Origin of the sequence: Bacillus sp. LK2 (assembly GCF_001043575.1) — a bacterium.
Classification (GTDB): Bacteria; Bacillota; Bacilli; order Bacillales; family Bacillaceae_G; genus Bacillus_A; species Bacillus_A paramycoides.
On record NZ_LDUK01000002.1, the window covers coordinates 115,344 to 173,014 of the forward strand.

Sequence of the window (57,671 nt, forward strand, 5' to 3'; positions counted from 1 at the left end):
GAGTTGTCATAAAGACCTTCTGCTTTTAGACGTTCAATAAAGTGTTTCATCGCTTCGTCTAAGTAGCGAGCTGTTACCATGTAACGGTCAAATACTCCATCACCAGAATTGTATTCGTCGATTAATTTCGTACTGTCATCATAAGTGAATGGGTAATGGTTTGTTAAAGTAAGGAAGCGAGTATAGAACGGTTGCTTCACTTGTTTTAACATATCGATAGACTGATCGAAGTATTCGATATCTTTTAGTCCCCAGTTTAATTTTGTTTCTGGCGTAATCTTGTAGTCAAGTTCGTTGTAGTAACGATCATAACCAAGTGCCGGATACATAATATTACGGTTCCAGAATGTTGCGTTGTTTGCGTGGAATACTGATGTGTGATACCCTTGCTGACGCAAAATTTCTGGAGTTGCTGTATATTCGTTGTTACCGTGTGTGAAGAATACAGCACCGCGGTCTAGTGGATATAGTGAAGTATCTACTAAGAATTCAGCATCAGATGTTTTACCTTGTCCAGTTTGATGGAAGAAGTTATCGAAGTAATAACTTTCTTTCGCAAATTGGTTTAGGAATGGTGTAACTTCTTGTCCGTTAACTGTCGCACCAATTAAAAATGTTTGTAATGATTCAAGAGAGACAACAATTACGTTTTTCCCTTTTGCAACACCATACATATTTGGATCTGGTTTACTTTGTGTTGTTTTCACGTAGTTTTCTGTTTCTTGTAATTTACTACCATCAGCAAATGCTTTTTGTGAACTTGATTTTGCTTGTAAGCCAAGATCATATACTTGGTGTACGTATAATCCTAAGTTTTTAACAAGCATAACGCGGTCGAATGAACGAGTTAATAGTTCTGGACGTTCAGTTTCTGCAAGTCCTAGGTTTGCGAAGAAAATAGCAACTGTTGACACGAAGTATAGGGAACGCATCGGACGTGCTACACGCTCTGTCGGTGCAAAATTTTTCTTCTTCTTCAATAGAATGAAGAATACGATAATATCCGCAAATGCAAGGATAATTTTGAAGTTCAATAATTCTTTCACACTAGAACCTAAACTCCCGAAATTAGATGTTTGTCCTAGTACTGGTAAAGTAACGAAATCATTGTAGAATCCGTAGAACATTACGTTACCAACAAGAATGAACGTTAAGACAAAATTAATTCCCAGTGCTATATAGTTCCGTTTTTTCCCTTTTGCAAATAATGCAAGACCCACAAACAGTAATGATGCTGCTAATGGACTAATGAATAAAATGAATTCTTGCATAAAAGATTCAAGTTTTAAATCGAAGCTTGTGCGTGTAATGATGTAGGTTTTTAGCCATACGGCCAAAGCTACGAATAAAGTGAAACGCACATTTTGAAATTGTGATTTCATGGTTTCTTTCATTCACTTCCACCCTTTCTCTATCAGGCTTGGTCGATTTTGGAGCGAAAAATGTTAAAATAAAAAATACATAGTTTTCTTGGCCATAATTAGAGTTTCTATATTCACCCATATACGACTTTAACTATGCATACCCTTTTTGGTTTCTTGTGTTGCTCATAAGCATAACGTCATTTCTGTATTATACAACAAAATTCATTTCTGAGAAACACTATAACATTTTACATTTTTTGTATGTGGTTTGTCACTACCAGAGAAAACTTTAACATTCGTTTATATGCTCGTCAACTAGAATATATAACAAAAATTGAAAGTTTTTTGTTGAGAAATATGGAATAAAGAGTTTTAGGTGGCTGACTAGAAAACTATTATATGAAGGAAAATACGGAAAAATTAACGAACACTTGTTCTTTTGGAGTTTGTTTGTTACAATAAAATTTCATTGATAGATTATGTGTAATTTTGATGAACTTTTACTGATAACAATAACATATTGTAGCTTATTTCTTTTGAAGAATGGGGAGGCTTTTGAATGAAACAAAAATTTTCAGCTGAAGCGTTTTGGAAGAAAATAAAACATGTTGCAAAGCAGGCAGGGCAGTCGGTAATTTATGCGAGTTTATTATTGTTTTACGTTTTGCAAAGACCTGATGTTCCAAAACGAGTGAAAATTATTGTAATTGGAGCACTTGCTTATTTCATTGCACCGATTGATGCAATCCCGGATTTCATTGCTGGAATTGGTTATACGGATGATTTGGGTGCGTTAACGGCCGCACTATTACAAGCATCGATATACGTAAATGAAGATGTGAAAGATAAGGCACGAGTGAAGTTGGCAGAATGGTTTAGTTCGGATATAGACACATCATTTATCGATCAAAAATTAGATCAATAGGTGAGAACTGTCATAGGATGATAGGGCGAACGTAAGCGAGGAAGTGCATTATGCCATCAGGAAGAACGCATACGAAAATAAACTTAATATCTCTTCCAGTTGTTTTGTTTATGCTCTTTTCGTATGGATTAACAAATTTTGATTTTTTATTAACTTTTGCAATTGGCTTTTTAGTAGGTACTTCATTTTTAACACCGGATTTAGATACGTACAGTAATGCGTATAATAAATGGGGATTCCTCCGCATTTTTTGGTATCCATATAGGAGCGTAATGCCCCATCGTTCCTTTTTCACACATACGATTATAATTGGTGATATTATTCGTATTGCATACATGTTAATCGTGTTTTCTCCGTTTTTATTCCTATTAAATGTAATAGCATTGGACGGAAATTTAATAGAGATTGCGAAGGAACATGAAGTTGAAATTGTAACGTTTGTAATGGGAATTGTTGTGGCGAGTACACTCCATATTATAGCGGATAAAGTGAATACGCGCCGAAAGAAAATGATGAGAAAAAAGAAGAAACGCAGAAGATAAAGTGAAACTTTAATCAGTGGGGGCATCCCCCACTGATTATTAGTTGAACCAATCGGGTGTTTACGGGCAGTGGATCTCCCACCTAACTTCTTTGCTCCAGCTGAATTTCGAGGTGGGAGTCTTACTGCCCGCAAATAGCGGGAAAAAGGACACTTGCAAATTGCAAGTGTCCTTTTTTAATTAAACGTTTGTTTAAAATTAAGCTTTCAGTACTTTAATACCTTTTACGATGTTCCAAATGAAGTAGTATAAGCTAATGATTCCGCAAATACATAAGACAATCATTGCTCCGATTCCAAATGTTACATCAGGTTGTTCAGATCCAACGCCCATAATTCCTAGAATCATTAAACCGATAAATGTAGCGATACTTGGAATTATGTGTGTCCATAGAGCTCGTTTCGCATGTGGCTTTGTTTCAGAATCGCCTACAATCCAAACGATAATAGGGAATAAGATAGGCGTAAATAGTACACTAAAGTATGATAAAGCTGCTAGTATTTTGTTTCCGTTCATATATATCACCTCATAAATAATGTCCGTTGTTATACTTTTATTATGCAGGAAATTTGTCTAGCTTCCTATCGATGAACCTTACAAGAACGTGACGTTTTTGTAAGATTTTCACGCGAGATAATAAAATTTTCAAAAAAATCTTTTTTAATGGAAAATGATATGTTAAAGTAGAAATGAAACTTAGTGAAAACGTTTTCTTAAACGTTTTTTATTTTTAGGATGAAAGGTATGATGACCTGATAGTCTATTGATAAGGTTATATTTTATTTAAAAGGGGATTATTGAGGGGGAGAGAACAATGAACACATGGACACAAGTTTATGACCCATTCGGTAACATTTGGATTTCCGCAGCGGTCGCACTTATTCCAATTATCTTTTTTTTCTTAGCTTTAGCAGTTTTCCGCATGAAGGGGTATGTGGCAGGATTTATTACAGTTGTATTAACAATTTTGGTGGCGTTATTTGCGTATAAAATGCCGTTCACAATGGCAATGGCAGCAACCGGGTATGGTTTCTTATACGGATTATGGCCAATTGCTTGGATTATCATTATGTCGGTATTTTTATATAAAATATCTGTGAAAACAGGTCAATTTGATGTCATTCGTGCATCTGTATTATCAATTACAAATGACCATCGATTACTCGTTATTTTAATCGGATTTTCATTTGGAGCATTTTTAGAAGGGGCAGCAGGATTTGGTGCACCAGTAGCGATCACGGCAGCGCTTCTTGCAGGTCTTGGATTAAATCCTTTATATGCAGCAGGTCTTTGTTTAATCGCAAATACTGCACCAGTAGCGTTCGGGGCAATGGGGATTCCGATTACAGTTGCTGGACAAGTAACAGGCATTGATCCGCATAAAATCGGACAAATGGCTGGGCATCAATTACCATTCTTATCTTTATTTGTTCCATTCTTTATCGTATTTTTAATGGACGGTTTTAAAGGAGTAAGACAAACGTGGCCTGCTTTATTTGTAGCGGGTAGTTCATTTGCAATTACACAGTTTATTACAGCGACGTTTTTAGGGCCAGAACTTCCTGATATTACGTCAGCACTTGTAAGTTTAGTAAGTTTATCGCTATTCTTAAAAGTTTGGCAGCCGAAAGAAATTTATCAGTCTAAAGAAGCGAATAGCGAAGTAGCAGCAACGACGGTGACATCTATGCCGAAACTAACAGTAGGAAAAGTAGTAAAAGCATGGTCTCCGTTCATTATTTTAACTGTGATGGTAGTCATTTGGAGCCAAAGTTTCTTTAAAGCATTATTCGCTCCAGGCGGCGCTTTAGAAAGTCTTGTATTTAAGTTTGAAATTCCAGGCTTGCACAATTTAGTAATGAAAGCAGAGCCTATTGTAAATAAACCAACACCTTATGAAGCAATCTTGAAATTAGATATTTTATCAGCGACTGGAACAGCGATTTTAATTGCGTGTATCATTTCTATCTTTATTTTGAAAATGAGTGCAAAAGATGCAGTAGCAACATTTAAAGAAACATTAAACGAACTGAAAATGCCAATTCTATCTATCGGATTCGTATTAGGATTCGCATTTATCGCAAACTATTCTGGTTTATCTTCTACATTAGCGTTAGCGCTAGCAGGAACTGGCGGATTATTCCCGTTCTTCTCACCATTCCTAGGCTGGATTGGCGTATTCTTAACAGGATCAGATACGTCAGCGAATGCACTGTTCTCGAATTTACAAGCAATCACAGCGCAGCAAGTTGGCGTATCTGAAGTGCTTCTCGTTGCAGCAAATACAACAGGTGGTGTAACAGGTAAAATGATTTCTCCGCAATCGATTGCGATTGCTTGTGCGGCAGTTGGTCTTGCTGGGAAAGAATCAGATCTGTTCCGTTTCACGGTGAAGCATAGTTTATTCTTCGTTATTATTGTTGGGATTATGACGTATGTGCAGGCTTATTATTTGACTTGGATGATTCCGTAAACAATAAAAGAATTAACCTTTGCATTTTTCAGATTATCGTGTATGATGGGAAAGTATTGAAAATTAAATCAGTGATAAACTAGGGGTGCCTAACGTATGCGTAGGCTGAGAGAGAAGCGTGTGAACTTCTTAACCCTTTGGACCTGATCTGGCTCGTACCAGCGTAGGGAAGTTAACGGCTTTACATAATTATGTCTTTATGAGCCAGGTCCTTATTTTTTTATGGACCTGGCTCTTTTTATTTTGGCATACGCTGGCCATATCTCGTCCTTGTCACGAACAGGGGGGCAATAAAGGTTATGAAACAGTCTGTTTCAGCTGAGCAAATTGAATTGAAATCGAGTTTACCAGGGAGTAAAAAAGTATATGTGGATGGACCACGTGAAGGTATGAAAGTACCGATGCGCGAGATTGAACAAAGCGACACGAACGGCATCCCAAATCCGCCAATCCGTGTGTATGATACGAGTGGCCCTTATACGGATCCTGAGTATAAAGTGGAGCTGGAAAAGGGGATTCCAACGCCGCGCCACTCTTGGATCATCACGCGTGGTGATGTGGAAGCTTATGAAGGGCGCGAAATTAAACCCGAGGATGACGGTGTAAAGGTGGCTTCAAAACATACACCTGTTTTCCCGCAAATGAATCGCAAGCCGCTTAAAGCGAAGCAAGGTGCAAATGTTACGCAAATGCATTATGCACGTAATGGCATTATTACATCTGAGATGGAATATGTTGCGATTCGTGAAGGGGTAGAGCCAGAGTTTGTTCGTAAGGAAATTGCGGAAGGACGCGCAATTTTGCCGGCCAACATTAACCATCCAGAAGCAGAACCGATGATAATTGGACGTAATTTCCACGTGAAGGTAAATGCAAATATCGGAAACTCAGCTGTCTCGTCTTCCATTGCAGAAGAAGTAGAGAAGATGACATGGGCAACGCGCTGGGGTGCGGATACGATTATGGATTTATCTACAGGTAAAAATATTCATACAACACGTGAGTGGATTATTCGTAATGCTCCGGTACCAGTTGGAACAGTGCCAATTTATCAAGCGCTTGAAAAAGTAAACGGGATTGCAGAAGATTTAACGTGGGAAGTGTATCGCGATACGTTAATCGAGCAAGCGGAGCAAGGCGTTGATTACTTTACGATTCACGCTGGTGTATTACTTCGTTACATTCCAATTACTGCAAAGCGTACGACAGGTATCGTTTCCCGTGGTGGTTCTATTATGGCGCAGTGGTGTTTATTCCATCATAAAGAAAACTTCCTATATACTCATTTTGAAGAAATTTGTGAAATTATGAAGCAGTACGATGTTTCGTTCTCTCTTGGAGATGGGTTACGTCCAGGTTCCATTGCAGATGCAAATGATGAAGCACAGTTTTCAGAGCTTGAGACACTTGGTGAATTAACGAAAATTGCTTGGAAACATGATGTGCAAGTTATGATCGAAGGACCTGGGCATGTACCGATGCATTTAATTAAAGAGAATATGGAGAAAGAACTTGATATTTGCCAGGGCGCGCCGTTCTACACACTTGGGCCGTTAACGACTGATATCGCACCAGGTTATGACCATATTACATCAGCAATTGGTGCAGCGATGATCGGCTGGTTTGGAACGGCGATGCTTTGCTATGTAACACCGAAAGAACATTTAGGTTTGCCGAACAAAGATGATGTTCGTGAAGGGGTTATTACGTACAAAATTGCTGCGCATGCGGCCGATCTTGCGAAAGGGCATAAAACGGCTCATCAGCGTGATGATGCACTTTCAAAAGCGCGATTTGAATTCCGTTGGCGCGATCAATTTAATTTATCTTTAGATCCTGAACGTGCGATGGAGTATCATGATGAAACGTTGCCAGCAGAAGGGGCGAAAACAGCTCATTTCTGTTCGATGTGTGGACCGAAGTTTTGCAGTATGAGAATTTCACATGATATTCGTGAATATGCGAAAGAAAATGATTTAGAAACGACAGAAGCAATTGAAAAAGGAATGAAAGAGAAGGCAGAACAATTTAAAGAAACTGGTAGTCATTTATATCAATAATAAGTTACACCTCTTTACTTGATTGATCACACTGTACCTAGCTTAAATATAGAAGAAGCCCCCTTTGCTAAGACGGTAGCAAAGGGGGCTTCTATTTTCCCTTGAACAAACGTGGCTTGTCTCAAGTTTGTACTGGTAGTATATTCAGCAAAAAATAAGAAGAACTAGACGTATAATGGAATGATGTGAATATGTGTTTTTTTAGATATAAGGCAAGTATGCATAGTAGTGAAATAACTATTAGGAGAGGTGTCTAATAAATGAGGGGCATTCTATGTTTGAATGCCCCTCATCTATCCCGCATTAACGGGCAGTAAGACTCCCACCTCAAAATTCGGCTGTAAAGCAAAGGAGTTAGGTGGGAGATCAACTGCTCGTAAAAGCCCGATTGGTGAGGGCTGATAATCAGTGGGGGATGAACAAAACCCCCACTGATTAAAGTTTCACTTTATTATTTTTCCTTCAAAAAAGTTCGATCCTTCAAGAATAAATTCCAGAAGAAAATAAATCCTGGTAGTAAAATTGCAATCCCGATTGCGTAAAGAATAAGCAATGCATAAAATGTTTCGGTCGTCGTAAAGCTTGTAAATACAGTTACATCTGGGTAAATGATATATGGTAAATGTGCGACGCCGTAAGCGTAGCTTGCAAATGCATACTGAGCGACAACAGCTAAAACTGCAATACGAGGGAAGCCTAGTGTGTTGTATTTCTTATTTGTCCACCAAAGGGAGGAATAGCCGATAACAAATAAAACGATAGAAACTGTAAACCATGGGAATTGTTTTATTAATCCCTGCATAAGCCAGTGTGTTTTAGGGTCCATTACAACGAGAGCAATAATAGCAGTAACAAGCGTTGCGGGACCAAGTATGATGGCATTTCTTCTATAAATTCGGTACGTATCTTCAGAACCTTGTTCTCTCGCAAAATCAGCAAGGAAGAGAGAAGAGAGAAATAGTTCCGATGTTAGTCCGAAGAGCATATAACAATATATAACGGGGCTAGAAAGAAGCTTTCCATAAAGGAGCACTTCTTTTCCTTCAGACATTGTAATATAGGCGCCCTCTGTGACGGGTAGAACGGTAATTAATAGAGCTGGAATTAAGAGTCCAGTAATACCTGAAATAATACGAAGAAGATGTTGGTATTTCGGCAAAGAGTAAGCAAATACCATAAATGTACTTCGAATCGCAACGAGTACTAAAATTAACATAACTGGTACAAACATAACCGTTGCAAGGGTAAAGGCTGCTTTTGGAAAGAAACCGAGAAAAGCGACTACGACAAAGACGAGAAACGTATTTGTTACTTCCCAAGTTGGTGATAAGTACCGATTGGCAAGCTTTGCAGCGAGTGTCGGATGTTTAGCGTATACCATGCCCCAAAAACCAGCTCCAAAATCAATGGACCCTAATATACTATATACGAAAATAAGAGCCCATAAGATGATGATTGCAATGCTTTCCTCATGCACGAGAATCGCCTCCTTGTTGATGTAAATCGTTCTTTAGCGGATGTCTCTTAAAGAATGTCCGTAGTACAAAGACTGTTAAAATAGCGAGTCCGATGTATAAAATGATGAATAGGACAAATAAAGGACCGACGAAATCGGCACGTGTAGCAGCATCTAACGTACGTTGCATGCCATAAATTGTCCATGGTTGGCGACCACTACAACTGAAAATCCATCCGAATTCAATCCCGAGCATCATAACAGGTCCACATGCAGCAGTCGCCCAAAGAAGCCATTTCGGTAACTCCGCTCCTTTTTTTCGATAAACAAAGTACCAATACATGAGGGCAATAGCTGCGACAGCAAAGGTAAATGTAGCAGAGCCGACCATTAAATTAAAAAGCGTATGTGTATAAAATGGTGGCCACGTTTCTTGCGGGAATTCATTTAGCCCTTTTACGACGGTACTAGGATCGAGTCCTACTAATAAGCTGAGCATGTTTGGAATTTCGAGTGCATAGTTTAGTTCAAGGGTATTAGGATCAACAACCCCGCCAATTGATAGAGGAGCATGTGATGTCGTTTCAAATAAAGCTTCAGCAGATGCTAGTTTTTCGGGTGAATGTTTATGTAAGGCGATAGCAGATTCGTGCCCTGAAAGCCACATCGTAGCACCAGTAATGAAAGTAACGACAAGTCCTAAAAGTAATCCTTTTTTATGATAAGCAATTTCACGTGCGCTTATATTTCGTTTCAATAATTTAAATCCGGCGATAGAGGCGATAACTGCTGCTCCAGTTGCATATGCCGTAATAACAACGTGGAATGCACTTGTACCAAAGCTCGGATTAAAGAAAGCTTTCCACGGATCAACGTTAAAAACTGAGCCATCCGGACTCATTGAAAAGCCCGCTGGTGTATTCATCCATGTATTTGCTGATGTAATAAGCACGGCGGATGCAGTGGCACCAAGCATAACGAAAAAGAGCGAGACTAACCTCATAAATGGAGGTAGTTTATCAGCTGCATATACGTAAATAGACATGAATAAAGCTTCCAAAAAGAAGGCGAAAATCTCAATTTGAAAGGGAACGGAAATAACTTGACCAACAATTTTGGCGAAGCCAGGCCAAAGAAGTGAAATTTGCACACCTACAATTGTTCCAGTTGGAATTGCTACACCGAGAAGGATGGCAAAAGCCTTTGTCCATCTTTTTGCCATAATGGCATAGTCAGAATCCTTCTTCCAGTGATACAATATTTCACTTATAAAAATCATTAAAGACAGTCCGACTCCAAGCGTTGCAAAGATAATGTGGAATGCTAGTGAAGAACCGAAAAAGGCCCTTGCTAATGTTACAGTATCCATATGTATGCTCCTCTTCTCTTTTTGCCATTATTTTCTGATTGAATTGGAAGATTTATTCAAAAAAACTACCAAAAATATGTGTGTATTTAAAAAGTGAGTATGGTAATATGATTTTGAAATATTCGAAAGAGAAAGAAATATAAAAATCGGTAATATTTTATAATCTTTTATGCGAACATAAGTTCTGTTTAGGCGTGTTACGTTTATAGAATGAAGAAGTTTATGTGAAATGGAGAGGGTGTCTTATGTATCCTGAAGTCATTAAAAAGATGGCATTTTCAAAAGAGCATAGAGATTTATTATTAAAGTTGTATAATAAAGAAATTACGCGTCGTGAATACGATCGACTTGTGGAATCGCTATATAGACCTTCTAAAGAAGCTTGTGAAGGATAATGGAGGAGACAATCTAAAGGATTGTCTTTTTTATATTTGTGTATGTTCTAATAAAATTAAGGTTAGTCTTACTAGGGAGGTGAAAAGTTTGCGAAAACGTGTATATATAGGGATTGGAATTATTGTCTTACTTGCTTTAGGAGGAAGTGTGTTTTGGGCGGCTTTACAAGGAAATCGTACGGAACGTTTTATTTTAAGGCATATGGTAAATGAAAATGGGACACTTGCAACGTACCGTTTAGCAGATACAAAGGCAGGAACAGGTGAGGCGAAAGGCCACGAAGCTTTATCGGAATCGGCAGGATTATGGTTACAGTATACGCTGGATAAAGATGATCAAGCATTATTCGATGAACAAGTAAAGGTCATTCAAAATTATTTTGTACATAAGGATCATATCGTTTTATGGAAAATCTCTGAAAAAGGGGAAATGCAGTCAGCCACAAATGCACTTATAGATGACCTTCGTATTATTGAACAATTATATCGGGCTTATGAAATGTACAAGGAAGAGCGTTATAAACATTTGGCAGATCAATTGAGCGATGCTGTACTTCGGTATAATAAAAAAGATAATTATTATGTTGATTATTATGACGTAGATGCAGGTAGACAAAATAAATTTACAACAACATCTTACATAAATCCTCATGCATTCTCTTATATGAAAAGGTACGGAAAAATTTCTGCTGAACAATATCAGGAAGTTGTTCAGTTTTTAGCTAATTATCCGAGAAACGGTTGGGCATTTCCGAAAGAGTATAAAGAAGATGGTACATTTACGTATGATAAAGAAGTGAATCTTATTGATCAATCGTACGTTGCTTACCATCGTAGTCTAGGTGGTCTTTCATCAGATGCTTATTTGGAATTTATAAAGAAGAAATTCCACGAGGATGGAAAGTTATACGGTCGCTATAACTTAGAAACGGGAAAACAAGCTGTGAATTATGAATCACCAGCCTCTTACGGTTTAACTATTTTGTATGTACTACAAACAGGTGATACAAAGTTTGCTAAGGAATTGTATGAACGGATGACTACATTCCGAAATGATAATGTATTTAGTAGATATTACGGTGGATATGTAACAGGTGAAAATAATAATACACATATATTCGATAATGTATTGCCACTTCTAGCTGAAATGGAACTGGAGAAGAGTAAGAAATAGAAGGTGCCATCCTAGGGGATGGCACCTTTTTATGTTTGTTGTTATTTGTTGATAAGTCGCTATAATTTCATGTACTAATAGTAGAAAAGTACTTGATAACAAACTTACGAAATTGCTGGGCAGTTTTTGATAAGTAACGTTTCTTTGACCAACTTAAGCCGATTGTTCTTTCGCAATTGGGTTCAATAATACGTAGCTTATTTGATGCTAAAGTAGAGTTTTTCAATAAAGTTAAGCTTGGGACAAAGGCGACGCCAAGACCTTGTTTAATAAGGTCGCTAATAACGGTTGGTTCATCTACTTCAAACGCGATATGCGGAGTAAAACCAGCTTCGTTACAAAATACATCTGTTAAGTGTCGGAATCCGTAACCAGTGTTCATACTAATGAATGGCTCGTCTTTTACTTCATGCAGATGAATGCTTTCGCGGTTTGATAATCGATGGCCTGAAGGGACGACTAAGAAAATTTCTTCTGTGATAAGTGGTTCCCAAACAATTTCTTCTCCTTCAATTGGCACAGAGGAAATGCAAAAATCAATCTCCTTATCATCTAGTTGCCGTTTCATAGAAGGAGTAGATGCGAGGAATTGTTGGAATCGTACGTTAGGATGTTCTAATAAAAAAGAACCGAGGAGTTCCGGTAATATTCTCGGGATAGAAACGGCTAGTGTAATAGAGCCTTGTTGTAATTCTGCTAAATCTTTAATTTCTCGTTCTCCTTCACTTAATTCATGAAAAATACGTTCTACTCGCTTTAAAAATACTTTTCCGAAAGAGTTTAGTGTAATTTTTCGACCTTGGCGATCAAATAAAGGGACACCTAAGTCCTTTTCTAGTCTAGCAATTGTTTTGCTGAGTGAAGGTTGTGCAATGTGCAATTCTTCGGCAGCTTTCGTCATATGTTCTAACCGTGCAACAGTTTGAAAATATTTTAATTGAAGAAGTTCCATTTTGAATCTCCTTTCTATAGACCAAAAGGAATGAATTGATAATTAAAGATGTATTATACAGTATGAAAGGTGACGTGTATAGTAAATCTGTTAAACCATTCGAAGAGTGTTAAATTAGAAGAAGGAGTATTTTTCATGAAGGGAATTCAACTTATATTTAAAGATTGGAAGGCGATGTGGAATCATAAACATGGACGTATCGCTTTAATTTTTTTACTAATTGTTCCTTTAATTTATGCGGGATTCTTTCTAGCTGGATATTGGGATCCATACGGACGATTAGATAAATTACCTGTTGCGGTTGTTAATTTAGATAAAGGTGCTGTGATGGATGAAAAAGCGATCCACGCTGGAGACGATTTTGTAAAAAATTTAAAAGAAAACAAGGAACTAGCTTTTCATTTCGTATCAGAAAAAAATGCCGATGAAGGGTTAAAAGAAGATAAATATTATATGGTCGTTACAATTCCAGAAGATTTCTCGAAAAAGGTAAGTACACTAATGGATGAGAAACCAGAGCCGGCACAGCTACAATATAAAGTAAATCCAGGTAAAAACCTTGTAGCAGCTCAAATTGGAACGACAGCTGTTGAAAATATGAAAACAAAAATCTCAAATAGCATTACAAAGTCTTATACAGAAGGTGTCTTTTCAAAGTTTCAAGATTTGGCGCAAGGTTTGAATGATGCAAGTAATGGTGCTGGAAAATTGCATGAGGGAACGACAGACGCGAAAAACGGAATTAATGAGCTTTCTAGTGGTATTAACCGTTTAAGTGATGGTGCAAATCAGTTGAAAGAAGGTAGCGATAAGCTTGCGGCTAGCCAAGGGGCGTTAACCGGAGGAGCGAATGAACTGAGCCAGGGAGCAACATCTCTTCATAATGGAATGGAGTTGCTAACGGAAGGTGAGAAAGGGCTACAAGAAGGAGTTAGTAATTTAAGTGCTGGAACAAATGAATGGATAAGCGGAAATGAAAAGTTAGCGGAGGGACAGGCTAAGGCAGATGAAGCGGCAAATGCGGTCAAAAAGCAATTAGAAGAGTACGCGAAAAATCATCCAGAAGTACAGCAAGACCCTGCCTTTCAGCAAATTGTTGCTACTTCTAGCGGATTAGCTAAAGCAACAAATACATTAAATGCTAGTCAACAACAATTGACGCAAGGTGCGAGGAAGTTAACTGACGGGCAGCATAAGATTGAAGAAGGTATGAATACATTCGGAGCTAAATTAAATGAAGCGACGAGTGGAACAAAAAAAGTAGCAGATGGTGCGGCAAATTTAGCTGATGGATTCACGAAGTGGGGAAATGGATTTACATCATTACAAGAAGGTGTAAATCATCTTGCGAGTGGCGGAACGGAGCTAAATAATGGCGCTGGAAAGTTAACAGATGGACTTATTAAGCTCGACGATGGTGCGAAGGAACTTTCTACGAAATTGGGAGAAGGCGCAGAGAAGATAGCGAATGTTCGTAATGATGATGCGCGTAATGCGATGTTCTCAGAGCCAGTTCAATTAGTGAAGTCAACTGTTTCTGACGTACCTAACTACGGTTCAGGAATTGCGCCATATTTCTTATCACTGGCATTCTATGTCGGTGGAATTATGGCATCGAATATTTTACCTCTTGGACGTAGGCAAAATATGAAGGTAAGCGGGACGGTACATTTTATAAATAAATTAGGCTTAGTATATTTAATTGGATTAATTCAAGCATTCCTTGTAGATGCGGTTGTGCTTGGATTTATGAAATTAGAAGTCGCAAGTGTACCACTGTTCGTGTTATCAAGTATTATTATTTCCTTTACGTTCATGACATTTATTCTTATGTTAGTAACGGTATTCGGCATTGTTGGGAAATTTGCAGCGGTAACGCTTCTCGTCCTTCAATTAGCGACGAGTGGAGGTACTTTCCCAGGAGAGTTAAATATAGCAGTGCTTAGCAAAATTGGACAGTTTCTCCCAATGTCTCATTCTCTTAGAGGATTACAAGATGTTATCTCGTTAGGGGATTGGTCGCAATTACGAATGCAAATTTTAATTTTATTATGCTATCTTGTTGTCGCTGGTGGAATTGCCTGGATCACGAGTCATATACAGCATAAGGAAACGAATGCAGAGCAAGTTTCATAATATAAAGAAGCTATCCGTACAAAAGGTTTCATTACGACCTTTTCGGATAGCTTTTTCTTATTTCTTTTCCATAACTGCAAAGTAATTCTGTTCGCTGTCAGCAAAGTTGAATGCTCTACCTGTAGGTAAGTTCATAATTTTCCCAACTGTGACGTTTTTCTCAGAAAGATCTTTATAGAGTTGATCTAGGTTATTAGAGAAGAACATTAATGAAGGGGTATTTAAGTTTAATTCAGGTTGCATCTTTGCGATTAACGCTTTATCGTGAAGGACGATGCTTGTTGCTGCTTCTTTTGTTGGAGCGATTTCAATCCAGCGAAATCCTTGTCCGTTATTTTCTTCAGCAATGATTTGGAATCCTACTGTTTCTGTCCAGAATTGTACTGCCTCATCTTGATTGTTTACATATAACATAATTTGTCCAACTTGATTGATCATAGCTGTCTCTCACTTTCTTTTCTCATATGAAACATTATTATATCAGAGATATTGTTTAAATACTTTTTCATGATTCTTTCGGATTGAAATCCTCGTCCATTTCATCTTCGTTGTAGGCGAAGGTCCTGTAATCCACGTGTGAAATGGTAGTATGCTAACAATAAACATAGTTGCAAGAGAAATTGTGGCCGTTACTATAAATAGTAATAGGCTATATAATATTGTGTTTTCTTGCAGGGCGAATAAGGAAAGAAATTTTGTGCATAGTTGCAAGAAGAAAAAATGAGCTAAATAAGCACCGTACGTGTAATTCCCGATAAATCGTAAAGCTTTATATAAGAAACCACGTCGCTGTACAATTGTAATAGATAGCACGTATAGTATGATAATTTCGCATACAATATATAGAAACATTGATGGTTTTAAATAGGTAGAAACAGTTAAATGAATAGAGTTTGCACCATAAAAACTAAATAACTCATAATTGATAAATAAAAATAAAACGAAAAATAAGATTGTCACAAGAGGGATATGTTTCATTACAAATAAGCGCCAAGTTTTTAATGCTACAGCTGCTATTCCTCCCATAACGAAATAGAATGAATAGAAGAAGAAAGAACGATCTGTGTAATGTAAAATGGTTGAGTTAGTCAATTTCTCTCCATTGAAAATGTAGTGGGAAGAGTACCACATTAAAAGAAAATATAGACAAGCGAAAATGGTCATATATTTATATATGTCTTTTTTATTTTCTGTTCGTTTTTGAAACCAATAAAATAGTGTGCATAGTAAAGGGAACAATAAGTGAATTTGGAACATCATAATTACGTACCAAAGATGAGGTGCGGCCGTTCCGAGTAATAAACTTTTTATTCCACTTTGCATTGTAACGATTTCATTTGTTGTTAATAGGTAAAGAATAGACCAGAAGAAATAAGGAATAAGTAAATGTGAGGCTTTTTCATAAATATATTCTGTATAAACGAGTTGTTTCGTATATTGCCGAATTAAGTGAAATCCGACGATAAATATGAATGCAGGTGCTGAAAACTTTGCGAGATTAAATAACATACCCATAATGAGGGATTGCTCAAGTAAGATGTTCCCTTGATTCATTGTATATAATAAGGAACTTTGCAAAACGACAGCAAGAAATGCAATGCTTTGCAAAACTTTAAATTCTGGTGCGCTTTGTGTCATCGTGTCCATCTCCTTTTCCATACATGATTATAGTACGGAGGAGGGATGAGAGGTGTGTAATATTTGTGAAGATTGCAACAAATTTGTGGCGGGATGGAATTATATCGATGCAAAATCAAATATGTCGACGTTTCGACAAATCACAACAAAAAAGAGGATGCTCAAAACGAGCATCCTCTTTGTATATATTAAGCAAATTTATTTTTGATCCAGTTCTTACCTTCTACAAGGCGAGCTGTCATTACGGCACAAGCATTATCTCCTGTTACGTTTAACATCGTTGCAGGAGGATCGATGATTGTACTGATTGCTGCGATAATTGGCAACGCTTCTGGAGGGAAGCCGTATAGAGAAACGATTAACATTTCACCAATCATACCCCCGCCTGGAATTGCACCCATTACTGTTCCTACTAATAGAGAAACGACAAGTGCGATTGCTAATGTTTTCGGTCCTTCGAATTCCATGTTGAAAATACCGAATAAGAAAGCAATTTTTAATACGCCACCTAAAACAGATCCGTCTTTATGAAGTGTAGATCCAAGAAGGACAACTGTTTCACGAACGTCAGAAGAAATCCCCATTTTCTTCGTTGCTTCTAAGTTCGCCGGAATACTTGCGGCACTACTACAAGTTGCAAGTGAGGTAACAGTAGGAGAAACCATGTTCTTCCAAAATACTTGTACACCTTGTTTGCGACCTGCAAGGTATGCATAGAATGTAAAGAATACAAAGAAGTAAATAAGAGAAGCTGGATAGTATACCATTGCCGCTCGGAAGTAAGTTCCAAGAAGTTGTGGTCCGAATTCACCAACTAATGCTGCGAAGTAAGCAGCTAGTCCGATTGGAGCGTAGTACATAATGAAAGATACAACTTTCATTGAAATTTCTGCACCAGCTTGTAGAAACGTAGCGAATGGTTTTCCTTTTTCGCCAACTGCTGAAGTTGCGATCCCCATTAAGATAGAGAAGAAAATAAGTGCTAACATGTTCTCGCGAGATAGTAACTTTGAAAAGTCTGATACTGTTATGATACCGACAATTTGATCAGCGACGCTAACAGCTTTTTCAGCTTTATCAGGCTGTGTTAGTTCTAATACAACACCTTGTGCTGGCGGGAATACTTTCACGATGATAATCATAAAAATAGCAGCTAAAATACTTGTAAATAAGAAAGTTCCAGCCATACTAGACATAATTTTACCAAAACGCTTTAGTCCATCCATATTGGCAATAGATGACGCGATGCTAAAGAAAACTAGAGGTACAACAATCGTAAACATTAAGTTTAAGAAAATGTCACCAAGCGGCTTTAAAGCAACTGCATCAGCACCCATGAAATAACCAATGAAACCACCAATTAGGATGGAAGATAATAAAATAAGTGGAAAGCGATATGCCTTCATTAATATACCCTCCTATCGATTGTAAAAAAATCATACGGAATTATTATAGCGAGTTAGGGTCCTCTTTACTAGGAAAATACAGATAGATAGAATAGCGTGAAAACCGAGAAATTTTTGTTTTTAAGCTCGGCATACAGCAGGAAATCTAGACATATATATTTGTAACCTAGTGGTGGTAAGGGATGGGCCATAACTTAGGTTTAGAAAAAGGGGAGGGAAGTGGAATGAATATTTTGCTTTGCTGTGCAGCGGGAATGTCTTCCAGTTTGATTGTTACGAAAATGGAGAAAGCGGCACAGGGAATGGGGATAGAGGTGAAAATTTGGGCTGTATCAGGTTCAGAAGTGCGAAATCATATTGATGATGCAGATGTACTTTTACTTGGGCCACAAGTACGTTATTTATTACCGAAAATGAAAGAGTTATGTAAGGAAAAAGGAATACCTGTTGATGTCATTCAATCCGTCCATTACGGACTTTGTAATGGAGAAGCTATCTTGCAAGCAGCTTTGTCAATGAAACCATGAGGAGAGTGGGATAGATGATTGGGTTTTTAGAGAAATATGTGATGCCAGTAGCAGGAAAGGTTGCCGAGCAGAGACATTTGCAGGCGATTCGTGATGGAATTATTTTGACGATGCCTTTCTTGATTATTGGATCTTTTTTTCTTATAATTAGTGCTTTACCAATACCAGGATATAATGATTTTATGGCAGGCTTGTTTGGGGAGAATTGGCAGAAAGCTTTGGGGTACCCAGTCAGTGCAACTTTTAATATAATGTCTTTAATAGCTGTTTTTGGAATCGCTTACAGGCTTGGTGAGTATTATAAAGTGGATGCTTTAGCATCTGGTGCATTGTCACTTGTATCATTTTTGCTTGCAACACCGTTCCAAGTTATGTATATGATACCAAATACAAAGGAAAGTGTACTTGTAGATGGAGTTATACCAGCTGCACTAATGGGAAGCCAAGGTTTGTTTGTGGCGATGATTATTGCAATTATATCTACTGAAATTTATCGATTTATTGTTCAAAAAAAGATGATTATAAAAATGCCAGAGACAGTTCCGCCAGCAGTAACGCGTTCATTCGCTGCGCTTATTCCAGGTTTTATTGTTGTGACGGTTGTTTGGATAATTAGATTGATTTTTGAACATACGACTTTCGGTAGCATTCATAATGTTGTAGGGAAGCTTCTACAGGAGCCTCTTAGCGTACTGGGAGCTAGCCTTTGGGGTGCAGTAATCGCAGTTATCGTTGTCCATGTACTTTGGGCGTGCGGAATTCATGGCGCTGCAATTGTTGGTGGTGTAATGAGTCCGATTTGGTTGTCATTAATGGATCAAAATCGAATTGCATTTCAGGCTGGGCAAGACGTACCGAATACGATTACTGCGCAGTTTTTTGATTTATGGATTTATATGGGCGGTTCTGGTGCAACACTTGCTTTAGTTGTAGGAATGTTATTATTTGCGCGAAGTCAGCAATTAAAAAGTATAGGCCGATTGTCGATTGCACCAGGTATTTTTAATATTAATGAAATGGTGACTTTTGGTATGCCGATAGTAATGAATCCAATTTTACTTATTCCATTTATATTGGTGCCAGTCGTATTAACGATTGTTTCTTATTTTGCAATGGAATGGGGATGGGTTGCACGTCCGAGCGGAGCTGCTGTACCTTGGACTACACCTATTCTCTTTAGTGGATATTTAGGATCAGGTGGGAAAATTTCAGGAGTTGTTTTGCAGCTCGTTAACTTTGCACTTGCATTCTTTATTTATTTACCATTCTTAAAAATATGGGATAAACAAAAAGTAGCGGAAGAAAAGGGGGAGTAAATAACTGAAATGGATACGATAGAGATGAAAGTTTTTCATTTAATCTTGCATGGAGGAAATGCGAGAAGTTGTTCAATGGAAGCAATTGATTGCGCTAAGCGCGGTGAATTTAAGGAAGCGGAAGCTAAACTACAAGAAGCTTTAAATGAATTGCAAGAGGCGCACCGCTTACAAACGGAGCTCATACAGAAAGAAGCTGGCGGGGAAAAGACAGAGGTTACCCTGCTGATGGTACATGCGCAAGATCATTTAATGAACGCAATTACAGTGAAGGAATTGGCGAGTGAGTTTGTAGAATTATATAGGAAGATGTCAGTAGCTGAATGAACCTTGCTTATGCAAGGTTTTTTTATGTTTTTAAGAAACGAAGACCACATTATATTGGAAGAGAAACATTACATCACTAAATAGTGGGTTAAAATAAAGAAATAATTTTCGCTGAAAAAATTTTTTCAGTGTTTTTTTGTTTTAAACATAACTAGACAACTAAACACTAATCTATTTTCATACAGTTATGTGTTAAAAGCGTGTTGTTTTATAACACACTGTGTGTTTTTTCGATAACACACTATTTGAAAGCGGTAACACACAAAAGAATTGCTCGAAAAAACGCTGATTTTGGGCGTTTTAAAAAGTTGGCACGCTAATTGCATTAATAAATAGCGTAAAGAAAAATAAATAAATAAACATAAATTTTTTATACTACACAAGGGGGATTCAGAAATGAATATTTTATTATGTTGTTCAGCAGGGATGTCTACAAGTTTACTAGTTACAAAAATGGAAGCAGCTGCAAAAGCTCGCGGTCTAGATGGAAAGATTTGGGCTGTATCTGGGGATGCAGTAAAAAACAATATCGATGAAGCAGATGTATTATTACTAGGACCACAAGTTCGTTACATGCTTTCTTCAATGAAAACGCTTGCTGATGAGAAAAATGTTGGGATCGATGTTATTAACCCAATGCACTACGGCATGATGAATGGAGAAGCAGTTTTAGATCACGCATTAACACTTAAAAAATAATTAGGGGGGAAGCGAAATGCAAAAGTTTATTGCATTTATGGAGAAATATATTGTTCCTGTCGCTGGTAAAATTGGATCGCAACGTCACTTAGCTGCGATCCGTGATGGATTTATTGCAGTTATGCCACTTATTTTAGTTGGTGCACTTGCATCACTAATTAATGGTTTTCCATCTGAAGCTTTCCAAGATTTCATGAAAGGTTTGTTTGGTGAAACATGGAAACAAGTTGGCGGTGGAATGTGGACCGGTTCTTTCGCAATTCTAGCACTAATCATAGCATTTACAACAAGTTATAACTTAGCAAAATCTTACGGCGTTGATGGTTTGTCAGCAGGTATTATTTCATTTGGTGCGTTAATTATTCTTACACCAACAACACCGAAAGAAGGCGGATTGAACTTAGCTTGGACAGGTGCACAAGGGTTATTCGTAGCAATTATCGTGGCACTTCTTGTTACTGAAGTATTCCGTTTCTTTGTACAAAGAGAAATTACTTTTAAAATGCCAGATGGAGTACCACCGGCAGTTTTAAGATCTTTCGCAGCTTTAGTGCCAGCATTTGTTATCTTAACAGCAGTTGCAGGTATTCAATTGGCAGTGAAATTAGCTGGTACAAGTGTTCATGAATTCATCTTTAATACGATCCAATTACCATTGCAAAGTTTAGCAGGGACATTACCAAGTGCAATTGTCATTGTATTCCTTGTTCATCTTCTTTGGTTCTTCGGTTTACATGGTCCAAATATCGTTGGTGGTATTATTGAGCCATTATACTTACCGGCATTAGAGAAAAATATTAAGTTATTCCAAGGTGGCACATCTGCATTTGATGTTCCGAACATTATTACAAAACCATTCTTTGATACTTTCGTGTATCTAGGTGGTTCTGGTGCAACATTAGCATTCTTAGTAGTTGTATTACTTGTAGCGAAAAGTGCACAATTACGCGGTGTATCTCGTTTATCAATTGGACCAGGTGCATTCAATATTAACGAACCAGTAATATTTGGTACACCAATTATTTTAAATCCAATTTTATTCTTACCGTTTATCATAACACCAATTGTATTAGTAATTACTTCTTACACAGCTATATCTATTGGATGGGTACCAAAAACAGTTGCGATGATTCCATGGGCAACACCACCAATTATTAGTGGTTATCTTGTAACAGGTGGACATCTTTCAGGTGCAATTCTACAGTTATTCAACTTTGTGATTGCGATGGTGATCTATTACCCATTCGTTGTATTATGTGACCGTTCTGTTGTTCGTACTGAAAAAGCAGCAGCACAAGGAAATGGTAATTCTTTACCTATGTAACATAAAAATTGTTCTCACAGACAATATTGTCTGTGAGAACAATTACCTTTATATCATGTTCAAAAAGATGGAATACATCTACAAGAACACCAAACTATGATTAATAAAATAATAATTTAATAGACATGTTCAAACTGAAGGGGCATTTAAATCGGTTGAACCTTATAGAGAGGGCGGTAATTATGATGACTACAGCAGAACAAATTCCATTCCAATTGATTTTAAATAGTGGTAATGCAAGAAGCTATGCAATGGAGGCATTGCAATTCGCAAAACAGGGGAAAATGGCGGAAGCAGATGAGGCGATGGTAAAGGCGAAAGAAGCGATTAATGAAGCGCATCATTTCCAAACAGAGCTCATACAATCAGAAGCAAGAGGAGAAAAAACAGAAATTAGTGTTCTTCTAATTCATGCGCAAGATCATTTAATGAATTCTATTACAGTAAAAGAATTAGCAGCAGAATTTATCGACCTTTATAAAAAGCTAGAAGCGAAAGGGGAATAAAGCATGACTGGAATTAAAATTGCTACAATCGGCGGTGGATCTAGTTATACACCAGAGTTAATTGAAGGATTTATTAAACGTTATGATGAGCTTCCTGTTCGTGAAATTTGGTTAGTAGATATTGAAGCGGGAAAAGAGAAGTTAGAAATCGTTGGTAACTTAGCGAAACGTATGGTGAAAAAATCAGGTTTACCAATTGATATTCATTTAACACTTGATCGTCGTGAGGCATTAAAGGGTGCTGACTTCGTAACAACGCAGCTTCGCGTTGGTTTATTAGAAGCACGTGCAAAGGACGAAGCAATTCCATTAAAATATGATGTAATTGGTCAGGAAACGAATGGTCCTGGTGGTTTATTTAAAGCGCTGAGAACGATTCCTGTTATTTTAGATATTTGTAAGGACATGGAGGAACTATGTCCAAATGCATGGCTTATTAACTTCGCAAATCCAGCTGGTATGGTAACAGAAGCTGTACTTCGCTACACGAACATTCAAAGAGTAGTTGGTCTGTGTAACGTTCCAATCGGAATTCGTATGGGTCTTGCGAGATTGCTTGAAGTAGATGCAAGTCGCGTGCACGTTGATTTCGCTGGTTTAAATCATATGGTATATGGATTAGACGTATACTTAGATGGTGTAAGTGTAATGGATCGTGTATTAGAGCTTGTAACAGATCCAGAAAAGCAAATTACGATGGAAAATATCGCTGCGCTTAACTGGGAGCCAGATTTCATTCGTGGTCTACGCGCTATTCCGTGTCCGTACCATCGTTACTACTATAAAACTCGTGAAATGTTAGAAGAAGAGAAAGAAGCTTCGATTGAAAAAGGTACACGTGCAGAAGTAGTAAAACAATTAGAAAATGATTTATTCGAGTTATATAAAGACCCGAATTTAGACATTAAACCACCACAATTAGAAAAACGCGGCGGAGCTTATTATAGTGATGCAGCATGTAGCTTAATTACGTCTATTTACAATAATAAAGGTGATATTCAACCTGTTAATACGAGAAACAACGGTGCAATTGCAAGCTTACCACATGATTCTGCTGTTGAAGTGAACTGTATTATTACGAAGGAAGGTCCAAAACCAATTGCGGTTGGAGATTTACCAGTATCAGTTCGCGGTTTAGTACAGCAAATTAAATCATTTGAGCGTACAACAATTGAAGCTGCTATTACAGGGGATTATCATAAGGCGCTACTTGCTATGACAATTAATCCACTTGTACCATCAGATAAAGTTGCAAAACAAATTTTAGATGAAATGTTGGAAGCACATAAAGAACATCTTCCACAGTTCTTTAAGAAAGTAGAGAAGTAAAGCGGCGCTATTTAGCCCGCTTTTTTCTTATATTAGTAGGAGGGATATAAGTGATTAAATTAATTGTAAATGCAGATGATTTCGGTCTTACGGAAGGGACGAATTATGGAATTATTGCTGGACATATAAATGGACTTGTAAACTCAACGACGATGATGATGAATATGCCAGGGACAGAGCATGCTGTAAGTTTAGCGAAAGAGTATAAAACGTTAGGGATAGGAGTGCATCTTGTATTAACGGCAGGAGAACCGCTTCTTGGGGACATACCATCACTTGTAAGTAGCGATGATGGATTGTTTCATAAACAAAGCGTCGTATGGGGAGGGAATATAAATCCAGAAGAGGTAGAAAGAGAATGGACTGCTCAAATTGAGAAATTTTTATCGTACGGATTAGCACCAACCCATTTGGATAGTCATCATCATGTGCATGGGTTACCGATTTTACATGATGTTCTTGAGAGATTAGCAAGTAAATATAATGTTCCGATTCGTCGTTGTGAGAAAGAGCGAGCTGTGCACCCATTTTCCGATGTGTTTTACAGTGATTTTTACGCTGACGGTGTGAAGGAAGATTATTTTGTGAAGTTAAAAGAAAGAGTACAGGACGAACAAACGGTAGAAATTATGGTGCATCCAGCTTATATTGATCCAGAGCTTGTGAAACGTTCTTCTTACGTAATGGATCGTGTGAAAGAATTGCGTATTTTAACGGAGAGCGAGTTGCCTGAGGGAATGGAGCTTGTGAAGTTTTAATAGGAAAACGACGGCTAAATAGGGCCGTCGTTTTTTAGATTTACCCCGCATTAACGGGCAGTAAGACTCACACCTCAAAATTCGGCAAATGCAAGGAAGTTAGGTGGGAGATTAACTGCCCGTAAAAGCCCGATTGGTGAAGGCTAATAATCAGAGGGGGGTGGACAAAACCCCCTCTGATTAAAGTTTCACTTTATAAAATGGACAGAACATATCCACCGAATGCTCCGAGTATAACGATAATCCAAGGTGGTGTTTTCCAAAAAGCGAGTAAACAAAAAAGAAGAGAAGCAAAAACGAAATCTACGGAATTCATAATTGTACTCGTCCAAATTGGATCATAAAAGGCTGCTAGTAAAATACCAACAACGGCTGCATTCACTCCAAGTAGTGCACCTTGTATGTAAGTTAACCTTCTTACACTGTCCCAAAATGGTAAAACGCCGATAATGAGCAGGAAGGCAGGAAGAAAGATAGCGATGGTTGCAATCGTAGCTCCCATTGTTCCATTTAGCACTGCTCCTATATAGGAGGCGAATGTAAATAGTGGTCCTGGCACTGCCTGTGTTAATCCGTATCCGGCTAGAAATTGTTCTTTAGTCATCATCCCGTTTTGTACAAACTCAGTTTCAAGAAGGGGAAGTACGACGTGCCCTCCTCCGAATACGAGTGCACCAGAGCGATAGAAGCTGTCAAATAAAGAGATAAAATAAGAGTACGGTCGTAACATTGGTAGTAGTATTAATAGTCCGAAGAATAAGATGAGACAGGAAATTGCAACCATTTTTGAAATAGGCACGTTTATTTTATTTGCTTGGCTAACGGATTGATCGCGATATAAAAACCAACCGATAAAGCCAGATACTATAATGAGAATGACTTGTGTCCAGCTACTTGGCCATAATAAGGCGATTGCGGCAGTTACAATTGCGATTGTTGCACGGTTTCGGTCCGGTGTTAACTTTTGAGCCATTCCCCATATTGCATGAGCAACAATTGCGACTGCTACAAGCTTCAGTCCGTGAATCCAGCCAGTGCTACCAAGTTCGAACTGGTTAAGAAATGAAGCAAAGAAAACTAAAACGAGCACAGATGGTAGAGTGAAGCCGATCCAAGAAATGACGGCCCCTAATAATCCACCGCGTAATAATCCAACCCCCATACCAACTTGACTGCTAGCTGGCCCGGGAAGGAATTGGCACAGTGCCACTAAGTCCCCATAACTTCGTTCATCCATCCATTTTCTTTTTTGTACGTACTCATGATGAAAGTAACCGAGATGGGCGACAGGGCCCCCGAACGAAGTAAGTCCTAATTTAAATGATACGAGAAAAATCTCTATAAGAGCTTGAAAAGAGTAGTTGTTATTTTTCAAAAGAACCTCCAAAAATGTTTTTCTATGTGCATTATACAAGAGGCAGTAAAGTGAAAGAAACGATTTTGATGTAAAGATTTTGTGAATCTTTTAATTGTAATTATAAATTGAAAAAGTCATAAATGATTATGTCTAAACCATAAAGTAGTAGAAGTAGTGCTGGGAAATTTATATAAGGAGAATGCCTGTATGACAACACATTTCTTTGCTAGGTTAACAGGGAAGAGGGAAATACCTCCTGTAAATACAGAAGCTTATGGTGTAACTGAGTTCATTTTTAGTGAGAATTTAAAGAAGTTGCAATATCGGGTCATATTGAAAAATATTGAAAAAGTTACATCATGCCAAATTCATTTAGGGAAAAAGGATCAAATTGGTCCAGTTATTTTAAGTTTGTTTGGTCCGCTAAAGCAAGGAATTAGTGTGAATGAAGGAGTCGTTATTGGTGTAGCCAAAGTGGAGGATTTTGAAGGGCCTTTACAGGGGAGAGCATTTGACAGCTTACTTCAAGAAATAATGCAAGCAAATGTGTATGTAAATGTTCATACAAAGTCGTTTAAAAAAGGAGAAATAAGGGGGAGAATAAGGGAAGTAAAGAAGTAAGCGAAAAGGCTGTCCAAAAACATTTTGGAACAGCCTTTTCTAATTATAATGGGTGCTGTTGGTAAATCGATATATTTAAAAAATCGCCTAGTTTAATTTTTTACAGGTTGATTTTTGATAAAGAAGTCCATTACATAAAATACTTCGTCATCTGGTATTTGTATTTCAAATGTATTTTCAATAGGTTGCAACGCTTTTTTCACTTTCATATACATCCAGTACTCATCTTGTCTTCGTTTGTCTTTTTCAGGATGAGGGAGAAGACTTTCTCCTTTTTGAAGACGATCAACCATACAGCTCATATGCAAAATAACACCCATTAAACTATCAGGGGTTAGCTGCAAGGAGATGAGTTCTTGAATTGTATTTAATGCGTAACGAATTGTTTTAATGAGCAATGCACCATCATTACGCTGCATTTGTTGCTCAAGAATATCAGCCATTTTTGCATATGTTTCCTCGTACGTGATCAATTCTTGAATTGGCTGAATAGCTGTGTAGTTCACAATGTCTTGGAAATGATACGTTAAGCACGGTACTTGTACATTAAAATTCGTTACGATGCAAATGATATTGCGCTCTTTCTTAATGTTTTCAATCATTTTCGTTAAATCTTTTTCGTGGACGATGCTAATCGGAATAATTTCAATTAAGTCTTTATCAAATCGTAAATAGTTCTCTAACATTTTTTGAATTGCTAAAGCACTTCCTTCACCAGTTAAACAAGCTGTTAAAATAACGGATTTCATTGGCGACAGTGGCTGTTTCTTTTCTTCCTGCACGTTTAAATAGAACGGTGTTAAGTTCTTCACTGTTTCATATAGTGCATCTAATGAATAACCGAGCTGAGCTTTTCGGGCAGCTTCTAGGGCGTGCGGTGTGCTCGTCATAGAAAGAACACGTACAGGAATTTTGAACTCGGTTTCTAATATATCACCGATATAAGCGAGCGATCCCATATCAACAAGTAAGAGAAGCCCGTTTACATGTTGAAGTGTTTTCATATACACTTTAACACGCTCTAAGAAATCTTTCGGTGATTCATGAAGCGGCATATCAATACCCGTTACTTCATCAATACCGAGAAGTTCGTTTGCAACGTTTGCCATTTCTGTTGCGATGCCATTACCGTGAGCTAATATTAATACTTTCACTTCTGTTTGTGAGGCAGGAATTGGATCAACAACGAAGAACATTGTTAAAAAGCCCGCTTCATCAATAGGCATTGTTATTTGTAATTCTTCCTCTAACAGCTGAATACATTGCATAGCTACGGAAAAAGCCTCTTTATATTTCGTACGAATTTGATTTAATTGTGGGTTGTGAATTTGTTTCCCACCTTGTAAACGTTGTAGAGTTGTCTGTACATGTAAACTTAAAGCGAGAAATACTTTTTCATCAAAAGTCTTAGATAAATGTTTTTCAGCTAGTTCCGCAATTTTTTCACATACGGAAACGATATTACGATCCACAATTTTAAAAACATTTTCATGACTTGTTTTTTTAGACATTTGGTTAAAATATTGGACGAAAAAGCTTTGAATATCATTTTCTATTAGTAATTCTAATTCTTCTTCTTCAATGCCGCGTGCTTGAAGTTCTTCGTATTTATGGTCGATATAATCGTAAATGGAAGAACGGCTTCCTTCCGGTTCTGTTTTATGCTTACTCCAACCTTCATCACCTGTAAATACAAATGTTTCATTTGGTATTTGATATAGATGACGGCTCTTTCTTTCAATAAATAGTCCTTCTTTCATATACCAAGGTAAATCTGTACTTGAAACACCGACAGAATCACGTTTCTTTGTTACGAAATCAGAATAAGCTTTCGCGCAGGCAATTTGTACATCTGTTTTCAATTGGCCAATGTTATTTGGACAATTGTAAAAAACGAAAGCCCGCATTGCATTTGGACTAACATGAATCTCTTTTCGGAGACGAATCGCTTCATTTGTGAAAAATAGCTGTAGTAAAGCAAAGCGTTCTTTATGCGTTCGCTCACGAAGTGGTGGAAGCGTAACGGTCATTGGAATACGTCTTGTAAATGTCTTTAATAAAAATGAGTTTGGTTCTTCTGTTGTTGCAGTAATGATTAATACTTGTGCTTTACGCTCGTTCTCTGTTTCTCCAAGGCGGCGGTATACTCCGCGGTCAATAAATGTGAAGAGCATTTCTTGTCCTTCTGGAGGCAGGCGATGGACTTCATCTAAGAAGAGGATACCTTCATGTGCCTTTTCAATTAACCCTTTTTGATCACTGGCACCTGTGTAAGCTCCTTTTTTTATCCCAAATAACTGTCCAAGTAGTAGTTGTGGATTGTTTGCATAATCAGCACAGTTAAAGACGATAAAAGGTGCTCCTTTTGGAAGTTGCTCTACTTCAATTGCGTATTCGTGCATTAAAGAAGCGAACATAGATTTCCCGACACCTGTTTCTCCAAGTAGTAAAGTGTGCATACCGTTTGGAGGATAGAGAATAGAAGCTTTCGCTTTTTCAATTGCAATTTTTAGGCTTGTATTTTCAATTGCAAATGTATCTAGTGAAGTGCCATTTGTTGAATGCGTTTCCAATGAAGTATTCGTTTCTATATAAAAACGAACAGGGCGTGTACTCGTTTTTAATAAACGATCATCTTTCACAAGCTTGTTCAAATCGCTACTAACATTTGCACGGTCTAACTGTAGAAGTGTAGCGAGTTCTGATGCTGTTACACCTTCTGTATAATTCCCTTTTTGTATTGCGTTAAAAATGAGATCTATTCGTTTCATTTCTATTCACCTCGAAACTTCATCACTATTTAAAATTTTACACAAAAATGGGAAGTGTGGGAAGAGAAAAATAAAACAGCTTTAGTACATAGGCACTAAAGCTGTTACAATCTTGTGTCTTTCCAAAAATTCACTTCAAGATGGGAAGATGGATTGTATGGAAGTAGTTTATACCCTTGTGATTGCAAATAATCAATTACTGCTGGAAGTATTTGTACTGTGACACTAGAATCGTGCATTAAAATAACCTCCACTTGTTCATCGCTTTGATTTCGTACTCTTTCTAGTATTGCGGAAGGATTATCATAGCTTTTCCAGTCGTATGTATCAATTGTCCAATCCCACATTTTGTACTGGGCAGATACGAGTGCGTCGCGGTAATTCTTTTTTAAATAAGGCATACTACCGTACGGGACACGAACGAGATGTGTGTTTAAATTCGTAACTTGCTGGACGATATTTTGAGCTTGCTCCATTTCTGCAATTAAAACAGAGGGATCGCCAGTATAAAGACGTTTTACATCATGTGACATACTATGAAGTCCGATATAATGTCCGTCTTGAATCAACCGATGCATTGTTTTTTGATAATGTGGTACTTTCCCACCGATGACGAAGAAAGTTGCTTTGCCATTCTTCTCTTTTAAAATGTTTAAAATTTGTGTTGTATATTTGTTGGGTCCGTCATCAAATGTTAAGTACGCAATCTTTTGTATAGGAGAGTTGGTTTGAGTAGTTTGGTGATGTTCTGCTGGAATGGCCATAGTCGCTTCTGTATTCGATGATGCGTACATAGTAATAGTTGAAAATAAAATTATACATTGAAATACTCGCTTGATCATAACATTCACCCTCAGTTTGACAATCAAGATGTAAAAAAGAAATTTTGATATTTTCCTCATTATCTTTGCTATACGTATATCTTTCTCCAATAGAGGGACTCTCAAACAATCTATATTTTGGAAATAGGGAATAAGGAGTAAAAAACAAAAAAATAGCATCCTCTTCCAAGAAAGAGGATGCTATTTGAATATTTCATAATAGTAAAGGCTATACTACAATTAGTCTTCGCGTTTTTTTACTTTTTTATAGAAGGAAATAATTGGTTTGTAACGTTCGTGTACAAGACCGATTACTTCAGCAATGATTTCTGTAAAGAAGATTAAAACGAAAAGAAGAATAATGGATAACCATAATGTCGCACTAGTGAAAAGGATTGCATTTATACTAAAGAAAATACCAAATGCGTAAATAATTAGTACCGTTTTACGATGAGAGAATCCCATTGCAAGTAAGCGGTGATGTAAATGCGATTTATCTGGTGCTGAAATAGGTTTTTTATTGACGATACGGCGGATGATTGCAAATGTCGTATCAAATACAGGTACACCTAAAATGATAACTGGAACGATAAAACTGAATAGCGTTACGCTTTTGTATAATCCAAGTAACGATATAACAGAAATACAGTATCCTAAAAATAGTGCTCCTGTATCTCCCATGAAAATTTTTGCTGGATGGAAGTTATAGAATAAAAATCCAATTGTACTTGCTAATGTAATCAGCGCTAGAGGTAATATAATAGCCGCTCCAGTGCCCCACGGACTAGTGAAGGCCATATATGCTAGCGTTGCAAGTACGATAGATGAAATCCCAGCGGATAATCCATCTAATCCATCAATTAAGTTGATGGCATTTGTAATACCTACAATCCAAAATACTGTAATTGGATAAGCGAGCCATCCGAGTTCAGTATCTCCAAGGATTGGAATATATAATACTTGCACTAATAATCCACTTTTTACAATCATGATGGCAACTAGTAGTTGTCCACCGAATTTTACCCTCGCAGATAGTTCGTACATATCATCTAAAATCCCGATGATAACAATGATGATAGCACCTAAAGTTATCGATAGCATTCTTTGTTCGTATAATCCACCGACAACAAATCCTACGGCTACACCGATGAAAATTGCTAACCCGCCAAGACGAGGCATAATTTTTTGGTGTACTTTACGCGCGTTTGGCTTGTCTGTTGCTCCTATTTTAAAAGCTAATTTAATAACTAAAGGAGTAACGACGAGTACAGTGATGAAAGATGCCAAAATGGCATAAATCACTTGTGAGTCCATTAATACCCCACCCTTTATAGTTTAACGTAATTTTTTTAGCGTATTTATCTGAAAATTATGATGTTTATTTGCAGGCTCATAACATATGGTATCACAAAAAGATTAGAATTCAATCTTTTTTTCTTTTAACGGTAAGTGGAAGTGAATAAAATATATGACAATGGTATATGGAATATTGAATCGCTTGAGAAGGTTATTCATATTGTGACTTGTAATATGACATTGTATTTGCTTCGTCTATAAAGAGTATTTTTACTTCAGTATTATTATAAGTGTTGCACGTAAAAATGAGTAAGTTCCGTGTTAAAATATGGAAATTTACATTTGAGATAGATTACATCATTTAACTTTACAAAATCTTAAAAAAGAATAAAAAAGATAATTCATATAATAAAGAAGTAAAAGAGTTTTCTCATTCTTATTGTGAGAGGGGGAAGCACAGGGAGAATTCTATGTATTCGTATATTTTCTTTTGTATATTCCTGTGCGAAAGGAAAATGAAAATTACGATAATAGGTACCGGATATGTTGGATTGATTACAGGGGTAGGATTGGCGAGATTAGGACATTCGGTTACGTGTTTTGATATAAATAACGAAAAAATTGAACGGATAAAACAAGGGGAGTTACCTATTTATGAATGTGGCTTACATGAATTAATAAATGAAGCATATGAGAAGAACCATTTAACTTTTACAACAAGTAAATCGAAGGCTTTTAATAAGGCAGAATTTATATTTATTGCAGTTGGAACGCCATCTTTATTAGATGGCACAGCAGATTTAACGTATATTCGTAGTGCTTGTGATGATATTGGAACATATGTGAATAACGATATTATTGTTGTTACGAAAAGTACGGTTCCTGTAGGTACGAATGATGTAATGAAGGGATGGATCGAGGAGAAGTTACAAGGCAGACATGAATTACATATCGTATCGAATCCAGAGTTTTTACGAGAAGGTTCTGGTATGTATGATTTTTTTCATGGTGATCGTATTGTAATTGGAGCAAATAGTAAGGCAGTTGCACGAAAAGTAGAGAATTTATATAGTGAATTATGTTTGAAAACGTATATTACAGATATTCGAAGTGCAGAGATGATTAAATATGCATCTAACGCTTTTTTAGCTACGAAAATTAGTTTTATTAATGAAATTTCGAATATATGTGAGCAAGTGGGTGCAGATATATTAGAGGTAGCTACAGGAATGGGGATGGATAAGAGAATTGGTGCATCTTTTTTAAAAGCGGGTATCGGATACGGAGGATCTTGTTTTCCAAAAGATACGAAAGCACTCGTGCAAATTGCAGGGGATGTTTCTCATGATTTTCGTTTGTTGAAAGCGGTCATTGAAGTGAATAATAAACAACAGTTGTTATTGGTTGAAAAAGCGAAGAAAGTAATGGATATGAATAAGAAGCGGATTGCAGTTCTTGGCGCAGCGTTTAAGCCGAATACTGACGATATTAGGGAAGCGCCATCCCTTATTATAATACAAGAATTAATTAATATGGGTGCGGATGTGGTTCTATATGACCCGCAAGCAATTCAAAAAGTAAAAGATTTATTTGGGAAGACTATACAATACGCTGGATGTATAGATGAATCGATTAGAGAAGCGAATGTAGTTTTTATCGTAACAGAATGGGAATCAATCCGAACTTATCCGTTAGAAAAGTATGTACAGCTTATGAGAGAACCTATTCTATTTGATGGGAGAAATTGTTATACTAATGAGGATGCCAAGAAGCATGGGATAGATTATTACTCAGTTGGGCGAAAAAACATTTGTAATAGTAATATTTCTATTATTCGTTAAAAAGTCTATTTCCCCATGCCTATTCTGATATGTCATAATAGAAGTTGTAACTAGTGAAAGAAAAGAGGCAATGAAATGACTGAACGTTTAAAAGTAATGACAATTTTCGGGACACGTCCAGAAGCAATTAAAATGGCACCTCTTGTATTAGAGTTGCAAAAGCACCCAGAAAAGATTGAATCGATTGTGACTGTAACAGCACAACACCGTCAAATGTTAGATCAAGTATTAAGTATCTTTGGGATTACGCCAGATTTCGATTTAAATATTATGAAAGATCGCCAAACTTTAATCGATATTACAACACGTGGTTTAGAAGGTTTGGATAAAGTAATGAAAGAAGCGAAGCCAGATATCGTCCTTGTACATGGTGATACAACGACGACATTTATCGCAAGTTTAGCTGCTTTCTATAATCAAATTCCAGTAGGACATGTTGAAGCAGGACTTCGTACATGGGATAAATATTCTCCATATCCAGAAGAGATGAATCGCCAATTAACAGGTGTAATGGCGGATCTCCATTTCTCACCTACAACAAAATCAGCAACGAACTTACAGAAAGAAAATAAAGATGAGTCAAGCATTTTCGTAACAGGAAATACAGCGATTGACGCATTGAAAACGACTGTAAAAGAAACATATAGCCATCCTGTACTAGAGAAACTTGGAAATGATCGTCTTGTGCTTATGACAGCGCATCGTCGTGAAAACCTAGGTGAACCAATGCGTAATATGTTCCGTGCAATTAAGCGTCTTGTTGATAAGCATGAAGATGTACAAGTTGTATACCCTGTTCATATGAATCCCGTTGTTCGTGAAACAGCGAATGATATTTTAGGCGAGCATAGCCGCATTCATTTAATTGAGCCACTAGATGTAATTGATTTCCATAACGTTGCAGCTCGTTCATACTTAATGCTAACTGATTCTGGTGGTGTACAAGAGGAAGCACCATCACTAGGTGTGCCAGTTCTTGTCCTTCGTGACACGACGGAGCGTCCAGAGGGTATTGAAGCAGGTACGTTAAAATTAGCAGGAACAGATGAAGAGACAATCTTTGGGCTTGCTGACGAATTACTATCTAATAAAGAAGCTCATGATAAGATGGCGAAAGCATCTAATCCTTACGGCGATGGCCGTGCATCAGAGCGTATTGTAGAAGCGATTTTACAACACTTCAAGAAGTAAAGTGAAACTTTAATCAGTGGGAGTGTTTATCCCCCACTGATTATTAGCCCGCACCAATCGGGATAAATGAAAAAAGAGCCAAATCGTATGTGATTTGGCTCTTTTTTATTATTGGTGATTCCTCATAATCCACTCTGCATGAGCATTTGTAGAAGGGGGAGGAGGCGGTGGTGTTTTGTTCTCACTCGGCTCCTTCTTTGCTTTTGCGCTGGAGTTAGAATTTGAATCGGAATTTGTATTCTCATTTTTCGTAGTCTCTGTTGGGGCTTTTGTTTTTTCTCCTATTTCCTTTTCAATTTCGTTACGTGCCGTCTCTACACTGATTGGATCCGGAAGGAAGTAATAAATACCGCCTATTTTTCTGTCTTCTCCTTCAATTTTTAACGTTTGTATTGTAGAAGGATCAAATCCAGAGAGTTTACTGTAAAGAGCAAGTCCGTCTGAAATAGGAATGTCGGTTTTTATATATTTTCCAACGACAGTCGTTAAATCTTTAATTTTAAATACAGTAGAGGCGGAATTTAGTTTTTGAGCAACAGCGGCTAGTAATTGTCTTTGTCTAGCGGCCCGACCATAATCGCCATTTGGATCCTGCTTTCGCATACGGACGTAAGCAAGTGCTTCTTCGCCGTTTAAATCTTGTTTACCTTGTTTAAATTGGATCTTTTTGTCGTAATCAACATCAGAACGTTCCCAAAAATCGAAGGGAACATCGACTGTAACACCGCCAACAGCATCGACGATACCTTTAAAGCCTTGGAAATCAATTTTAACATAATGGTCTACAGGAACTTTTAGAAAACCTTCGACAGTTTTGATTGCCATTTTTACTCCACCGTAAGCATGCGCAGCGTTAATTTTGTCTTCTTTATCCTTTCCGACAATTGGAACTCGACTATCACGAGGAATACTCATAAGCGAAACCTTTTGAGTTTTCGGATTGACTGTCGCAAACATTAATGAGTCTGTACGACCATTTTGACCGTCTGTTGCATAATCCTCTATTCCCATAATGAGGATTGTAAAAGGTTCCTTTGTAATTGCTACATCTTCGGTTCTTAAATCCGATTTTTCACGGTTAAATCCACTGTACATCCCCATGAGAGAAGAGTAGGAATTTAAAATATAAAGTCCTACGCTACCAAATAAAAATGCGAAAATAAGAAAGTAGAAAAGTTTTCTTCTACGTTTCTTTTTTATTCTGCTATTTTGGAGATGATAATAACGTTCTTCCATATATAATCTCCTTAGTTCATTTGTAGGGAATTAATTCACTACATTAATCTTTAAAGTGGATAAGTTAGCTATTCTTAGTTAACGTCTTGTTCTAAGTACAACATATCTCCTTCTTTAATTGTACATTTCCCGTTTGTTAATTCAATCATCCAATTCGTAAATGTTTGTTTTCGATTTTCTTCTACATACGTATCAAATGTGACATTTTCGAGATAATGTATATCTTTAATGGCATATTCTGAATTGCGTAATTCATTTTCAACTTTGCCAAGCAATGTATAATCAATTTCTGTTTGCATAACGCGCATTAGTTTCCGCTCAACAATGCCTACGTGATTAAGTCCTTCACTTGTACATTTTCCATATGCACGAATTAATCCACCAGCACCAAGCTTAATGCCACCAAAATAGCGCGTGACGACAACGACAGTATCTTTTAGACCTCGTTTTTTTAATACCTCTAACATAGGTACACCAGCGGTACCACTTGGTTCACCGTCATCGTTTGCTTTTTGAATTTGATCTTGTTCACCGATTAAATATGCGGAACAATTATGTGTTGCATTCCAATGTTGTTTTTTTATTTTTTGTATAAATTCTTGGGCTTCCTCTTCAGTTGTGGATCGATTTACATAGCAAATGAATCTGGATTTTTGAATAACAATTTCGTGCTCACCGTAGCCTTTAACTGTTAAATATTGTAATAACAATGGTATACGCCCCTATCCTTCAAAATGACTAGTACTTTATATTTTAAAAGCGAGCGTTTTTATATTCAAACATTTTTTATAAATATGTTGAAATTTTTGATGATTATTTTATCTTTTTGTTGTAATTTGTCGAGATGGTGATTATAATTTCTAACCTGCATTTTCATGTATTGGTGCACCTTTTTTGGTTTTCGTGTAAAATTAGGGAATAAAAATTTTTTATAAGGCAGGTACGAAAATGAAAACAGCTATTGTTACTGATAGTACAGCGTATATACCGAAGCATATTCGTGACGAACTAAATATATATATGATTCCATTAAACGTTGTGTTTGGAACGGAATCTTATCAAGAAGAAGCTGAAATTTCAGCAGATGATTTTTATGTAAAAGTACGTGAGCAGGAAGAACTTCCGAAAACTTCGCAGCCAGCAATTGGAAAGTTTTTAGAGTTATATGAAGAATTATCTAAAGAATATGATGCAGTAATTAGTATTCATCTTTCAAGTGGAATTAGTGGTACATACCAAACAGCAACGACAGCTGGACAAATGGTAGATGGTATTAATGTATATACGTACGACTCTGAAATTAGTTGTGAAGTACAAGGATTTTACGTACGTGAAGGTGCGAAATTAGCAAGTGAAGGCAAGACGCCAGAAGAGATTATCGCTCGCTTCGATGAAATGAAGCAAACGATGGATGCCTATTTTGTAGTGGATGATTTACATCATTTACAACGTGGGGGACGATTAAATAGCGCACAAGCTTTCATCGGTAGTTTGTTACAAGTAAAACCAGTGTTATATTTTAGAGATAAAGTAATTATTCCATTCGAAAAAATTCGTACGCGTAAAAAAGCGTTGAAGCGCATCATTGAAATCTTTGATGAACAGGCAAATAAAGGTGTACCTATGGAAGCTGTCATTATTCATGCAAATCGTGAAGAGGAAGCTGAGGAATGGAAGAAAGAATTAGAAGAGCAATACCCTCATGTTATAATTCGTACGAGTTATTTCGGAGCTGTAATTGGCACGCATTTGGGTGAAGGTGCACTTGGTTTAGGCTGGTATACGAAGTAATAAAGATATAAAAGCTCTCTTTTTGAAGAGGGTTTTTTTACGGATGTTTTATAAAAATTTGACAAGTTAATATTTGGAAATGGTAAAATGTACGTAAAATTAAATAATGAGGAAAGTTTTATTACTTACTTTTTACAAGAAACTATCTTATAATAGAGGAGAGGTGAAACATATGGAGCATAATTCATGTTTATGTCCAAAATTTGAGTCAGCTTTTACATTGCTTAGTAAGAAATGGACTGGCTTAATTATTAAATCTTTGTTGGAAGAGCCGAAACGCTTTAGAGAAATCGCAGATATTATACCTAATATGAGCGATCGTATGTTGTCAGAACGTTTAAAGGAATTAGAAGGCGAAGGTATCGTAGTTCGTGACGTTTACCCAGAAGTACCAGTTAGAATCGAGTATGGTTTAACTGATAAAGGGAAGGCGTTGGAAAGTGTTATGAATGAAGTCCAAAATTGGGCTGAGAAATGGATGAAGTAACGTTTCAGTCTCATTCATGTTGGTATAATTTCAAAACGTAAGGGAGTCCCTTACGTTTTTTCTATTTGTATAAAAATGGCGAAACGTTCTTAAAATTCTACATATATATACAAAATTAGATATACTTTGCTATAGAGACAAATGTAATATTACATTTATTTTACAAAACCGTAACATTGGCGAAAAAACTCCCGAATTATGGTATAAAATTTAATAGGTTAAGTACGGAAAAAGAAAAAAGAAAGCGGTGTAAAAAATAAAATGAAAAAGCTAAAAATGGCATCTTGCGCATTAGTTGCAGGGTTAATGTTTTCAGGGCTAACACCAAGTGTATTTGCAGAAGATAAAATTTCTGACGTGAAATCACAAATTAACACACAAAATGACACTTTACATAAACAACAACAAGAACGTGATGAATTACAAAAACAAATGAATGACTTAAACAAAACAATTCAAGGTTTAGATAAGTCTGTTCAAGAGAATGCTTCAAAACTTGATGAAACAACAAAAAAAGTTGCTGATACTGAGCAATTAATCGAGAAGAAAAATAAAGATATTGCAGAACTACAAACAAAAATTGCAAAACGTGAAGAGTTATTGAGAAAACGTTTAGTTGCACTTCAAGAACAACCAAACACGAACGTTGTAACAGAAGTTCTTGTAAACTCTAAAAACATTGCAGATCTAGTTGATCGCTTTAATTCTATGTCTAAAATTCTTGAGTCTGACGAAGATATCATGAAAACACAACAAGAAGATCAAGTGAACGTGAAAAAAGATGTTGAAACAGTAAAAGAAAAACAAAAAGAATTAAAAGAAGCACAAGCTCAAATTGAAACTGCTAAGAAAGAACTTGACGCTGAAAAAGCGAAAAAAGAAACTGCAGTGAATGATTTAAGCGGTAAAATGGATACCGTTGTAACTACAATGACAAGTACGGAAAGTCAATTGAAAGATCTTGAGAAACAAGCGTTACAATTACAACGTATTGCTGAAGAAGAGGCACAAGCAAAAGCTGCACAAGAAGCTGCTGCTCAAAAACAAGCAGAGCAAGCTGCTAAGGCAAAAGAAGCACAAGCGCCTGCTCAACCAGCGGCACCAGCAAACAATGCTGGACAAGCTCAAAAAGAAGAGCCTAAAAAAGAAAAGCCTAAAAAAGAAAAGAAACAACCAGAGCCGGCACCAGCACCAGCACCAGCACCAGCTCCTGGTGTGATTGGTAAAGCACAACAATACTTAGGTATGCCATATGTTTGGGGAAGTGCATCTCCATCAAACGGCGGTTTTGACTGTAGTGGATTCATCTCTTACGTCTTTGGTGTAGGTCGTCAAGACGTTAATGGATATTGGAACTCAGTTTCTAAAGTAAGTAGCCCACAACCTGGAGATTTAGTATTCTTCCAAGGTACTTATAAAGCAGGTCCATCTCACATCGGTATTTACGTTGGGAATGGCCAAATGATTCATGCGAGTGATAAAGGGATTGCTTACGGTGATATTAACAGTTCTTACAACCAGAAACATTTCTTAGGATACGGTCGATTCTAGGATTTATAATTTAATAAAACACGTGTATAAAGTCGATAGCTTACTATTTTATAAGTAGGTTATCGGCTTTTTTGAGTTTTTACGAGATTATGAGAAGAATTTATAGTAGTGCTGGAGGTGGTTTATGATGTTAGCCGGGAAACAGTTACTATTAGAAGAAATCTCTTCAGATTTGCAGGGTGAATTAAATCATTTGAAAAGGAATCGAGAAGTCGTTTGTGTACAAGGTGTAATTAAGAAGTCTTCTAAATATATGTGCCAGCGCTGCGGAAATATAGAGCAGCGACTATTTGCGTCATTTTTATGTAAAAGGTGCAATAGGGACTGTACGTATTGCCGAAAGTGCGTAACGATGGGGCGTGTGAGCGAATGTGCTGTACTTGTTCGCGGGATAGCTGAAATAAAAGGAGAAAATTACTTGAATCCGTTACGTTGGAAAGGAGTTTTGTCTGCTGGACAGGAATTGGCTGCACAAGGTGTCGTTGAAGCTGTTAAACGGAAAGAATCATTCTTTATTTGGGCTGTGTGCGGGGCTGGGAAGACGGAAATGTTGTTTCATGGAATTGCAGAGGCACTTCAAAAGGGAGAGAGAGTTTGTATTGCAACGCCGAGAACAGATGTTGTACTTGAATTAGCGCCAAGGTTACAAGAAGCGTTTCCAAATATAAATGTAGCGGCTTTGTACGGAGAGAGTTTAGATCGTGAAAAAGATGCAGTGTTAGTCGTTTCAACTACGCATCAATTGTTACGTTACTATAAATCGTTTCATGTCATGATTGTAGATGAGATAGATGCTTTTCCATATCATGCGGATAAGATGTTACATTACGCAGTAAAACAAGCAATGAAAGAGAAAGCGGCACGTATTTATTTAACAGCAACTCCAGATGAAAAGTGGAAGCGGAAGTTGCGAAGTGGTAAGCAAAAAGGGGTTATTATTTCAGGACGTTATCATCGTCATTCCTTGCCAGTTCCGGTATTTCGGTGGTGTGGAAATTGGAAAAAAGACCTCATGCGTAAAAAGATCCCTTGTGTTTTATTGCAATGGCTAAATATGTACTTATGTAAACAATATCCCATTTTTTTATTTGTTCCTCATGTGCGATACGTAGAAGAAATCAGCTTGTTATTAAAATTAATAAACAGCCAAATTGATGGTGTGCATGCAGAAGATCCGAAGAGAAAAGAAAAGGTAGCGGCTTTTCGAAAGGGAGAAATTCCTTTATTAGTTACAACGACGATTTTGGAACGAGGGGTAACCGTGAAGAATTTACAAGTAGCAGTTTTAGGAGCAGAAGAAAAAATATTTTCAGAAAGTGCTCTCGTTCAAGTTGCAGGGCGTGCTGGTAGAAGTTTTGATGAACCTCATGGAGAGGTCATCTATTTTCATTATGGAAAGACAGAGGCGATGGTACGCGCGAAAAAACATATTCAAAGCATGAATAAAAATGCTAAAGAACAAGGATTGATAGATTAATGCATTGTCTACTTTGTGATGAGCATATTTCATACGCGATTAGTTGGTACACTTTTTTTGTTAAGCTTCATAAAGAGTATATATGTGATAGATGCGAACAAAAACTTTCCTATATTATAGGAGATATTTGTAGAGAGTGTGGTCGGCTTTTAGAACTTGTGCCAGCTGAATATAAAAACAGTGATACTTGCACGGATTGCATAAGATGGATGGACGAGGAGAGGTTTCCGTCTCTCATAAATCGTTCGTTGTGTGTGTACAATGAAGGGATGAAAGAAATATTAGCACAGTTTAAGTTTCGAGGAGATGCTGAATTAGTTCATATTTTCTATCAGTCTTTTCGAAGGCTTTTTCAAAAATATTTTGCGAATGTTTCAGTTGTTATTTCTGTTCCGCTTAGTGAAGAACGAGAATACGAACGTGGTTTTAATCAAGCTGAGTTACTAGCTTCTTGTTTGCCTGTCAAAATGTCTTATACATCATTAAGAAGGATAGAAACAGAAAAGCAAAGTAAGAAGAAGCGCAAAGAAAGGATGGCGGGAAGTAATCCTTTTTATTTTCAGGGAGAAGAGATGTTTCATGGGCAACATGTTTTAATCGTTGATGATGTGTATACGACAGGAATTACAGTTAGGCAAATTGGAAGTCTTTTGTATGATAGAGGAGCGAGGGAGGTTTCTTGTTTGACACTTTGCAGAGGTTAATATGTAAATGTCGAAAGGGGTAATAAAAAGACGACAGGTCTTCTTTGACTTACGATCTTGTCATTCGTTATAGTCAGACTATGGGGCGAATGCCCTGATTTTTAGAGTGAAGGGAATGGAATGAACATGCAAGGAAGAGTAAAATGGTTCAATTCAGAAAAGGGATTTGGGTTTATTGAGCGTGAAAATGGTGACGATGTTTTTGTCCATTTTTCTGCTATTCAACAAGAAGGATATAAGTCGTTAGAAGAAGGGCAACAAGTGCAGTTTGATATTGTTGATGGCGCACGTGGACCACAAGCGGCTAATGTTGTGAAGTTGTAAAAATTACGTTTTTGGAAAAGATAAAGCTGTATTTGTGGCAGCATTTTATAAATTATGGAAGCTCTTGTTTGTAACAAGGGTTTTTTTGTTGTAGGGAGAGTTGTCAAAAAGTTGTTTCTTTTCTGTAACGAATTGTCCACAGTTACATTCGTTATTCACGATGTTAATAGGATAAAATAAAGATAGAAACGATGCATCTTTTCATTTCAACAAAAAATGATAAAAAAATCGCAATTCCACTAATTTTTTTAAAAAAGTTAGAAGGAGTTTTTAAGCCAGTGTCGAAATTATAGTACATAGGCTTGAAAGGAGGAATTCATCTATGAAATTCAACATTCGTGGTGAAAATATTGAAGTAACTCCAGCATTAAAGGAATATGTAGAGAAAAAGCTAAGTAAATTAGAGCGCTATTTTGATACATTCCCAGAGATTAAGGTTAATTTAAAAGTATACTCTGACAAGCAACGTATCGAGGTAACAATTCCATTTACAGATTTATTACTTCGTGCAGAAGAAACAAATAGCGATATGTACGCTGCAATTGATTTAGTAGTTGATAAAATTGAGCGACAAATTCGTAAACATAAAACAAAAGTAAACCGTAAATTACGTGAAAAGGGTTCTGTTAAAAACAACTTTATCCTTCCAGAAGCAGTAGCTGTTCTGGATGAGGTAGAAGAGGATGAATTAGAACTTGTACGTACAAAACGATTCGATTTAAAACCGATGGACGTTGAAGAAGCGATCTTACAAATGGATATGCTAGGACATAATTTCTTCGTCTTCACAAATGCGGATACAAATGAAACTAATGTTGTATATGGCCGTAAAGATGGAAAATATGGTTTAATCGAAACAAAATAATAATTCAAAAGCGCAGCCGAAAGAGGCTGCGCTTTTTTCTTTTTTATATATTTTTGTTTTCGTATTTCGTAATATCGATATGAATTTAAACAGCTCATTCGTAATGAGATTTAGAAGTCATGTCTCGTTACTGTCAATTGTATTACTATTCCAAAAGGATCTCGAATAATGGCATAATCAGGGCTGAACGAGTTTTTTTAAAAGGTGTTAAAATATGAACTTCATCATGTTGAATTAGATTGTGATTGAGTGCTTCAATGGTTTGGAAATCTTTAGATTGAATACATAAAGATAAGTTGTTACTGAGATTGAATGAACAATTTGTAATAGCAAGATTTAGTTTGTTTGAACAGCTTAAATAAAATAGTAGGGATTGTAGCTGAAAAAAATTCCTGAAACTAGGCCCGACATTTGGACGATTGTTGTCATAGTTATAAGACAAGTGTTACAATTATCATTAGGTTTATACATTTTAGTTTTTTTAATTAGGAGAAAAATTGGCATAACATAAATTTGATTTTTATAACGACTGATTGTAAAGAGAAAAAGAAAGCAATCAGAAGTTTTATTTTAATAAAAAGAGGAGCGTATTTCCTATGATCGGTATTTTAAAAAAGGTGTTTGATGTCAACCAACGCCAAATTAAACGTATGCAGAAGACAGTGGAGAAGATTGATGCATTAGAATCATCTATTAAGCCACTAACTGATGAGCAATTAAAAGGGAAGACGCTTGAATTTAAAGAACGTCTAACAAAAGGTGAGACAGTAGATGATCTACTTCCTGAAGCTTTTGCAGTTGTTCGTGAAGCCGCAACTCGTGTTCTTGGAATGCGTCCATATGGTGTGCAGCTAATGGGTGGTATTGCCTTACATGAAGGAAATATCTCTGAGATGAAAACGGGTGAAGGTAAAACGTTAACGTCTACTTTACCTGTATATCTAAATGCTTTAACAGGAAAAGGTGTTCACGTTGTTACAGTCAATGAATATTTAGCACAACGTGATGCGAGTGAAATGGGACAGCTACATGAGTTCCTTGGTTTAACAGTAGGAATTAACTTAAACAGTATGTCACGTGAAGAGAAGCAAGCTGCTTATGCTGCTGATATTACGTATAGCACAAATAATGAGCTTGGATTCGATTACTTACGTGACAACATGGTGTTATATAGAGAGCAGTGCGTTCAGCGTCCGCTTCATTTTGCTATCATCGATGAAGTCGATTCTATTTTAGTCGATGAAGCACGTACGCCGCTTATTATTTCTGGACAAGCTCAAAAGTCAACAGAGCTATACATGTTTGCAAATGCATTCGTTCGTACATTAGAAAATGAAAAAGAGTATTCATTTGATGTGAAAACGAAAAATGTAATGTTAACAGAAGATGGTATTACGAAAGCTGAGAAAGCTTTCCATATTGATAACTTATTCGATTTAAAACATGTCGCACTTCTTCACCATATTAATCAGGGGCTGCGTGCACACGTTGTTATGCACCGTGATACAGATTATGTTGTACAAGAAGGCGAAATCGTAATTGTAGACCAATTCACTGGTCGTCTTATGAAAGGTCGTCGTTATAGCGAAGGTTTACACCAAGCTATTGAAGCAAAAGAGGGCGTAGAAATTCAAAATGAAAGTATGACGCTTGCAACAATTACGTTCCAAAACTACTTCCGTATGTACGAAAAGTTATCTGGTATGACTGGTACAGCGAAAACGGAAGAAGAAGAATTCCGTAGTATTTACAATATGAATGTTATCGTAATTCCAACGAACAAAGATATTATTCGTGATGACCGTGCTGATCTAATCTTCAAATCAATGGAAGGTAAATTCAATGCAGTTGTTGAGGATATTGTAAAGCGTCACAAACAAGGGCAACCTATTCTTGTTGGTACAGTTGCAATTGAAACGTCAGAGCTTATTTCAAAAATGTTAACACGTAAAGGTGTACGTCATAACATCTTAAACGCAAAAAACCATGCGCGTGAAGCAGATATCATTGCAGAAGCTGGTAGTAAAGGCGCTGTAACAATTGCGACGAATATGGCTGGTCGTGGTACGGATATTAAGTTAGGCGACGATATTAAAAACGTTGGTCTAGCAGTTATCGGTACAGAGCGTCACGAAAGCCGTCGTATTGATAATCAGTTACGTGGTCGTGCTGGTCGTCAAGGGGACCCTGGTGTAACACAGTTCTACTTATCAATGGAAGATGAACTAATGCGCCGCTTCGGTTCTGACAATATGAAAGCGATGATGGATCGTCTTGGTATGGATGATTCACAGCCAATCGAAAGTAAAATGGTTTCTCGTGCTGTAGAATCTGCACAAAAACGTGTAGAAGGAAATAACTATGATGCACGTAAACAACTGCTACAATACGACGATGTACTTCGTCAACAACGTGAGGTAATTTACAAGCAGCGTCAAGAAGTAATGGATTCAGAGAACTTACGCAGCATTATTGAAGGTATGATGAAATCTACGATAGAACGTGCTGTTGCACTTCATACGCAAGAAGAAATCGAGGAAGATTGGAACATTAAAGGTCTTGTCGATTACTTAAACACAAACCTTCTTGAAGAAGGAGACGTAAAAGAAGAAGAGTTACGTCGCCTTGCTCCAGAAGAAATGAGCGAATTAATCATCGCGAAATTATTAGAGCGTTATAACGAAAGAGAAAAACTTCTCCCTGAAGAGCAGACGCGTGAATTCGAAAAAGTTGTTGTATTCCGTGTTGTAGATACGAAATGGACAGATCATATCGATGCAATGGATCAACTTCGTGAAGGTATTCATTTACGTGCTTATGGACAAATCGACCCACTTCGTGAATACCAAATGGAAGGATTCGCAATGTTCGAATCGATGATTGCTTCTATTGAAGAGGAAATTTCTCGCTATATTATGAAGGCTGAAATTGAGCAAAACCTAGAGCGCCAAGAAGTTGTTCAAGGTGAAGCTATTCATCCATCAAGCGATGGCGAAGAGGCGAAGAAAAAACCGGTTGTAAAAGGTGATCAAGTAGGCCGTAATGATTTATGTAAGTGCGGTAGTGGCAAGAAATATAAAAACTGCTGTGGTATTGGGAAGTAATATGAAACTGTAGCTTAGACTGCTTTGCAAATTATAGTAAAAAGGGATTAAACTCTCTCCGTAATAAGCGGAGAGAGTTTCCCTTGTTTTCATATGAAAGTAACAGCAATTACATAGAGGTGAAGGAAATGGAATTAGTAGAAATTAGACAAGAATTAGAGAAAATGGCTAAGAGATTAGCGGCTTTTAGGGGGTCTCTTTGACCTTCCTACTAAGGAGAAACAAATTGCAGAATTAGAAGAAACGATGATGGGCGCAGGATTTTGGGATGACCAACAAGGCGCACAAACTGTAATCAACGAGGCTAATGCGTTAAAAGACATGGTTGGAAAGTTCCGTCAGTTAGATGAGACGTTCGAAAACTTAGAAATAACGCATGAATTACTTAAAGAAGAGTACGATGAAGATTTACATGAGGAACTAGAATCTGAAGTGAAATCTTTAATTCAAGAAATGAATGAGTATGAGCTTCAGTTATTACTAAGCGATCCTTATGATAAAAATAACGCCATTTTAGAATTACACCCAGGTGCAGGTGGAACAGAGTCACAGGACTGGGGTTCTATGTTATTACGTATGTACACGCGCTGGGCTGAAAAACGTGGATTTAAAGTAGAAACGGTTGACTACTTACCGGGCGATGAAGCTGGTATTAAGAGTGTTACACTATTAATTAAAGGGCATAATGCTTACGGTTACTTGAAAGCAGAGAAAGGTGTACATCGTCTTGTACGTATTTCACCGTTCGACTCTTCAGGTCGTCGTCATACATCATTCGTATCTTGTGAAGTTGTACCTGAGTTTAATGATGAAGTTGAAATTGAAGTGCGTACAGAAGATTTAAAAATAGATACGTACCGTGCAAGTGGTGCAGGTGGACAGCACATTAATACGACAGATTCAGCAGTTCGTATTACACATACACCGACAAATACGGTTGTAACATGTCAGTCAGAGCGTTCTCAAATTAAAAACCGTGAGCACGCAATGAAAATGTTGAAAGCGAAGTTATATCAAAAGAAACTAGAAGAGCAACAAGCACAATTAGATGAAATCCGCGGGGAGCAAAAAGAAATCGGATGGGGTAGCCAAATCCGTTCTTACGTATTCCACCCGTATTCTCTTGTAAAAGACCACCGTACAAATACAGAGGTGGGTAACGTACAAGCAGTTATGGATGGAGAAATTGATCCATTTATTGATGCTTATTTACGTTCTCGCATTTAATAAGAGAAAAAGCCAACAGAATTGTTGGCACATGCTGAGGTAAAAGAGGATATAAAGAGGTTTATCTTATTTATATTGATGAAATAAAGAGGAAGAGAAGTTGGAAACGACAACTTCTCTTTTTGATGAGATTATATGTAGCATATAATGCCGTATATTGTTTTGTAAAAAGTAGAAAATAGTAAAACAGGGCGGTAATGGAGTAGGACTTTATATGGGATTTCTCTGATTTTGTTTGGAGAAAGAGGTTCTTTATAGAACTTTCTAAGGTGTTCACAGAATTGAAACAATTTGTGAAAGCTTTATTTTATTAGGCTTCTCACTATATTTGTGAAAAATATGAAATATACCTTAGTTTTTCTATATAAAGATAATGCTTATAATGAATAATGAGTGTGTATGAAGAATATCAACAATGGGGAGCGATAGAAGTGAAAAAGAAATTGTTGGCTATTGCGTTAGGGACATCAGTCGTTTTTGCTTTAGGGGCATGTGGAAATAAAGAAGAGACTAAGTCTTCAAATCAATCTGCAAGTACAGATAGTGCAGAACAAATTTTCCAAAAAAGTTGTGCAGGTTGTCACGCGAAAGATTTATCAGGAGCAACTGGACCTGATTTAAGAAAAGTAGGCGGTAAGTATGAAGCTGCAGATATCGAAGAAATTATTAAAAAAGGTCGCGGCGCAATGTCACCTGGACTTATTCAAGGTGAGGACGCAAAAAAAGTAGCTGAATGGTTAGCTGAACATAAATAAAAAAGGTGAAATAGACGAGTTGATTATAGGATCTTACCTAAAAACGATATAGGTTAAGAACTATGTCAGCTCGTTTCCCTTTATCCCGCTATTTGCGGGCGGTAAGACTCCCACCTCAAAATTCAGCTGTAAAGCAAAGGAGTTAGGTGGGAGATCAACTGCCCGTAAACACCCGATTGGTTCAACTAATAATCAGTGGGGGATGAACAAAACCCCCACTAATTAAAGTTTCACTTTATCAGGATGTAACATAACTGTAACAAAAATGTATCCGAACTGGAAACCGATTGATGTTACAATGAGGTTTGTAGAATTTTGATGAAATATATTACATAGAGCAGCGTTGCTAATAAAAGGCATGTAAGGAAGCTGCCTTCAACAAGAATGGTAAACAGAGAATAAAAGTTTTTATTTTATTTTCAAATGTACAGAAAAGTATTTCGAAAAAAAAATCATTAAGTATTGGGTGATAAATAATGATAAAAATGACGAATGTTTATAAGGAGTATCCGAATGGTATGAAAGCCATTGCTGGTCTCACAGTTAACATTAAACAAGGTGAATTCGTATACGTAGTTGGACCGAGTGGAGCCGGAAAATCTACATTTATTAAAATGATGTATCGTGAAGAGAAACCATCTACAGGATCAATTAATGTAAATGGACTTGTAATTGAAACATTAGCAGAAAGAGATGTTCCGTATTTCCGTCGTCAATTAGGCGTGATCTTCCAAGATTTTAAATTGCTACCTAAATTAACGGTATATGAGAATGTTGCGTTTGCTTTAGAAGTAATTGAAGAAGAGCCAGATGCGATTCGTGAACGTGTTACAGAAGTGTTAGGTCTTGTAGGTCTAGATGATCGTGCAGATGCACTTCCAAGTGAACTTTCAGGCGGAGAGCAACAACGTGTGGCTATTGCAAGAGCGATTGTAAATAGACCAAAGGTTGTAATTGCCGATGAGCCAACAGGTAACTTAGATATTGAAACGGCTCTTGATATTATGAAGATTTTCACACGCATTAATGAGCGTGGTACAACGATTGTTATGGCGACACATAACGCAGATATCGTAAATACAATTCGTCATCGTGTAATTGCGATTGAAGGCGGAAAAATTGTTCGAGACGAGATTGAGGGAGGATACGGATATGAAGACTAATACCCTTAGTCGACATTTGCGAGAAGGTGTAAAAAATCTATCCCGTAACGGATGGATGACATTTGCTTCTGTAAGTGCAGTAACAGTTACATTATTACTTGTAGGTGTCTTTTTAACAGCGATTATGAATATGAACCATTTTGCGACGAAAGTAGAGCAAGATGTAGAAATTCGTGTGCATATTGATCCAGCGGCAAAAGAAGCTGATCAAAAGAAATTAGAAGAAGATATGGGTAAGATTTCGAAAGTAGATTCTATTAAATATTCTTCTAAAGAAGAAGAGTTGAAACGTTTAATTAAAAGCTTAGGCGATAGTGGGAAAACGTTCGAGTTATTTGAGCAAGATAACCCACTGAAAGACGTATTTGTTGTAAAGGCGAAAGAACCAACAGATACGGCAACAATTGCGAAAAAGATTGAGAAAATGCAGTTTGTAAGTAATGTTCAATACGGTAAAGGTCAAGTTGAAAAATTATTTGATACTGTAAAAACTGGTCGTAACATCGGGATCCTGTTAATTGCTGGTCTTCTATTCACAGCGATGTTCTTAATCTCTAACACAATTAAAATTACAATTTATGCTCGTAGTACTGAGATTGAAATTATGAAACTTGTTGGTGCAACAAACTGGTTTATTCGTTGGCCGTTCTTGTTAGAGGGATTATTCCTAGGAGTATTAGGATCAATTATTCCAATTGGTGTAATTTTAGTTATATATAATTCACTACAAGGTGTGTTTAATGAAAAACTTGGCGGAACAATTTTTGAGCTTCTACCATACAACCCATTCGTATTCCAATTAGCTGGTTTATTAGTGTTAATCGGTGCATTAATCGGTATGTGGGGAAGTGTAATGTCAATTCGTCGCTTCTTAAAAGTATAAAAAGTTGCAAACATAATTCGTACAAGCTTATCATATAGTAGAAATAGGTAAAGGCATCACACATCGTGTGATGCCTTTTGCTACACCACCTGTGTGTTCTGGAAAGGGGAATTCCGCATTGAAACGTAGAGTTGCAATTATTGGAATGGTTGTTGCATTTTTAATTGGTGCTGGCGGTATGTTTGGCGGTATGTACTTGTTTGGGATAAACCCAGCGTATGTAACGCAAACAGTATCGAATGGCAATGCTGGCACAGCGCAAGGGAATTTGGCAAAGATTAATGAGGCGTATGCACTAATTGATTCACGTTATGTGGAAGACGTGAAAGACGACAAGTTAGTCGAAGGTGCAATACAAGGAATGTTGTCTACGCTGAAGGACCCTTATTCCACGTATATGGATAAAGAAACGGCAAAACAGTTTAGTCAGTCACTGGATCCTGAACTTGAAGGGATTGGAGCTGAAGTGAACAAAACGGACGGTAAGCTTATTATCGTATCGCCAATTAAAGGTTCACCAGCAGAAAAGGTAGGAATTAAACCGAATGACCAAATTTTATCTGTAGATGGAAATAGTGTGAAAGACTTATCACGAGAAGAAGCAGTATTAAAAATTCGTGGTAAAAAAGGAACGACTGTTGCAATTGAAATTAAGCGTGCAGGAGTGGCTGATCCGATAGAATTTAAAATTAAGCGTGAAAAGATTCCGATTTTTACTGTATTTAGTTCTGTAAAGCAAGAGAGCGGAAAAGATATCGGTTATATGCAAATTACTTCTTTCGCTGAAAATACTGCGAAAGAATTTAAGGATCAGTTAAAAGAGTTAGAGAAGAAAAATATAAAAGGCTTAGTTATTGACGTGCGTGGTAATCCTGGCGGTTATTTAAATAGCGTAGAAGATATACTAGGGGAAATCATGACGAATAAAAAGCCAATGCTACAAGTAGAAGAGCGAAATGGTCAGAAGAAGAAATTCTCTACGGAACTTAAAGAGAGAAAGCCTTATCCAATTTCGGTATTGATTGATAATGGAAGTGCTTCTGCTTCAGAGATTTTAGCGGGTGCGCTGAAAGAGGGAGAAGGCTACGATTTAATTGGTGAAAAAACGTTTGGTAAAGGTACTGTCCAGCAAGCTGTTCCATTTAAAGATGGCAGTAACATTAAATTAACGATGTTTAAATGGTTAACACCAGACGGCAATTGGATTCATAAAAAAGGAATTGCGCCAACTGTAGAAGTGAAGCAACCAGATTATTATCATGCGACACCAATTCAAATTGAAAAGACACTTTCATACAATGCAAATGATGTGCAAGTAAAACACGCGCAAGAAATGCTTAAGAGCTTAGGATATGTACCAGGCCGTGAAGATGGATACTTTAGTAAAGAGACAGAATCAGCACTGAAAGCATTCCAAAATGCGAATGAGATGGAAGCGACAGGACAACTTGATAAAAAGACAGCTGAAGCGATTCAAACTAAAATTATTGAAAAAATCCGTTCTGGAGAAAATGATTTACAATTACAAACAGCATTGAAATTAATAGTGAAATAAGAAATACAGGCACTTTGGTGCCTGTATTTTTTTATGTGTTAAACACACGTTTCTTTAGTTATGATAAGATAAAAAGAAAGAATGAGATAAATGGTGGTGAATGAATTCGTGGAGGCATGGCTTTTTGAAATACTACGAGCAGTTGGACGTTTTTTCTTACACCCTGCTGTCTATGTATTTTTAATTAGTAGTATCTTCGTTGGATACTTACGTATATTACGAGAACGAAAAGATTTTTCTTTTAAAGTATATGAAATTTGGTTTGAACTGCGAACATCTCTGTTTGCAGGAGTTGGATACGGATTAATCGTATCTATTATTACGGTTGGGCTTGGGCTCGTTGTGTCTAAGGCGAGTATATGGATGATTTTAATTTGGACACTAGTATTCGGATTAACTGCTATGTATCGATATTTATCTGCAGCTTATTCGTTTGGAATCGCGATTGCATTCGTTTTATTATCTTCTAAGATGCCAGTTTCCTTCTTACAGCTTGGAGAAGGTGAGGAGGGTACGATTGTATCACTTGCTATTTTACTAGGTGTTATGCTCGTTGTAGAGGGCTTATTAATCTCTAAAAATGCAGTACGTTATTCTACTCCGAAAATTAAAAAGGGTAAGCGTGGTTTAAGAATTGGATTACATGAATCAAAACGCTTGTGGCTTGTACCAGTATTTATTCTTATACCAGGAGACGCGGTGACAGATTTTATTTCTTGGTGGCCTGTCGTTTCAATTGGTTCGACTACATACTCTTTATTCCTCGTTCCGTTTTTAATTGGATTTATGAGAAAGATTAGAAGCTATGAGCCGACGGAAGCTTTATTATTTACAGGAAGACGTGTCTATGGATTAGCAGGGATTGTACTTGTTTTAGGTATCGCAAGTTACTGGTGGCACGTACTCGCAATTATCGCGATGGGAGTCGCAATGCTTGGACGCTTTACAATCTCGATGCAAGAGAAGATTGCAGACGAGACAAGGCCAGCATACTTTGCCGCACGTAATGATGGACTTGTTGTGTTAGATACAATTCCGAATACAATTGGGGCAGAGATGAATTTAAAGCCTGGGGAAGTTATTACGAAAGTAAATGGAATCATTCCAAGAAGTACCGAAGAGTTTTATGATGCGCTTCAAACGAAGACGACAGGAGCGTTTTGTAAATTAGAAGTAGTAGATACAAATGGTGAGCTTCGTCTTGCTCAAACGGCATTATACGCCGGGGGCCATCATGAATTAGGTGTTGTATTTGTTCAGCAAGAGCACGATTGGGATTCGGAAGCGATATGATAGAAATGAGGGTGTCACCTAGTCAAAAATTTTGACTAGGTGACACCTTTTTTATTTTAGGAACAGCGCGATAGTAAATGAAATTTATATCAGTGATTCAACAAGAGATATCGATTTCCCAATAAAAACTGTGGCCTCTATTTTAGTTTCATAGACGGATAACTTGAATAATTATTTGATAATGGTTATCATTTAGGGAGTCTTTTAATTTGGAAAAGGGAGGAAAGATATGCTGCGTAAATTTTTTTCTTATTATAAACCGTACAAAGGTTTATTCGTACTTGATTTTTCCTGTGCAGTTATCGCAGGTTTACTCGAACTTGGGTTTCCGCTTATCGTAAACCAATTTATTGATAAGCTATTACCAGGACAAAACTGGACGCTTATTTTATGGGCTTGTTTCGGTTTACTCGCAGTTTATATTTTAAATGCAGGTTTGCAATATGTCGTTACATACTGGGGACATATGCTTGGTGTTAACATTGAAACGGATATGAGGCAGAAATTATTTGATCACATTCAAAAGCTATCATTCAGATTTTTTGATAATAATAAAACAGGTCATTTAATTTCACGCCTTACAAACGATTTAATGGAAATTGGAGAAATTGCTCACCACGGACCAGAAGATTTATTCATTGCCATTATGACTTTAGTCGGAGCATTTTCATTTATGATGATGATTAACTGGAAGTTAGCACTATTAACATTCTTCGTTATTCCATTCTTATTATGGTTGGCACTTTACTTCAATAAAAAAATGACAGGTACGTTTAGACGTTTATTCTCAGACGTTGCGGATTTCAATGCATGCATTGAGAACAATGTTGGTGGTATCCGCGTTGTACAAGCATTCGGAAATGAAAAATTTGAGAAAGAGCAATTTGCTGTAAATAATGCTCGTTTCCGTACAACAAAATTAATGGCGTATAAAATTATGGCGTTAAACTCATCTATTAGTTATATGCTGATGCGTCTCGTAACGCTCTTTGTATTAATATGTGGTACATGGTTTGTATTGCAAGGTGAATTAACGTACGGTGGATTCATTGGATTCGTTTTGTTAACGAATATTTTCTTCCGACCAATTGAAAAAATTAATGCGGTTATAGAAAGTTATCCGAAAGGAATCGCTGGTTTTAAACGATATGTAGAACTTTTGGAAACAGAGCCTGATATTGTAGATTCTAAAGATGCAATCGAAGTAAAGCATGTACACGGCGATATTCAATATAACAACATTACGTTCGGATATGAAAATAAAGAACCGATTTTAAAAGATATTAGCTTGAAAATACATGCAGGTGAAACAGTTGCTTTCGTTGGGCCATCAGGGGCAGGAAAAACAACGTTATGTAGTTTATTACCGCGTTTTTACGAACAATCATCTGGATCGATTCAAATTGATGGAATTGATACGAAAGAGATGACGTTATCGTCACTTCGTAAGCAAATTGGAATTGTACAGCAAGATGTTTTCTTATTCTCTGGAACAATTCGTGAAAATATCGCTTACGGAAACTTAAAAGCTTCAGAAACTGAAATTTGGCAAGCTGTAAAGCGTGCTCAGTTAGAAGATTTGATTTACTCGCAACCAGAAGGTTTAGATACAGTTATTGGTGAGCGTGGCGTGAAACTTTCAGGGGGGCAAAAGCAGCGCTTAGCGATTGCTCGTATGTTCTTGAAAAACCCGCCAATTTTAATATTAGATGAAGCAACTTCTGCGCTAGATACAGAGACGGAACTTGCTATTCAAAAATCACTTGCAGAACTATCTGTTGGCCGTACAACGTTAGTTATCGCCCATAGACTTGCAACTATTAAAAATGCAGATCGCATCGTCGTTGTAAATAAAGATGGTATTGCAGAACAAGGTTCACATGATGAATTAATCGAGCAAGGTGGAGGGTATAGCCGATTATATGAAGCTCAGTTTAGTTCGTAAATATAATTTCTGCTGAATTAGTGCACCATAAGTAAGTGGAAACTTTATATGGGAGGCTATAAAGCATGATTGTAACAACAACTTCTACAATTCAAGGGAAAGAAATTATTGAGTATATCGATATCGTCAATGGAGAAGCAATTATGGGTGCGAATATCGTTCGTGATCTTTTCGCTTCTGTCCGCGACGTTGTCGGTGGTCGCGCAGGTGCTTACGAAAGTAAATTGAAAGAAGCGCGCGACATTGCAATGGAAGAGATGAAAACTCTCGCAAGACAAAAAAATGCGAATGCCATTGTCGGTATCGACGTGGACTACGAAGTAGTTCGCGAAGGGATGCTAATGGTTGCGGTGAGTGGAACTGCTGTCCGTATATAAAGTGAAACTTTAATCAGTGGGGGTTTTGTTCACCCCCACTGATTATCAGCCCGACTCCCACCTAACTTCTTTGCTCAAGACGAATTTTGAGGTGGGAGTCTTACTGCCCACAAATAGCGGGATAAAGTGAAAAGCCGTGCTGATGCACGGCTTTTTGTTATTAGTGATGCTGTTATCATGTCTAACATTATAGGTAGGTCGATATTCTATGTCGAAGCCTGGATATTTCTTGGGAAATGCGGAAGGTCCCGTCGATATATAGGGAAGACATTAGAGAGCTTCTTTACACTTTCGAATTTGAACCAATAATTTTTCGTATTCTTGTTCGAGAATTGTGATGTCATCGTGATGATTGGGTATAGAAATCCGGCTGATGATTTCTGTTAATTTTGTTTGTAATCGTAATAATTCTTGTTCAGTAACGTTTACAGAAGCTTGAGTTGTTCTTTTTGTGTATTGCTCGTAATTGCCGTGGAAGATTCTTGGTTCGTTTTCATCTACTTGTAGAATATGGTCTGCAACAGAACGAATAAAGGCACGGTCATGGCTAATGAAAAGTATAGTGCCAGGATACTCTTGTAACATGCTTTCTAATTCTTCTTGCGTTGCTAAGTCCAAATAGTTTGTCGGTTCATCGAGTAGAAGCATATTATAGTTTCCTAAAAATACTTTTGCGAGCGCAACCTTCATCCGTTCACCACCACTTAAGACGTGCACAGGTTTATGAACATCTTCACGGCGAAAAAGAAGGCGAGCAAGTATTGTCCGAACGAACGATTCCGTATAATTTGTCTCTTCTAGAACATTTTCCAAAATTGTTTTATTCGTTTTTAAAATAGATAATGTTTGTTCGAAGTATCCAATTTTACAACTTTTCGAAAGCTGGATCCCACGCTCATTTGCGAGAAGCATTTTGAACAATGTCGTTTTTCCGCTTCCGTTTGCCCCTAAAATAGCAAGCTTTGCGCCGGGAGCGATAGTTCCGCTCATATTTTGGAATAGTGTGCGGTCCCCTATTTTCTTTTTTGCTTTATTAAACTGTACAACCGCTTTACTATGAATGGGTGCATGGTATTGTACGTCAAACCGGGCTTGAGAAAAATCTTTCGGCTTTTCCTTCTGTTCTAATTTTTCGAGACGTGTTTCTAATGCCTTCGCTGCTTTGCTAACATTTTCTTGGCCATGAGCCCCACTTAATTTATAAAGTTTAGATTCAGATGAACTGAACCGTGTTGGGACTTTTGTCATGCTAGAAGCGCGTTGCTTTCTTTGTAAAATTGATTGTTCTAAACGATTTTTTTCTTGTACATATTGCTCGTATTCTGCTTGTTTTTGTATTCGCTCACGTTCTTTTTGTTTTCGATAGTTTGAATAATTCCCTTTATATTCTTGAATAGTACCGTCTTCAACTTCGATGATTTTGGTACATATGGTATCTAGGAAATCACGATCATGCGATATTAAAACAAGTGCACCTTTATAAGAGAAAAGTGCCTTTTCTAATTGCTCTGTACCGAACAGATCTAAGTGGCTTGTTGGTTCATCAGCAAATAGAATGCCTGCATCCTGTTCGAGAGCATGGGCAATCTTTAGGCGCATTCGTTCACCACCGCTCATTGAATCTGCAACGTTTGAAATACTCCATTTTCCTTTTGCGAGAGAAGAAGCAGTTTCAGGTAGTTCCTCGCTAAGCTGAGGAATGATGGCGATAGAGCTATGATGAGTTACTGTACCTTTGTCAGCTTCTATTTCTTTACTTAATATTTGTAATAACGTAGATTTTCCCGCTCCGTTGACTCCGACAATTCCTATGCGATCATGTGCTTGAATTTCCAGTGATGGTAATGTGAATATGGTGCGATCACCAAAGCTCTTTTCAATATTACGTGCGAATAAAATAGTCATAAAAAAACCTCCCTAGTTTCACTAGAGAGGATAAACGTCGCCCTTGAATGTAAAAATCGTACATAAATAAGCGATGCACATATTTTTACATGATCGTTTCGAAAGAAAGTATCGACAAATGGACAGACTAATCCTCTGCTAGTTTTCATCATTTTTGTTCACTATTTGTGATGGATGAAATAAATAAGAGAATTAGAACTTCATTAGTCAAAGTACCTTCCTTTCATAAGATTATTTTCATTGTATGCGCATACAAATAGGTTTGTCAAACTTATTTCTGTTTGTTATTTTTGAATTCGTTATTATACAGTTTTGCTTTTGCGAGTGCTTCAGCATCATTTTGGATTTCGTTTAATCCGTTCGCATCACCAATAACATACCCTTCAAATGAAGAACCAACAAAATCAAAGATATATTGGAACTGGGCGATAAGTGGCAATGCCTTCAGTTTCGGA

General features: G+C 37.1%; 49 protein-coding genes, 2 pseudogenes and 1 riboswitch (2 of these 52 cut by a window edge). Of the genes and pseudogenes, 34 read left to right on the forward strand and 17 right to left on the reverse strand.

Annotation, left to right across the window (positions count from 1 at the left end):
- Positions 1–1,394, reverse strand: the 5' portion of a protein-coding gene (locus VK90_RS02450; RefSeq protein ID WP_048370208.1) for an LTA synthase family protein. It extends 535 nt beyond the left edge of the window; 1,394 of the gene's 1,929 nt are visible here — the first part of the coding sequence; its start codon is at positions 1,392–1,394; its stop codon lies off the left edge, out of view.
- A gap of 529 nt (positions 1,395–1,923) precedes the next feature.
- On the opposite strand from VK90_RS02450, the gene VK90_RS02455 reads away from it, so the two are divergent.
- Together VK90_RS02455 and VK90_RS02460 are read left to right on the forward strand one after the other, a co-directional pair.
- Positions 1,924–2,289, forward strand: coding sequence for a YkvA family protein (locus VK90_RS02455; protein ID WP_002174247.1), 366 nt, complete (start codon positions 1,924–1,926; stop codon positions 2,287–2,289).
- Between the two features lie 50 nt (positions 2,290–2,339).
- Positions 2,340–2,831 carry a metal-binding protein gene (locus tag VK90_RS02460; RefSeq protein ID WP_002174246.1) on the forward strand — a complete coding sequence of 164 codons (492 nt, stop codon included), beginning with the start codon at positions 2,340–2,342 and terminating at the stop codon, positions 2,829–2,831.
- Between the two features lie 198 nt (positions 2,832–3,029).
- Here the strand turns inward: VK90_RS02460 and VK90_RS02465 are convergent, their stop codons facing one another.
- On the reverse strand, positions 3,030–3,347 hold the full coding sequence (locus VK90_RS02465) for a DUF4870 domain-containing protein (RefSeq protein WP_048370211.1): 318 nt from the start codon (positions 3,345–3,347) through the stop codon (positions 3,030–3,032).
- Between the two features lie 298 nt (positions 3,348–3,645).
- On the opposite strand from VK90_RS02465, the gene lldP reads away from it, so the two are divergent.
- Positions 3,646–5,304 carry an L-lactate permease gene (gene lldP, locus VK90_RS02470; RefSeq protein ID WP_048370213.1) on the forward strand — a complete coding sequence of 553 codons (1,659 nt, stop codon included), beginning with the start codon at positions 3,646–3,648 and terminating at the stop codon, positions 5,302–5,304.
- 71 nt (positions 5,305–5,375) lie between these two features.
- Positions 5,376–5,491: riboswitch (TPP riboswitch) on the forward strand.
- A 112-nt stretch (positions 5,492–5,603) separates the two neighbouring features.
- The gene (gene thiC, locus VK90_RS02475; RefSeq protein WP_048370215.1) at positions 5,604–7,364 is read left to right on the forward strand and encodes a phosphomethylpyrimidine synthase ThiC; all 1,761 of its coding nucleotides are present in this window, start codon (positions 5,604–5,606) and stop codon (positions 7,362–7,364) included.
- A 451-nt stretch (positions 7,365–7,815) separates the two neighbouring features.
- On the opposite strand, the gene VK90_RS02480 is transcribed toward thiC, so the two are convergent.
- Both VK90_RS02480 and cydA read right to left on the reverse strand, forming a co-directional pair.
- Positions 7,816–8,841: a cytochrome d ubiquinol oxidase subunit II gene (locus VK90_RS02480; protein WP_002174242.1), complete on the reverse strand. Its 1,026-nt coding sequence runs from the start codon at positions 8,839–8,841 to the stop codon at positions 7,816–7,818.
- Positions 8,834–10,189, reverse strand: coding sequence for a cytochrome ubiquinol oxidase subunit I (gene cydA / locus VK90_RS02485; protein ID WP_048370217.1), 1,356 nt, complete (start codon positions 10,187–10,189; stop codon positions 8,834–8,836). The genes VK90_RS02480 and cydA overlap by 8 nt, the downstream gene beginning before the upstream one ends.
- 245 nt (positions 10,190–10,434) lie before the next feature.
- On the opposite strand from cydA, the gene VK90_RS30090 reads away from it, so the two are divergent.
- Together VK90_RS30090 and VK90_RS02490 are read left to right on the forward strand one after the other, a co-directional pair.
- The gene (locus tag VK90_RS30090; protein WP_002174240.1) at positions 10,435–10,584 is read left to right on the forward strand and encodes a hypothetical protein; all 150 of its coding nucleotides are present in this window, start codon (positions 10,435–10,437) and stop codon (positions 10,582–10,584) included.
- Positions 10,585–10,672: 88 nt separating this feature from the next.
- On the forward strand, positions 10,673–11,758 hold the full coding sequence (locus tag VK90_RS02490) for a hypothetical protein (protein ID WP_048370220.1): 1,086 nt from the start codon (positions 10,673–10,675) through the stop codon (positions 11,756–11,758).
- A gap of 67 nt (positions 11,759–11,825) precedes the next feature.
- Here VK90_RS02490 and VK90_RS02495 read toward each other — a convergent pair whose 3' ends face one another.
- The gene (locus tag VK90_RS02495) at positions 11,826–12,710 is read right to left on the reverse strand and encodes a LysR family transcriptional regulator (RefSeq protein ID WP_048370222.1); all 885 of its coding nucleotides are present in this window, start codon (positions 12,708–12,710) and stop codon (positions 11,826–11,828) included.
- A 135-nt stretch (positions 12,711–12,845) separates the two neighbouring features.
- Between VK90_RS02495 and VK90_RS02500 the strand changes: the two genes are divergently transcribed.
- Positions 12,846–14,846: a YhgE/Pip family protein gene (locus tag VK90_RS02500; RefSeq protein ID WP_048370225.1), complete on the forward strand. Its 2,001-nt coding sequence runs from the start codon at positions 12,846–12,848 to the stop codon at positions 14,844–14,846.
- 57 nt (positions 14,847–14,903) lie between these two features.
- On the opposite strand, the gene VK90_RS02505 is transcribed toward VK90_RS02500, so the two are convergent.
- The 3 genes from VK90_RS02505 to VK90_RS02515 form a co-directional block, all read right to left on the reverse strand.
- Positions 14,904–15,284: a VOC family protein gene (locus VK90_RS02505; protein WP_048370227.1), complete on the reverse strand. Its 381-nt coding sequence runs from the start codon at positions 15,282–15,284 to the stop codon at positions 14,904–14,906.
- A 42-nt stretch (positions 15,285–15,326) separates the two neighbouring features.
- Positions 15,327–16,484: an acyltransferase gene (locus tag VK90_RS02510; protein ID WP_048370229.1), complete on the reverse strand. Its 1,158-nt coding sequence runs from the start codon at positions 16,482–16,484 to the stop codon at positions 15,327–15,329.
- A 188-nt stretch (positions 16,485–16,672) separates the two neighbouring features.
- Positions 16,673–17,890 (reverse strand): dicarboxylate/amino acid:cation symporter, encoded by a 1,218-nt coding sequence (locus tag VK90_RS02515; RefSeq protein WP_048370231.1) that lies wholly within the window; start codon positions 17,888–17,890, stop codon positions 16,673–16,675.
- 224 nt (positions 17,891–18,114) lie between these two features.
- Here VK90_RS02515 and VK90_RS02520 point away from each other — a divergent pair, with 224 nt between their 5' ends.
- The 8 genes from VK90_RS02520 to chbG all read left to right on the forward strand — a co-directional run bounded on the left by VK90_RS02520 (position 18,115) and on the right by chbG (position 24,676).
- Positions 18,115–18,417 (forward strand): PTS sugar transporter subunit IIB, encoded by a 303-nt coding sequence (locus VK90_RS02520; protein ID WP_033719674.1) that lies wholly within the window; start codon positions 18,115–18,117, stop codon positions 18,415–18,417.
- Positions 18,418–18,431: 14 nt separating this feature from the next.
- A complete protein-coding gene (gene celB / locus VK90_RS02525; RefSeq protein ID WP_002174232.1) occupies positions 18,432–19,733 on the forward strand; it encodes a PTS cellobiose transporter subunit IIC in 1,302 nt (433 codons plus the stop codon).
- Between the two features lie 9 nt (positions 19,734–19,742).
- Positions 19,743–20,060 carry a PTS lactose/cellobiose transporter subunit IIA gene (locus tag VK90_RS02530; protein ID WP_002174231.1) on the forward strand — a complete coding sequence of 106 codons (318 nt, stop codon included), beginning with the start codon at positions 19,743–19,745 and terminating at the stop codon, positions 20,058–20,060.
- A 396-nt stretch (positions 20,061–20,456) separates the two neighbouring features.
- The gene (locus VK90_RS02535) at positions 20,457–20,759 is read left to right on the forward strand and encodes a PTS sugar transporter subunit IIB (protein WP_048370233.1); all 303 of its coding nucleotides are present in this window, start codon (positions 20,457–20,459) and stop codon (positions 20,757–20,759) included.
- 16 nt (positions 20,760–20,775) lie between these two features.
- Positions 20,776–22,083, forward strand: coding sequence for a PTS cellobiose transporter subunit IIC (gene celB / locus VK90_RS02540; protein ID WP_048370236.1), 1,308 nt, complete (start codon positions 20,776–20,778; stop codon positions 22,081–22,083).
- A gap of 182 nt (positions 22,084–22,265) precedes the next feature.
- A complete protein-coding gene (locus VK90_RS02545; protein WP_025148178.1) occupies positions 22,266–22,589 on the forward strand; it encodes a PTS lactose/cellobiose transporter subunit IIA in 324 nt (107 codons plus the stop codon).
- A gap of 3 nt (positions 22,590–22,592) precedes the next feature.
- Positions 22,593–23,918 (forward strand): 6-phospho-beta-glucosidase, encoded by a 1,326-nt coding sequence (gene celF / locus VK90_RS02550; protein ID WP_002174227.1) that lies wholly within the window; start codon positions 22,593–22,595, stop codon positions 23,916–23,918.
- A 50-nt stretch (positions 23,919–23,968) separates the two neighbouring features.
- Positions 23,969–24,676 (forward strand): chitin disaccharide deacetylase, encoded by a 708-nt coding sequence (chbG, locus tag VK90_RS02555; RefSeq protein ID WP_048370240.1) that lies wholly within the window; start codon positions 23,969–23,971, stop codon positions 24,674–24,676.
- 193 nt (positions 24,677–24,869) lie between these two features.
- On the opposite strand, the gene VK90_RS02560 is transcribed toward chbG, so the two are convergent.
- Positions 24,870–26,051, reverse strand: coding sequence for a chromate transporter (locus VK90_RS02560; protein WP_048370241.1), 1,182 nt, complete (start codon positions 26,049–26,051; stop codon positions 24,870–24,872).
- Between the two features lie 189 nt (positions 26,052–26,240).
- On the opposite strand from VK90_RS02560, the gene exsM reads away from it, so the two are divergent.
- A complete protein-coding gene (gene exsM / locus VK90_RS02565) occupies positions 26,241–26,654 on the forward strand; it encodes an exosporium regulatory protein ExsM (protein ID WP_048370243.1) in 414 nt (137 codons plus the stop codon).
- 92 nt (positions 26,655–26,746) lie between these two features.
- Here the strand turns inward: exsM and VK90_RS02570 are convergent, their stop codons facing one another.
- From VK90_RS02570 to VK90_RS02580, 3 genes are all read right to left on the reverse strand, one after another.
- On the reverse strand, positions 26,747–29,425 hold the full coding sequence (locus VK90_RS02570; RefSeq protein ID WP_048370245.1) for a PRD domain-containing protein: 2,679 nt from the start codon (positions 29,423–29,425) through the stop codon (positions 26,747–26,749).
- A gap of 104 nt (positions 29,426–29,529) precedes the next feature.
- Entirely contained in the window at positions 29,530–30,267 is a 738-nt protein-coding gene (locus tag VK90_RS02575; protein WP_048370247.1) for a polysaccharide deacetylase family protein, read from the reverse strand.
- 219 nt (positions 30,268–30,486) lie between these two features.
- Positions 30,487–31,560, reverse strand: coding sequence for a glycosyltransferase family 4 protein (locus VK90_RS02580; RefSeq protein WP_048370249.1), 1,074 nt, complete (start codon positions 31,558–31,560; stop codon positions 30,487–30,489).
- Between the two features lie 452 nt (positions 31,561–32,012).
- Between VK90_RS02580 and VK90_RS02585 the strand changes: the two genes are divergently transcribed.
- Both VK90_RS02585 and wecB read left to right on the forward strand, forming a co-directional pair.
- Positions 32,013–33,383, forward strand: coding sequence for a UDP-glucose dehydrogenase family protein (locus tag VK90_RS02585; RefSeq protein ID WP_048370251.1), 1,371 nt, complete (start codon positions 32,013–32,015; stop codon positions 33,381–33,383).
- Positions 33,384–33,458: 75 nt separating this feature from the next.
- The gene (gene wecB / locus VK90_RS02590; RefSeq protein WP_002174219.1) at positions 33,459–34,574 is read left to right on the forward strand and encodes a non-hydrolyzing UDP-N-acetylglucosamine 2-epimerase; all 1,116 of its coding nucleotides are present in this window, start codon (positions 33,459–33,461) and stop codon (positions 34,572–34,574) included.
- Positions 34,575–34,682: 108 nt separating this feature from the next.
- Here wecB and VK90_RS02595 read toward each other — a convergent pair whose 3' ends face one another.
- Positions 34,683–35,810: an LCP family protein gene (locus VK90_RS02595; RefSeq protein ID WP_048370253.1), complete on the reverse strand. Its 1,128-nt coding sequence runs from the start codon at positions 35,808–35,810 to the stop codon at positions 34,683–34,685.
- A gap of 74 nt (positions 35,811–35,884) precedes the next feature.
- The gene (locus VK90_RS02600; protein ID WP_048370255.1) at positions 35,885–36,520 is read right to left on the reverse strand and encodes a YigZ family protein; all 636 of its coding nucleotides are present in this window, start codon (positions 36,518–36,520) and stop codon (positions 35,885–35,887) included.
- A gap of 238 nt (positions 36,521–36,758) precedes the next feature.
- Between VK90_RS02600 and VK90_RS02605 the strand changes: the two genes are divergently transcribed.
- The 7 genes and pseudogenes from VK90_RS02605 (at position 36,759) to hpf (ending at position 43,009) form a co-directional block, all read left to right on the forward strand.
- Positions 36,759–37,601 carry a DegV family protein gene (locus VK90_RS02605; protein ID WP_048370257.1) on the forward strand — a complete coding sequence of 281 codons (843 nt, stop codon included), beginning with the start codon at positions 36,759–36,761 and terminating at the stop codon, positions 37,599–37,601.
- Between the two features lie 172 nt (positions 37,602–37,773).
- The gene (locus VK90_RS02610) at positions 37,774–38,088 is read left to right on the forward strand and encodes a winged helix-turn-helix transcriptional regulator (RefSeq protein WP_025148190.1); all 315 of its coding nucleotides are present in this window, start codon (positions 37,774–37,776) and stop codon (positions 38,086–38,088) included.
- A 203-nt stretch (positions 38,089–38,291) separates the two neighbouring features.
- Positions 38,292–39,639, forward strand: a pseudogene (locus VK90_RS02615) (C40 family peptidase).
- Positions 39,640–39,766: 127 nt separating this feature from the next.
- Positions 39,767–41,116 (forward strand): ATP-dependent helicase ComFA, encoded by a 1,350-nt coding sequence (gene comFA / locus VK90_RS02620; protein WP_048370373.1) that lies wholly within the window; start codon positions 39,767–39,769, stop codon positions 41,114–41,116.
- A complete protein-coding gene (locus VK90_RS02625) occupies positions 41,116–41,820 on the forward strand; it encodes a ComF family protein (protein WP_048370262.1) in 705 nt (234 codons plus the stop codon). The genes comFA and VK90_RS02625 overlap by 1 nt, the downstream gene beginning before the upstream one ends.
- A gap of 126 nt (positions 41,821–41,946) precedes the next feature.
- On the forward strand, positions 41,947–42,144 hold the full coding sequence (locus VK90_RS02630; RefSeq protein ID WP_033795393.1) for a cold shock domain-containing protein: 198 nt from the start codon (positions 41,947–41,949) through the stop codon (positions 42,142–42,144).
- Between the two features lie 322 nt (positions 42,145–42,466).
- On the forward strand, positions 42,467–43,009 hold the full coding sequence (hpf, locus tag VK90_RS02635) for a ribosome hibernation-promoting factor, HPF/YfiA family (RefSeq protein ID WP_002174210.1): 543 nt from the start codon (positions 42,467–42,469) through the stop codon (positions 43,007–43,009).
- Between the two features lie 110 nt (positions 43,010–43,119).
- On the opposite strand, the pseudogene VK90_RS27930 reads toward hpf, so the two are convergent.
- Positions 43,120–43,322: pseudogene (locus tag VK90_RS27930) on the reverse strand (VOC family protein); the annotation flags it as partial.
- Between the two features lie 283 nt (positions 43,323–43,605).
- Here VK90_RS27930 and secA point away from each other — a divergent pair.
- The 9 genes from secA (at position 43,606) to VK90_RS02680 (ending at position 55,311) form a co-directional block, all read left to right on the forward strand.
- Positions 43,606–46,113 (forward strand): preprotein translocase subunit SecA, encoded by a 2,508-nt coding sequence (gene secA, locus VK90_RS02640; protein WP_048370263.1) that lies wholly within the window; start codon positions 43,606–43,608, stop codon positions 46,111–46,113.
- Positions 46,114–46,241: 128 nt separating this feature from the next.
- A protein-coding gene (gene prfB, locus VK90_RS02645; protein WP_156185344.1) for a peptide chain release factor 2 occupies positions 46,242–47,340 on the forward strand; the annotation gives its coding sequence in 2 pieces (ribosomal slippage) (positions 46,242–46,313 and positions 46,315–47,340; 1,098 coding nt in all).
- 431 nt (positions 47,341–47,771) lie between these two features.
- Positions 47,772–48,095, forward strand: coding sequence for a cytochrome c551 (cccB, locus tag VK90_RS02650; protein ID WP_025148195.1), 324 nt, complete (start codon positions 47,772–47,774; stop codon positions 48,093–48,095).
- A 476-nt stretch (positions 48,096–48,571) separates the two neighbouring features.
- Entirely contained in the window at positions 48,572–49,258 is a 687-nt protein-coding gene (gene ftsE / locus VK90_RS02655) for a cell division ATP-binding protein FtsE (RefSeq protein WP_033795390.1), read from the forward strand.
- Positions 49,248–50,141 carry a permease-like cell division protein FtsX gene (gene ftsX / locus VK90_RS02660; RefSeq protein WP_002174205.1) on the forward strand — a complete coding sequence of 298 codons (894 nt, stop codon included), beginning with the start codon at positions 49,248–49,250 and terminating at the stop codon, positions 50,139–50,141. The genes ftsE and ftsX overlap by 11 nt, the downstream gene beginning before the upstream one ends.
- A gap of 118 nt (positions 50,142–50,259) precedes the next feature.
- Positions 50,260–51,696, forward strand: a complete 1,437-nt coding sequence (locus tag VK90_RS02665; RefSeq protein ID WP_082147755.1) for a S41 family peptidase — start codon at positions 50,260–50,262, stop codon at positions 51,694–51,696.
- 108 nt (positions 51,697–51,804) lie between these two features.
- The gene (locus VK90_RS02670) at positions 51,805–52,989 is read left to right on the forward strand and encodes a PDZ domain-containing protein (RefSeq protein WP_197088195.1); all 1,185 of its coding nucleotides are present in this window, start codon (positions 51,805–51,807) and stop codon (positions 52,987–52,989) included.
- 229 nt (positions 52,990–53,218) lie between these two features.
- The gene (locus VK90_RS02675) at positions 53,219–54,934 is read left to right on the forward strand and encodes an ABC transporter ATP-binding protein (RefSeq protein WP_048370272.1); all 1,716 of its coding nucleotides are present in this window, start codon (positions 53,219–53,221) and stop codon (positions 54,932–54,934) included.
- A 65-nt stretch (positions 54,935–54,999) separates the two neighbouring features.
- Positions 55,000–55,311, forward strand: a complete 312-nt coding sequence (locus VK90_RS02680) for a heavy metal-binding domain-containing protein (RefSeq protein ID WP_002068307.1) — start codon at positions 55,000–55,002, stop codon at positions 55,309–55,311.
- Positions 55,312–55,581: 270 nt separating this feature from the next.
- Here the strand turns inward: VK90_RS02680 and abc-f are convergent, their stop codons facing one another.
- On the reverse strand, positions 55,582–57,216 hold the full coding sequence (gene abc-f, locus VK90_RS02685) for a ribosomal protection-like ABC-F family protein (protein WP_048370276.1): 1,635 nt from the start codon (positions 57,214–57,216) through the stop codon (positions 55,582–55,584).
- A 271-nt stretch (positions 57,217–57,487) separates the two neighbouring features.
- Positions 57,488–57,671: the end of a flavodoxin family protein gene (locus VK90_RS02690; RefSeq protein ID WP_048370277.1), read on the reverse strand. Its footprint extends 362 nt past the window's final position; only the last 184 of its 546 coding nucleotides appear in the window; its start codon lies off the right edge, out of view; it ends in the stop codon at positions 57,488–57,490.

Bases quoted from the DNA above. Each gene is read 5' to 3' on its own strand.
- VK90_RS02455 (WP_002174247.1), top strand. From the start codon at position 1,924: ATGAAACAAAAATTTTCAGCTGAAGCGTTTTGGAAGAAAATAAAACAT.
- VK90_RS02460 (WP_002174246.1), top strand. From the start codon at position 2,340: ATGCCATCAGGAAGAACGCATACGAAAATAAACTTAATATCTCTTCCA.
- VK90_RS02465 (WP_048370211.1), bottom strand. From the start codon at position 3,347: ATGAACGGAAACAAAATACTAGCAGCTTTATCATACTTTAGTGTACTA.
- lldP (WP_048370213.1), top strand. From the start codon at position 3,646: ATGAACACATGGACACAAGTTTATGACCCATTCGGTAACATTTGGATT.
- thiC (WP_048370215.1), top strand. From the start codon at position 5,604: ATGAAACAGTCTGTTTCAGCTGAGCAAATTGAATTGAAATCGAGTTTA.
- cydA (WP_048370217.1), bottom strand. From the start codon at position 10,189: ATGGATACTGTAACATTAGCAAGGGCCTTTTTCGGTTCTTCACTAGCA.
- VK90_RS30090 (WP_002174240.1), top strand. From the start codon at position 10,435: ATGTATCCTGAAGTCATTAAAAAGATGGCATTTTCAAAAGAGCATAGA.
- VK90_RS02495 (WP_048370222.1), bottom strand. From the start codon at position 12,710: ATGGAACTTCTTCAATTAAAATATTTTCAAACTGTTGCACGGTTAGAA.
- VK90_RS02500 (WP_048370225.1), top strand. From the start codon at position 12,846: ATGAAGGGAATTCAACTTATATTTAAAGATTGGAAGGCGATGTGGAAT.
- VK90_RS02505 (WP_048370227.1), bottom strand. From the start codon at position 15,284: ATGATCAATCAAGTTGGACAAATTATGTTATATGTAAACAATCAAGAT.
- VK90_RS02510 (WP_048370229.1), bottom strand. From the start codon at position 16,484: ATGACACAAAGCGCACCAGAATTTAAAGTTTTGCAAAGCATTGCATTT.
- VK90_RS02515 (WP_048370231.1), bottom strand. From the start codon at position 17,890: ATGAAGGCATATCGCTTTCCACTTATTTTATTATCTTCCATCCTAATT.
- VK90_RS02520 (WP_033719674.1), top strand. From the start codon at position 18,115: ATGAATATTTTGCTTTGCTGTGCAGCGGGAATGTCTTCCAGTTTGATT.
- celB (WP_002174232.1), top strand. From the start codon at position 18,432: ATGATTGGGTTTTTAGAGAAATATGTGATGCCAGTAGCAGGAAAGGTT.
- VK90_RS02530 (WP_002174231.1), top strand. From the start codon at position 19,743: ATGGATACGATAGAGATGAAAGTTTTTCATTTAATCTTGCATGGAGGA.
- VK90_RS02535 (WP_048370233.1), top strand. From the start codon at position 20,457: ATGAATATTTTATTATGTTGTTCAGCAGGGATGTCTACAAGTTTACTA.
- celB (WP_048370236.1), top strand. From the start codon at position 20,776: ATGCAAAAGTTTATTGCATTTATGGAGAAATATATTGTTCCTGTCGCT.
- VK90_RS02545 (WP_025148178.1), top strand. From the start codon at position 22,266: ATGATGACTACAGCAGAACAAATTCCATTCCAATTGATTTTAAATAGT.
- celF (WP_002174227.1), top strand. From the start codon at position 22,593: ATGACTGGAATTAAAATTGCTACAATCGGCGGTGGATCTAGTTATACA.
- exsM (WP_048370243.1), top strand. From the start codon at position 26,241: ATGACAACACATTTCTTTGCTAGGTTAACAGGGAAGAGGGAAATACCT.
- VK90_RS02570 (WP_048370245.1), bottom strand. From the start codon at position 29,425: ATGAAACGAATAGATCTCATTTTTAACGCAATACAAAAAGGGAATTAT.
- VK90_RS02575 (WP_048370247.1), bottom strand. From the start codon at position 30,267: ATGATCAAGCGAGTATTTCAATGTATAATTTTATTTTCAACTATTACT.
- VK90_RS02580 (WP_048370249.1), bottom strand. From the start codon at position 31,560: ATGGACTCACAAGTGATTTATGCCATTTTGGCATCTTTCATCACTGTA.
- VK90_RS02585 (WP_048370251.1), top strand. From the start codon at position 32,013: ATGTATTCGTATATTTTCTTTTGTATATTCCTGTGCGAAAGGAAAATG.
- wecB (WP_002174219.1), top strand. From the start codon at position 33,459: ATGACTGAACGTTTAAAAGTAATGACAATTTTCGGGACACGTCCAGAA.
- VK90_RS02595 (WP_048370253.1), bottom strand. From the start codon at position 35,810: ATGGAAGAACGTTATTATCATCTCCAAAATAGCAGAATAAAAAAGAAA.
- VK90_RS02605 (WP_048370257.1), top strand. From the start codon at position 36,759: ATGAAAACAGCTATTGTTACTGATAGTACAGCGTATATACCGAAGCAT.
- VK90_RS02610 (WP_025148190.1), top strand. From the start codon at position 37,774: ATGGAGCATAATTCATGTTTATGTCCAAAATTTGAGTCAGCTTTTACA.
- comFA (WP_048370373.1), top strand. From the start codon at position 39,767: ATGTTAGCCGGGAAACAGTTACTATTAGAAGAAATCTCTTCAGATTTG.
- VK90_RS02625 (WP_048370262.1), top strand. From the start codon at position 41,116: ATGCATTGTCTACTTTGTGATGAGCATATTTCATACGCGATTAGTTGG.
- VK90_RS02630 (WP_033795393.1), top strand. From the start codon at position 41,947: ATGCAAGGAAGAGTAAAATGGTTCAATTCAGAAAAGGGATTTGGGTTT.
- hpf (WP_002174210.1), top strand. From the start codon at position 42,467: ATGAAATTCAACATTCGTGGTGAAAATATTGAAGTAACTCCAGCATTA.
- secA (WP_048370263.1), top strand. From the start codon at position 43,606: ATGATCGGTATTTTAAAAAAGGTGTTTGATGTCAACCAACGCCAAATT.
- ftsE (WP_033795390.1), top strand. From the start codon at position 48,572: ATGATAAAAATGACGAATGTTTATAAGGAGTATCCGAATGGTATGAAA.
- ftsX (WP_002174205.1), top strand. From the start codon at position 49,248: ATGAAGACTAATACCCTTAGTCGACATTTGCGAGAAGGTGTAAAAAAT.
- VK90_RS02675 (WP_048370272.1), top strand. From the start codon at position 53,219: ATGCTGCGTAAATTTTTTTCTTATTATAAACCGTACAAAGGTTTATTC.
- VK90_RS02680 (WP_002068307.1), top strand. From the start codon at position 55,000: ATGATTGTAACAACAACTTCTACAATTCAAGGGAAAGAAATTATTGAG.
- abc-f (WP_048370276.1), bottom strand. From the start codon at position 57,216: ATGACTATTTTATTCGCACGTAATATTGAAAAGAGCTTTGGTGATCGC.